This window comes from Alteromonas sp. LOR, from assembly GCF_000753865.1.
Taxonomy (GTDB): Bacteria; Pseudomonadota; Gammaproteobacteria; order Enterobacterales; family Alteromonadaceae; genus Alteromonas.
On the sequence record NZ_JQFW01000002.1, the window covers coordinates 1 to 57671 of the forward strand.

The 57671-nt window shown below is 43.6% G+C and carries 47 protein-coding genes (1 of these 47 running past the window's edge); 30 read left to right on the top strand and 17 right to left on the bottom strand.

The window, feature by feature from the left end:
- Positions 1-180, top strand: a 180-nt coding sequence (locus tag JV36_RS19810; protein ID WP_235207725.1) for a hypothetical protein, incomplete at its 5' end; no start/stop codon positions are given.
- A gap of 26 nt (positions 181-206) precedes the next feature.
- Here JV36_RS19810 and JV36_RS0100795 read toward each other — a convergent pair.
- The 3 genes from JV36_RS0100795 to JV36_RS0100805 all read right to left on the bottom strand — a co-directional run bounded on the left by JV36_RS0100795 (position 207) and on the right by JV36_RS0100805 (position 4741).
- Complete coding sequence (locus tag JV36_RS0100795) at positions 207-1112, bottom strand: sensor domain-containing diguanylate cyclase (protein ID WP_032097232.1); 906 nt, start codon at positions 1110-1112, stop codon at positions 207-209.
- Between the two features lie 111 nt (positions 1113-1223).
- Positions 1224-4544, bottom strand: coding sequence for a hybrid sensor histidine kinase/response regulator (locus JV36_RS19175; protein WP_235207726.1), 3321 nt, complete (start codon positions 4542-4544; stop codon positions 1224-1226).
- Positions 4541-4741, bottom strand: coding sequence for a hypothetical protein (locus JV36_RS0100805; RefSeq protein WP_032097231.1), 201 nt, complete (start codon positions 4739-4741; stop codon positions 4541-4543). Before JV36_RS0100805 ends, JV36_RS19175 begins: the two co-directional genes overlap by 4 nt.
- A gap of 281 nt (positions 4742-5022) precedes the next feature.
- Here JV36_RS0100805 and JV36_RS0100810 point away from each other — a divergent pair, with 281 nt between their 5' ends.
- The 8 genes from JV36_RS0100810 to JV36_RS0100845 all read left to right on the top strand — a co-directional run bounded on the left by JV36_RS0100810 (position 5023) and on the right by JV36_RS0100845 (position 13296).
- Positions 5023-5499, top strand: a complete 477-nt coding sequence (locus JV36_RS0100810) for a hypothetical protein (protein ID WP_052010305.1) — start codon at positions 5023-5025, stop codon at positions 5497-5499.
- A 5-nt stretch (positions 5500-5504) separates the two neighbouring features.
- The gene (locus tag JV36_RS0100815) at positions 5505-5714 is read left to right on the top strand and encodes a helix-turn-helix transcriptional regulator (RefSeq protein ID WP_032097230.1); all 210 of its coding nucleotides are present in this window, start codon (positions 5505-5507) and stop codon (positions 5712-5714) included.
- Positions 5715-5933: 219 nt separating this feature from the next.
- Complete coding sequence (locus tag JV36_RS0100820) at positions 5934-6932, top strand: hypothetical protein (RefSeq protein WP_032097229.1); 999 nt, start codon at positions 5934-5936, stop codon at positions 6930-6932.
- Between the two features lie 214 nt (positions 6933-7146).
- The gene (locus tag JV36_RS0100825) at positions 7147-8118 is read left to right on the top strand and encodes a S41 family peptidase (protein ID WP_152561600.1); all 972 of its coding nucleotides are present in this window, start codon (positions 7147-7149) and stop codon (positions 8116-8118) included.
- A 191-nt stretch (positions 8119-8309) separates the two neighbouring features.
- On the top strand, positions 8310-9266 hold the full coding sequence (locus tag JV36_RS0100830) for a YihY/virulence factor BrkB family protein (RefSeq protein WP_032097227.1): 957 nt from the start codon (positions 8310-8312) through the stop codon (positions 9264-9266).
- 97 nt (positions 9267-9363) lie between these two features.
- Positions 9364-11337 carry a RecQ family ATP-dependent DNA helicase gene (locus JV36_RS0100835; RefSeq protein ID WP_032097226.1) on the top strand — a complete coding sequence of 658 codons (1974 nt, stop codon included), beginning with the start codon at positions 9364-9366 and terminating at the stop codon, positions 11335-11337.
- Between the two features lie 281 nt (positions 11338-11618).
- Positions 11619-12665, top strand: a complete 1047-nt coding sequence (locus JV36_RS0100840; RefSeq protein WP_032097225.1) for a mechanosensitive ion channel family protein — start codon at positions 11619-11621, stop codon at positions 12663-12665.
- 82 nt (positions 12666-12747) lie between these two features.
- On the top strand, positions 12748-13296 hold the full coding sequence (locus JV36_RS0100845) for a YaeQ family protein (RefSeq protein ID WP_032097224.1): 549 nt from the start codon (positions 12748-12750) through the stop codon (positions 13294-13296).
- Positions 13297-13883: 587 nt separating this feature from the next.
- Here JV36_RS0100845 and JV36_RS0100850 read toward each other — a convergent pair.
- On the bottom strand, positions 13884-14630 hold the full coding sequence (locus JV36_RS0100850) for a glucosaminidase domain-containing protein (RefSeq protein ID WP_032097223.1): 747 nt from the start codon (positions 14628-14630) through the stop codon (positions 13884-13886).
- 843 nt (positions 14631-15473) lie between these two features.
- On the opposite strand from JV36_RS0100850, the gene JV36_RS0100855 reads away from it, so the two are divergent.
- The 7 genes from JV36_RS0100855 to JV36_RS0100885 all read left to right on the top strand — a co-directional run bounded on the left by JV36_RS0100855 (position 15474) and on the right by JV36_RS0100885 (position 25443).
- Positions 15474-15926: a hypothetical protein gene (locus JV36_RS0100855; RefSeq protein ID WP_152561599.1), complete on the top strand. Its 453-nt coding sequence runs from the start codon at positions 15474-15476 to the stop codon at positions 15924-15926.
- Between the two features lie 235 nt (positions 15927-16161).
- Complete coding sequence (locus JV36_RS0100860) at positions 16162-17562, top strand: TolC family protein (protein WP_052010304.1); 1401 nt, start codon at positions 16162-16164, stop codon at positions 17560-17562.
- Complete coding sequence (locus JV36_RS0100865) at positions 17562-19313, top strand: efflux RND transporter periplasmic adaptor subunit (RefSeq protein WP_081926478.1); 1752 nt, start codon at positions 17562-17564, stop codon at positions 19311-19313. The genes JV36_RS0100860 and JV36_RS0100865 overlap by 1 nt, the downstream gene beginning before the upstream one ends.
- Positions 19306-22482: an efflux RND transporter permease subunit gene (locus JV36_RS0100870; protein WP_032097221.1), complete on the top strand. Its 3177-nt coding sequence runs from the start codon at positions 19306-19308 to the stop codon at positions 22480-22482. The genes JV36_RS0100865 and JV36_RS0100870 overlap by 8 nt, the downstream gene beginning before the upstream one ends.
- Positions 22483-22546: 64 nt before the next feature.
- Positions 22547-23215 carry a PepSY domain-containing protein gene (locus JV36_RS0100875; protein WP_235207727.1) on the top strand — a complete coding sequence of 223 codons (669 nt, stop codon included), beginning with the start codon at positions 22547-22549 and terminating at the stop codon, positions 23213-23215.
- Between the two features lie 29 nt (positions 23216-23244).
- Positions 23245-24366 carry a PepSY domain-containing protein gene (locus JV36_RS0100880; RefSeq protein WP_160173372.1) on the top strand — a complete coding sequence of 374 codons (1122 nt, stop codon included), beginning with the start codon at positions 23245-23247 and terminating at the stop codon, positions 24364-24366.
- Between the two features lie 48 nt (positions 24367-24414).
- Entirely contained in the window at positions 24415-25443 is a 1029-nt protein-coding gene (locus tag JV36_RS0100885) for a YncE family protein (protein ID WP_152561598.1), read from the top strand.
- Positions 25444-25562: 119 nt separating this feature from the next.
- Here the strand turns inward: JV36_RS0100885 and JV36_RS0100890 are convergent, their stop codons facing one another.
- Entirely contained in the window at positions 25563-26198 is a 636-nt protein-coding gene (locus JV36_RS0100890; RefSeq protein WP_235207728.1) for a hypothetical protein, read from the bottom strand.
- 383 nt (positions 26199-26581) lie between these two features.
- On the opposite strand from JV36_RS0100890, the gene JV36_RS0100895 reads away from it, so the two are divergent.
- A complete protein-coding gene (locus tag JV36_RS0100895) occupies positions 26582-27469 on the top strand; it encodes an SDR family NAD(P)-dependent oxidoreductase (protein WP_032097220.1) in 888 nt (295 codons plus the stop codon).
- Positions 27470-27508: 39 nt separating this feature from the next.
- On the opposite strand, the gene JV36_RS0100900 is transcribed toward JV36_RS0100895, so the two are convergent.
- Together JV36_RS0100900 and JV36_RS0100905 are read right to left on the bottom strand one after the other, a co-directional pair.
- The gene (locus tag JV36_RS0100900; RefSeq protein ID WP_052010300.1) at positions 27509-30052 is read right to left on the bottom strand and encodes an EAL domain-containing protein; all 2544 of its coding nucleotides are present in this window, start codon (positions 30050-30052) and stop codon (positions 27509-27511) included.
- Positions 30053-30216: 164 nt separating this feature from the next.
- Positions 30217-30399: a hypothetical protein gene (locus JV36_RS0100905; RefSeq protein ID WP_032097219.1), complete on the bottom strand. Its 183-nt coding sequence runs from the start codon at positions 30397-30399 to the stop codon at positions 30217-30219.
- A gap of 297 nt (positions 30400-30696) precedes the next feature.
- Between JV36_RS0100905 and JV36_RS0100910 the strand changes: the two genes are divergently transcribed.
- A complete protein-coding gene (locus tag JV36_RS0100910; RefSeq protein ID WP_032097218.1) occupies positions 30697-33969 on the top strand; it encodes a VPS10 domain-containing protein in 3273 nt (1090 codons plus the stop codon).
- Positions 33970-34077: 108 nt separating this feature from the next.
- On the top strand, positions 34078-36243 hold the full coding sequence (locus tag JV36_RS0100915) for a TonB-dependent receptor plug domain-containing protein (protein WP_052010299.1): 2166 nt from the start codon (positions 34078-34080) through the stop codon (positions 36241-36243).
- Positions 36244-36362: 119 nt separating this feature from the next.
- Here the strand turns inward: JV36_RS0100915 and JV36_RS0100920 are convergent, their stop codons facing one another.
- Both JV36_RS0100920 and JV36_RS0100925 read right to left on the bottom strand, forming a co-directional pair.
- Positions 36363-36923, bottom strand: a complete 561-nt coding sequence (locus tag JV36_RS0100920) for a PepSY-associated TM helix domain-containing protein (protein WP_032097258.1) — start codon at positions 36921-36923, stop codon at positions 36363-36365.
- A 112-nt stretch (positions 36924-37035) separates the two neighbouring features.
- Positions 37036-37653, bottom strand: a complete 618-nt coding sequence (locus tag JV36_RS0100925; protein WP_032097217.1) for a LysE family translocator — start codon at positions 37651-37653, stop codon at positions 37036-37038.
- 364 nt (positions 37654-38017) lie between these two features.
- Here JV36_RS0100925 and JV36_RS0100930 point away from each other — a divergent pair, with 364 nt between their 5' ends.
- The gene (locus tag JV36_RS0100930) at positions 38018-38707 is read left to right on the top strand and encodes an SDR family oxidoreductase (RefSeq protein ID WP_032097216.1); all 690 of its coding nucleotides are present in this window, start codon (positions 38018-38020) and stop codon (positions 38705-38707) included.
- A gap of 68 nt (positions 38708-38775) precedes the next feature.
- On the opposite strand, the gene JV36_RS0100935 is transcribed toward JV36_RS0100930, so the two are convergent.
- On the bottom strand, positions 38776-39045 hold the full coding sequence (locus tag JV36_RS0100935; RefSeq protein ID WP_152561597.1) for a hypothetical protein: 270 nt from the start codon (positions 39043-39045) through the stop codon (positions 38776-38778).
- A gap of 318 nt (positions 39046-39363) precedes the next feature.
- On the opposite strand from JV36_RS0100935, the gene JV36_RS0100940 reads away from it, so the two are divergent.
- The 3 genes from JV36_RS0100940 to gloA all read left to right on the top strand — a co-directional run bounded on the left by JV36_RS0100940 (position 39364) and on the right by gloA (position 42054).
- Positions 39364-40269: a dienelactone hydrolase family protein gene (locus tag JV36_RS0100940; RefSeq protein WP_032097214.1), complete on the top strand. Its 906-nt coding sequence runs from the start codon at positions 39364-39366 to the stop codon at positions 40267-40269.
- A 392-nt stretch (positions 40270-40661) separates the two neighbouring features.
- Positions 40662-41339 carry a DUF1456 family protein gene (locus JV36_RS0100945; protein WP_052010298.1) on the top strand — a complete coding sequence of 226 codons (678 nt, stop codon included), beginning with the start codon at positions 40662-40664 and terminating at the stop codon, positions 41337-41339.
- Between the two features lie 142 nt (positions 41340-41481).
- On the top strand, positions 41482-42054 hold the full coding sequence (gloA, locus tag JV36_RS0100950) for a lactoylglutathione lyase (RefSeq protein WP_032097213.1): 573 nt from the start codon (positions 41482-41484) through the stop codon (positions 42052-42054).
- 100 nt (positions 42055-42154) lie between these two features.
- On the opposite strand, the gene JV36_RS19815 is transcribed toward gloA, so the two are convergent.
- The 5 genes from JV36_RS19815 to JV36_RS0100975 form a co-directional block, all read right to left on the bottom strand.
- Positions 42155-42601 carry an energy transducer TonB gene (locus tag JV36_RS19815; RefSeq protein WP_235207729.1) on the bottom strand — a complete coding sequence of 149 codons (447 nt, stop codon included), beginning with the start codon at positions 42599-42601 and terminating at the stop codon, positions 42155-42157.
- Between the two features lie 6 nt (positions 42602-42607).
- Entirely contained in the window at positions 42608-43357 is a 750-nt protein-coding gene (locus JV36_RS19820; protein WP_032097212.1) for a M56 family metallopeptidase, read from the bottom strand.
- Positions 43350-43730: a BlaI/MecI/CopY family transcriptional regulator gene (locus JV36_RS0100965; RefSeq protein ID WP_032097211.1), complete on the bottom strand. Its 381-nt coding sequence runs from the start codon at positions 43728-43730 to the stop codon at positions 43350-43352. The genes JV36_RS19820 and JV36_RS0100965 overlap by 8 nt, the downstream gene beginning before the upstream one ends.
- 280 nt (positions 43731-44010) lie before the next feature.
- Positions 44011-45996: a class I adenylate cyclase gene (locus JV36_RS0100970; RefSeq protein WP_032097210.1), complete on the bottom strand. Its 1986-nt coding sequence runs from the start codon at positions 45994-45996 to the stop codon at positions 44011-44013.
- An 88-nt stretch (positions 45997-46084) separates the two neighbouring features.
- Positions 46085-46645: a DUF4136 domain-containing protein gene (locus JV36_RS0100975; protein WP_052010297.1), complete on the bottom strand. Its 561-nt coding sequence runs from the start codon at positions 46643-46645 to the stop codon at positions 46085-46087.
- Positions 46646-46930: 285 nt separating this feature from the next.
- Here JV36_RS0100975 and JV36_RS0100980 point away from each other — a divergent pair, with 285 nt between their 5' ends.
- Positions 46931-47746, top strand: coding sequence for a hypothetical protein (locus JV36_RS0100980; RefSeq protein ID WP_152561596.1), 816 nt, complete (start codon positions 46931-46933; stop codon positions 47744-47746).
- On the opposite strand, the gene JV36_RS0100985 is transcribed toward JV36_RS0100980, so the two are convergent.
- Positions 47743-49404: an acyl-CoA dehydrogenase family protein gene (locus JV36_RS0100985; RefSeq protein WP_032097207.1), complete on the bottom strand. Its 1662-nt coding sequence runs from the start codon at positions 49402-49404 to the stop codon at positions 47743-47745. The two genes, JV36_RS0100980 and JV36_RS0100985, sit on opposite strands and share 4 nt — an antisense overlap.
- Positions 49405-49914: 510 nt before the next feature.
- Between JV36_RS0100985 and JV36_RS0100990 the strand changes: the two genes are divergently transcribed.
- From JV36_RS0100990 to JV36_RS0101000, 3 genes are all read left to right on the top strand, one after another.
- Positions 49915-50724 carry a PaaX family transcriptional regulator C-terminal domain-containing protein gene (locus JV36_RS0100990; RefSeq protein WP_032097206.1) on the top strand — a complete coding sequence of 270 codons (810 nt, stop codon included), beginning with the start codon at positions 49915-49917 and terminating at the stop codon, positions 50722-50724.
- Between the two features lie 240 nt (positions 50725-50964).
- Positions 50965-52077: a hypothetical protein gene (locus JV36_RS0100995; protein WP_032097205.1), complete on the top strand. Its 1113-nt coding sequence runs from the start codon at positions 50965-50967 to the stop codon at positions 52075-52077.
- A 361-nt stretch (positions 52078-52438) separates the two neighbouring features.
- The gene (locus JV36_RS0101000; RefSeq protein WP_032097204.1) at positions 52439-52906 is read left to right on the top strand and encodes a hypothetical protein; all 468 of its coding nucleotides are present in this window, start codon (positions 52439-52441) and stop codon (positions 52904-52906) included.
- Positions 52907-53108: 202 nt separating this feature from the next.
- Here the strand turns inward: JV36_RS0101000 and JV36_RS0101005 are convergent, their stop codons facing one another.
- A complete protein-coding gene (locus tag JV36_RS0101005; RefSeq protein WP_032097203.1) occupies positions 53109-54449 on the bottom strand; it encodes a M24 family metallopeptidase in 1341 nt (446 codons plus the stop codon).
- Positions 54450-54801: 352 nt separating this feature from the next.
- On the opposite strand from JV36_RS0101005, the gene JV36_RS0101010 reads away from it, so the two are divergent.
- The 3 genes from JV36_RS0101010 to JV36_RS0101020 all read left to right on the top strand — a co-directional run.
- Positions 54802-55593, top strand: a complete 792-nt coding sequence (locus JV36_RS0101010; RefSeq protein WP_032097202.1) for a substrate-binding periplasmic protein — start codon at positions 54802-54804, stop codon at positions 55591-55593.
- 52 nt (positions 55594-55645) lie between these two features.
- Complete coding sequence (rlmF, locus tag JV36_RS0101015) at positions 55646-56647, top strand: 23S rRNA (adenine(1618)-N(6))-methyltransferase RlmF (protein WP_032097201.1); 1002 nt, start codon at positions 55646-55648, stop codon at positions 56645-56647.
- A 311-nt stretch (positions 56648-56958) separates the two neighbouring features.
- Positions 56959-57671, top strand: the 5' end (the start) of a protein-coding gene (locus JV36_RS0101020) for a ligand-binding sensor domain-containing diguanylate cyclase (protein ID WP_032097200.1). It continues 2467 nt past the right edge of the window; the window shows 713 of its 3180 coding nt (coding positions 1-713); the start codon lies at positions 56959-56961; the stop codon falls past the right edge of the window.

The following is a 57671-nucleotide window of genomic DNA, read 5'->3' on the forward strand; positions in this document are numbered from 1 at the left end:
ACCGTCTGCTCCTTGTCTTCAGCAGACCACCGCCCGCGCGGTGGTGACGATCTGGTAGTCGCTCATAAAAGTCTGACAGCTTACATTGCTAATGTCGGCTTTAGGTCGTTTGCTGCCTTTCAGGTTAAGTCGAAGCTCCCGATCAGAAGTGCCAGATTAAATTTGAGCCACTACATCTAATTGCTTTAGTGTCGACATTTGCAAAGTTACTTAAACCTTATTGTATTTCGCCCGTCTTGTTTTGCTTGATAAAGCGCGTCATCTGCGCGCTTTATGACCTCTTCAGGTGTTTGCTTGTGTGTTTTTTTGACTTCTGTAATACCAATGCTTACCGTAATTGAAAACGAGGTCGAGCCTTCAGTGAAAGAGGTTTTTTCAACGGATTGCCTTATCCTCTCGGCAATGACCATTGTCTCCTCTTGCGACGCATTATGAATAATAGCTAAAAACTCTTCACCTCCGAACCTACCTAAAATATCGACTTCTCTAAGTTCTGAAGAGGCAATTTCGGTGAATTTAAGTAGCACATCGTCACCAACAAGATGGCCATGGTTATCGTTAATGGCTTTGAAGTGGTCTAAATCCATGATCATTATTGAGAACGGTAGGTTATCTCGTTCAAAACGAGATAGCTCTTCGCCTAATGCGCTAATTATCTCGCTTTTGTTCCACAGCTGTGTCATAGCATCTCGTCGAGCGCGCTCTTCTAACTCAGCTTCAAGGCGTTTGGTATCGGAAATATCAACCATATAGCCTGTCCAAACTTGATGTCCTTCATAAAATTCATCACTTGGCTTGGAGGACAATCTTATCCAAATAGTACCTTTTGCTGGATTGTTTATGCGAACGTCTGAACCAAAAAAATCGCCCAGTTGGTTTGCACTATTATCTTCTGCTTGCAGTCGTTCTAAGTCGCTTGGGTAAACTATATTCCAAAAATTATCGATATCGTCCATCATGTCTTTAGCGTGTAGGCCTAATAAGTCATTGCTGCCTGGACTTACATACAAAAGGCTCCCATCACCGTTAGGGAATAGCACGTATTTGTATAGAACACAGGGCGCAAACTCCAGCAGGTGTTCTAATTCAATTAAAGATATATTTCTGTGCATTTAAAAAGAAAGTCTTTTTGCAATTCCCATAACGAAAGCATAGTTACATGTTGCTAAAATCACCAATGTTTACGGCTTGAACAGCAATACGATTCTAAGTTGTTATATTCGCTAGTGCGCAGAGATGCCGCTAGCATTGAGGTTTGCTTTAACTATTTCATGTATTTCAGCAAGCGCACGACTCATTATTTCAAGCTGCCTGTCAAAGTCTGTTTCAAAGTCTTCGGCTCGTTCTTCTTGATTTTGAATGGTGAGTTCGACAGCGCGTGTTAATTCAGCGAGTTCATAAGCACCAATGTACTTAAGAGAAGTAGTATAAATATGCACTATCCGTGAAATTGAAAGGTAATCTTTATCAGCAATAGCCACAGAAAGCGCGTCAAGCTCTGCTTGCAGTGCTATAAAGTCGGTAAGCAAAGTTGTATATAAAGATTCATCGTTAAGCAAAGACTGCATTGCTCGTGTTTTGTCGATACGAGTAAGTGATTTGAGAGGCTTCGCTTCGGCAGGAGTTTCGTACAACTCTTTCGCTCCAATACTGGCTGTTGTGGCTTTATGTTCGCGAATTAAGGTTGCCAGTACACTAAATAGTTTGTCCGGCTCGACAGGTTTGTTGAGGTGAGCGTTCATTCCCGCCGCGATACTTTTGTCGATGTCTTGCTGCATAGCATGAGCTGTCATAGCGATGATAGGCATCGTAAGCTGTAGTTCACCGCGAATGACTTTGGTTGCCTCTAAGCCATCCATTTCAGGCATTTGAATATCCATAAGCACTAAATCAAAAGCGCTATTGCGACGAAGTATATCGACAGCCTCTATGCCATTATTGGCCACTTGAATGTTTGCGTGAGTATCTTTAAGTAAACCTAAGGCCACTTTTTGATTAAGCGCATTATCTTCTGCTAGCAGAATAGTCTTACCGGCAAGGTCCAGAAATCCAGACACATCTGTCTCTATTATTTCTGCACTTGCGCGGTAATCTAGACACAGCTCCTGAATATTATTGATGAGTTCACTGGCTCCGAAGGGCTTTTTGATAAAAGTCTTTATACCGAGGCGTGTTGCCTGTTCACGCATTTGCGCCGACTCAAACGCAGATAGCATAATGACTTTAGGAGGCCTAGCAGCAAACTCTTGGTTCATGATCGCGACAACTTCAAGGCCATCAATATCGGGCATTTTCCAATCTAAAATGAGCAAGTCGTAAGGTGCATTGTTGGCCGTGGCGTTGCGTAATTTAGCTATAGCTTCTTGACCGCCCGTGGCAAGGTCGGCTTCAATATTGGCCATCAATAACGCCTCTGATATTGCGTGCCGTGATAAGCTTACATCATCTACGACCAACACTTTTAGGGCAGATAGCTGTTTAGAGGGAGACACTATCTTCACTGCTAAATTACGTTTTACGTTTACCGTAAAGTAAAAGCTAGCGCCTTTGCCTAACTTGCTCTCAACCCATGTTTTTCCGCCCATCAATGAAGCCAGCTGCTGACATATGGCTAAACCTAATCCGGTTCCACCATAGCGCCGAGATGTGGATTCATTGCCTTGGTTGAATGGTTGAAACAGCCTGTTTTTTTCCTCGTTATTTAAGCCAATGCCCGTATCTTTTACTTCAAATTCAAGCACTACGTCGTCGGCGACAAGTTCACACCCCACGCTAACAGAGACCAGTCCATCGTCGGTAAATTTAAGCGCATTGCTTAAAAAGTTATTTAAAATTTGCTGTATGCGTAGCGGATCCCCAATTAAATTATGAGGAACATCTCTGGCAATGTGCTGGATTAGCTCAATGTGCTTTTCGTTGGCGCGGGGCAGGTGATATCGAATTGCCTGATTAACCAAAGCGTCAATATTGAAAGGCGTCGATTCAATATCCATTTTCCCCGCTTCAATTTTTGAAAAGTCGAGAATATCGTTCACTACGCTCAATAATGTCTTTGATGCACCTTCGATTTGCAACAGGTTGGTTTGTTGGTCCTTACTTTCGGCCGCGCGCTGAGAAAGTTTGGTAAGCCCGATAATTGCATTGAGTGGAGTTCGGACTTCATGACTCATACGAGCAAGAAAATCAGATTTTGCGTCGGTTGCCTTTTGCAGTTCTTTCGCTAGCTTGTTTAGGGCACTGCGCTGCTGCCGAGTTCTAAGCAACAAGCTTATTACTAACACTAAAGACAAGATAACGCCGGCAATAAAGTAAAGCTGAAAAGTATTGGTTTTTTGTTGAATAATATTGCGCTGCTCTTTTAACTGATTGTCTTTCTCAAGCAGTTGTATCGTGTCTTCTTTTTCTGCTATTGCTAAACGCACGCGATTTAATGCGAGTAATCTAGACTGTTGTTCGTTAAAACTTTGCTTATAGGTTTCTTGAAATTGTTTTGAATATTGCAGGGCCGACTGATAATCGTTTGTTGATTCAAATAGTGAAATGAGTTGCTCTAAAAACCTAAGCAGCAGCGCCTTGTCGCTCTGCACCTCTTCTTTTTTTAGTCCTGTCTCAAGCTCGCTGATAGCCAGCTCGACTTCACCCCGCTGTAAATAAATTTCAACCAGCTGCAGCAGACGAGGCCCCTCGGTGTATCGAAATCCAACCTTGCGATCTGCTTCTGCGGCTTTGTTGAGGCTTCGTAATGCTTCACTCATATTCCCTTGCGCTATGTATAGCTCTGCCATAGAGCTATACACAATGCCGATAAAGGGGTAATTGATTTCAATCAGAATGTCATCCGCTAGTAGTAGGCTAACTTTCGCATCCTGATAATTGCCTAACTCTTTGTGTGCATAGCCTTGAAAATAATAAGCAATACCTTCACTTTCTCTATTCCCTAATCGTTGCGCCCAGGAAAGATATTGATGGCTAAACGATAGTAACTTTTCAAAATCTTTGAGCGAGGAATACACATTACCCATTGCACTGTATACCGACAGCACTTCGTCGCTATCTAACCGACTATACAGTTCAAGAGAATGATTCAAGGCATCTAGTGCTCGCCCATGCTCGCCAGAGAAATCTAAAATAAATCCTTCCAACCGAAATGACTCGGCAAGGGCTAATTTGTTATTACTAACCTTGGCATATTCGCGAGCATCTAAAAGCTGTTGATAAGCTGATACATAATCTTGTTTTAAAATATCACGATAGGCTTTTAAGTTAAGAAATTGGGCGTGGTGGTAATCATTGGGGTGTTTAGTGAAGTACTGAGAAAGCCCTTTAACCGTGGTTTCTACAGATGGCTCGTTTTGTTTGATGCGCTCTTTAAGAGAGTTTAATAGCGTGGGTGTAGGTTGTATCTGGCCAAGGCCACTTTCTAACGCGTTATTTTGAACAAGCGTGCTTTGAAGCGGCATATTTTGCATAGCCATCACTGTTTTCATCGACAAACCAATGAAAACAACGACCACAAAAATAAACTGCTGTACTGCCACTTTCACGTCAATAAATAACTCACTACGCGATTGGCTTTACTAGTATCGCCAAATCGCTTCTTCACTTCATCTATGCACGCTTCGACAAAGCTTGAGAATTCCTTACTATCGGTGATCATCATTCCCTTTTGTCGGTGGCTACAGAATACACTTCCGTTACTATAAGTCAGATTTTTTGCATTTACTACGGCTGACGATCGCACACATACTCTCCTTCAATGAGCCGTTAATGTTTATTTTAAATAAACGGTGTACGTCGAATGGTTCTTTTTTATTAAAATTGGCACATTCACCTTTACTATTTCCACTTCTACTGCATTCGATCTTATTCATAAAAATGTCGAAAAGTAATTTATTTCAATCTAAATGTTAAAAATACTATACATTGAGTAATAAATTAATTACTCTTGGTTCATTGAAAGCGCACCCTCAAGCGCACAATGTCTTAAATTACGTCGCGGTAACAAACTTAATGGAGCTACTTATGAACATGACACTAAAAGAAAAAAGTACCTGGCTATCGCTCATTGCCACACTAGTGATTTTTGGCTCGTACACACTAAATGTAATCAACATTGATTTAGCTAGCGTGTCAGAGCAGCAAGCTATTGATATAGCCATGGGAAATTTGAGTCAGGCTATTTTATATATCATTATTGTAGAAATTATTTTCCAGTCACTTATTGCTGTTGCAGGTTCTAAAGCTGACATAGAAGGTGATGAGCGAGACCGATTTATCGCGTTAACTGCTAACAACAGTGGCTACTGGGTATTAAGTATTGGAGTAGTCATGACATTAGGTCAATTATTGCTACCACATGCACTTGGTGTTGAATCGTCGATAAAATCCTACTTTCCCATCCCATTGTTTGAAGTGCATGTGCTGTTGCTTATGTTTATTCTTTCGGAAATAGTGAGATTTACACATCAAATCATACTTTATAGAAAAGACGCGGTATAACCTTTATGGCTATTACGAATAAAGTTAGAGAATGTCGCTTTTTTGCTAACGAGATGACGCAACAAACACTTGCTGAGGCCGTTGGTGTTACGCGGCAAACTATTATGGCTATTGAAAAAAACAAGTATAACCCCTCGCTAGAGGTAGCGTTCAAAATTGCCAAACTCTTCGATAAATCTGTAGAAGAAGTGTTTGCCTATTTTCCTGATGATTAGGGCACCTGGGTGATAAGCCCGCTTGCTTTTTTAACATTAAATATCACGCTACATTTTCGTCATATTACTTAAAAGAGTTAGCGTAAATTGCTACTTCACAGAGCGAAAATTCTTAACTTTATGATTATATTGGTTATTTTTATTTGGCGCTCTTTTTGCTCCCATTCTTCTGACTACTATTTTTACATATCTAGCTAAAAGCAATAATAAGGAAAGACCATGTACACAGATGAAGACCTAGCACATGCGGTGCAGCAAAACATTTTTAGCCAGGGCGATGTAAATAGGTTCAGAGAATCTATCAATACACTGCGCCACAGTCATTTAGTTGATGAAGAGAACTTTCGCCTTATTAATGGCTTTAATGACATCTTTGTTGTTATAGCCAGTGCGCTTTTACTTGGCTCTTTAGCATGGCTTGGCTTTATTATTTCCCCACCACTAGCCGGCATTGCTGTAGCGGCAGGTTCATGGGGGTTAGCTGAATACTTTGTCAATAAACGTCGTATGGCATTGCCTGCTATTGCACTTTTACTCGCCTTTCTCGGGGGCTTATTTGCAACGCCAATTCTGTTTAAGCCTGAAGTAAAAGAGTACGCCTTTATTGCTGCAGGTCTTATTACCACCGTTGGCGCTTTAATGCATTGGTCACGTTTTCATGTACCCATTACCGTAGCCGCGGGTGCCGCCACGTTATGTGCTTTTGCTGCAGCATGTTTATTTTATGTGGCCCCTGTGTTGATAGGTTACGTTAACCATATTGTTTTAGTGTTTGGTTTACTTGTTTTCGGTTTGGCAATGGTATGGGATAGCAAAGATACACTAAGACAAACTCGTGCTTCGGATACTGCTTTTTGGCTACACCTTATTTCAGCGCCTATGATTGTACATCCTATTTTTAATAGCCTCGGTGTGTTAGACGGCAATAGCGGGCTAATGATTTCCGCTGTGGTGCTTGGTTTATACGTTTTGTTAGCGGTTATTGCCATTGCAGTCGACCGCAGAGCAATAATGGTGTCGGCGCTAGTTTATGTTATTTATACGTTTTCGACATTACTGGAAAACGTGGGTTTCGTCACCTATAGCTTTGCCATTACCGGGCTATGTATTGGCTCAACGCTACTGTTGTTATCTGCATTTTGGCATAGCTGCCGAAAAGGGATTGTAAGTTCACTGCCTCAGCCAATACAGCTTAAGCTGCCCGTATTAAAGGCTTAAGAAGGGCTTAGCAAAGGCCCAATAAGGATTTAGCACAAGATTTAGCTAAACAACCCAAGGGGTACGGCTACTTTACAAGCTGATCTTAAACAGTAGATTTAATACCGTATCGAGAAAGTCACTATCAAGGCTCAGGTAGTGACTTTTTTATTTGCCTATTGAAAAAGTAGGGCGAAGACAAACATATATATTGAATACATTACCTGGAAAGCTCTTGATAACCTTACGCCATTTTCCTACTTTGTTGATATACTTCGCGTTTCTTTTTACGTCGATGTTTGCATCATTTTGTGTGACTGCTGAAGATGAACTGCTATCACAACAAGAAGTCGTCAAGGCGCTGAATAATCTTGTAGTGAGTGTAGATAAAGACTACCTACATGAGAAGCATCGGGAAAAGATAACTGAGCAGATCACCACCTCTCTCAACCAAGGTGACTTTGACGGTCATTATCAATTTCATCGGTTTAAACGAAAGCTCGAATCTTTGTTATATTCTTCAAGCCATGATGCTAATTTTGAGATTACATGGCGGTCTGGGTCAGAAAATTTGGCCAACGCACCAGATAGAGTTTTCCCCAGTACCATTGAAACCCAATTGCTCGAATCGAATATTGGCTACTTGGGAATTGATGGCGACCTTTTTAATGAGCACGCAAAAAGCGATATAGACAATGCTGTGGCTTACTTATCTAGCGCCACTGCCCTCATTATCGATTTAAGAAGTGCTGGCTACGTCGACCTGCATGTTGCTAAGCAATTCCTAAGTTACTTTGTACCTACAGGTAAACCCCTCGCAACGCTTACCCTAGCTCACAATAATGCTTCTCAGCTAGTGGCGAGTAATACCGATTTTAAAATGGGTGAGAAGGTGCCTATTTTTGTGGTTACATCGCCTTTTGTGGCGGGTTCGTGGGAGTTTGTAGCCTATACACTTCAACAGACAAGTAAGGCGACTGTTGTAGGTACGCGTACAATGGGTTTGAGCTATCTATCGACCACCACACCACTTAGTGAGCACATCAATCTTGTGATGACCTACGGCGATTTACGACATCCGTTTACCCAAGAAAGCTGGAAAGATGAGGGAGTCATACCGGATATTCCCTGTGAGGCAACCGACGCAGTGACAGCCGCTCTTGAACTAGTTGAGAAACGTTTAACCACTGAAACGAAAAGTAACTGAAGCGAAAGGCAATTAAAATGCATACATCTTCATTATGCTTTTGCTTTCGCTTGTTTTTTTGCACCTGTCATTAAAAGCGCCGTCATTAAAAGCGGTCGCTGGCTGAAATCATAAACTGTGTGAAAATATTTTAATCCTAGTCATACCCACTGCTGTATCTATCCTATCAATAAAAAAGTTAACGCGAGAACATGAGCAATACACACCTTAGTGAAGCAAGCACAGCTTTTGAGCTCACAATTAAAAGTTGGTGGAGCATTCTTAAACGTATTTTTACCAATATTGGTGGGCATAACATTCCACTTATTTCTGCTGGCGTCGCGTTTTATTGTTTGCTGGCTATCTTTCCCTTGTTGGGCGCGACGATATCGTTGTATGGCCTCATCGTGTCGCCGGAAGAATTACAGCGTCATATGGCTTTGCTCGTAGATGTGGTGCCTTCCGACAGTAGCTATATCATTGAAGAGCAGCTTAAAACGCTTACGGAAAAGTCGAGCTCTGCATTAGGCTGGGGTTTCTTTTTAACCCTGTTCTTGTCGCTTTGGAGCAGCAGTAAAGGAGCAAATGCATTAATCACGGCCTGCAATATTACCTACAATGAAAATGAGGGTAGGGGCTTTTTTAACGGCTTAGTAGCGCGTATAGCCTGCACTATCAGTATGATTGCCACCGTTATAGTAGCTCTGGCGTGCATTACTATATTGCCCGAGACAATAAGCTGGGTAACCGGTGGTTCAATAGATAATAAACAGGCCATGTGGCTAACGTGGCCTGTCATGCTTGTGCTGTTTAACTTTTGTCTTTCTGCGCTGTATCGTTATGCGCCTCACCGTCGCTCTGCGCAGTGGCGATGGGTGACTCCAGGCGCATTACTCGCCACAGTGTTGTGGATAGCGGCCTCGTATGGTTTTTCTATCTATTTAAATGAATTTGCCAGCTATAACAAAACCTATGGGTCAGTGGGCGGAATTATCATTTTGCTGATGTGGCTGTATTTAAGTGCCTACATTATTCTCATTGGTGCTGAAGTAAACTCAAGCATAGAGCTACAAACGAGTGTGGATAGCACCGTGGGTGAAGATAAGCCCATGGGGGAGCGAAACGCTGTGGTTGCTGATAATACACCTGAAGATTTACGCAAGTCCTAAGTTTGAACGCATAAATTACTGATGTATTGCGGTATCATGCCTGCCAGTATTTAAACGAGCTTGTGTAAGAGCCGTTTTTTAAGGAGCAGGCAATTCAATGACCGCAGACTACTCTTTGGCGCTACAACGCCTATTTGGTTTTCCATCCTTTCGAGCAGGACAGCGGGAGGTGGTTGAAGGCTTACTGAATCAGCAGTCGTCGCTCGCTATTTTTCCCACCGGCTCAGGCAAGTCGTTGTGCTATCAATTTGTGGCTACGCAATTACCGCACCTTACCGTGGTGGTATCACCCTTGTTAGCACTGATGAAAGATCAGCTCGCATTCTTACACAGCAAAGGCATTGCAGCGGCGAGTATAGATTCAACGCTAACGCCCCAGCAAAACAAGAAAGTTATGAGTGACGTGCGCTCAGGCCAGTGCAAAATATTAATGGTGTCAGTAGAGCGGTTTAAAAACGAGCGTTTCCGTCAGTTTATAGAGTCGGTACCTGTGTCGATGCTGGTGGTCGACGAAGCCCACTGTATTTCTGAGTGGGGGCATAACTTTCGACCAGATTACTTAAAGCTGCCCGCCTATCAACAAGATTTAAAAATACCTTTAGTACTGCTGCTCACCGCTACGGCTACTAAAAAGGTCAAGCTGGACATGGCCCGCAGATTTGACATTGCCCCATCAAACATTATTCAAACCGGGTTTTATCGTTCAAATTTGAATTTAAATGTGTTGCCGGTGGTAGAGTCAGAAAAAAATAACGCATTGCTTAATGAATTAGAGCAGCAGCAAGGTGCAGGCATTGTTTACGTAACCCTGCAACAAAGCGCTGAGCAAGTAGCCCGTTTTTTACAACAAAATGGCTATACAGCAAGTGCTTATCACGCCGGTTTAGACAGCGACGTTAGACAACGTATACAGCACGACTTCATGGACAACAAACTTCAGGTCGTTGTGGCAACAATTGCCTTTGGTATGGGAATAGATAAATCAGATATTCGCTTTGTAGTGCATTATGACTTACCCAAATCCATTGAAAACTACAGCCAGGAAATTGGTCGAGGGGGGCGTGACGGAAAAGCGGCTAACTGCACCGTATTAGCTAATTTAGATGGTCTGGTTACCATTGAAAACTTTGTCTATGGCGATACTCCCGACCAACAAGCCGTCCAAGCGGTTATTGATGACATTGCCTCTCAAGGCCCAGAAACAGTAAACGACAATGTGTATGAGTGGGAAACTCAGATAAACAGTCTATCGACCAAAAGTAATGTTCGACAGCTCCCGCTTAAAACATTGCTAGTGCAATTAGAATTGGCCAAGGTTATCCGCCCACTTTATGCCTATTTTGCAGAGTTTAAATTTCGCTTTATAACCGAAAAAGCAGACATTCTCAGTCAGTTTGCTAAAGAGCGCAGTGAGTTTCTAAATGCAGTTTTTAACAACACAGCAATGAAAAAGGTGTGGGGTGTGGTTAACTTTGATGATATTTATCAGCACTACGGGGCCGAGCGAAGCAGAGTTGTGAGCGCACTAGAATATTTGCACGAGCACAACCATATTGAATTGGCGTCACGTTTAATTACCGATGTGTTTGAGGTGAATCAGCAGGCATTACTTGCAAGTGACTTATCCGAAAAGTTAGCGCACTATTTTGCCGACAATGAACGCAAAGAAATTCAGCGTATTGCTGCTCTTGTTCGTTTCTTTGAGCTCGATAGCTGCTTAAATGCCAATTTATCCGCCTATTTTGATGATAAAGACGCGCCAGCGCGGTGCGGACACTGCAGCGTGTGCAGCGGTAACGTGGCAAAGCTGACTTACTCAAACTCAATAGCGGCGCCTGATGAGGACGAAATAGCAGCCGCAATAACGGCACTTAACAAGCACCTTGAAGGTAAAGTACACACCCAAATAACTGAAAATACGTACTGTCGTTTTCTTACTGGTATGTCTATGCCGCTGTTTACTCGGATGAAAGTGAGGCAGGTACAGGGCTTTGGTTGTTGTGAAAACTGTCGCTATGCAGATGTTAAAGCGGTGGTGACTGCTTATTTACACTCGAATGCTCGCGGCTAGCATTCAAGAATAAGCAGTAAATAACAAGCAGTAACTATTAAGCGGTAAATAATAAGAAATAAAACGGTTACTAGGGTGGGGAGCCTTACTGTAAATATGAACAGTAAAAATCAATACGCCCTTGGCCGTTGTTCTTATAACATCAGTCTTATATCATCAGCCCTATATCATTAACGATGACGAATCTAACACTAGAGCGCGTTGGTCCTGACTGTATAGCCAAGGTCAACATGCCTAGGTATCAGGAACGCTAAGCAAATAAGCGAATAGGCGAAAAGCACATGGAAATTTTGGCGCTGTGGTTACCTTTGGTTATTACATTATCTTTTGGGACGGTAATGATTATCGCAGTGCGATGGATATTATTAAGACGTGCTCAAGAGTTAACCAGCGAGCAGCGTTTGCCGCGACAAATGGTCGTGTTTGTCATTGTTTTGGTATTATTGATAGCGGTCGCGCTCACACTACCGGTAAGTGAAAGCTCTAGAAATCAGCTGTTGGCGTTAATTGGGGTGTTAGTGTCAGGTGTTATCGCTTTCTCATCCACCACCATAGTTGCAAACCTAATGTCTGGGTTGGTCATTCGATTCAACAAACCCTTTAAAACGGGCGATTTCATTCGTTGTAATGATTATTTTGGGCGAGTATCGGAAAAAGGATTGCTCGATACAGAGATACAAACTGAGCAGCGTGATTTAATCCATATTGCTAACAGCTACCTGGTTAATAACCCTGTGTCTGTTATCCGCTCTTCTGGCACCTTGATCACAGCGAATATCTCTATTGGTTACGATGTTCATCACACTAGCGTAACCGAGGCGCTCACCAAAGCAGTGCTTGATGCTGGTTTAGAAGAGGGGTACGTGCAGGTCAGTGAGCTGGGAGATTTCAGTGTGTCTTATCGTGTTGCTGGTCTTCTGAAAGAAGTAAAAAGTGTATTAACGGCACGTTCAAATTTACATAAAGCAATTTTAGATACGCTCCACAATAGCGATATTGAAATTATGTCGCCTAACTTTGTTGCTCAGCGACCCACAGAGGCAACGCAAAAATTTATCGCCAAAGTACCGACTAATGTGCCTAGTAAGACAAGTGCTAGCGTGGAGGACGATGATGCCCAAGAGGCAATTGCATTTGATAAGGCCGAACTAGCGGCGCAGCACGAAGAGTCGCTAAGAGATGCAAAAGCCAAGGTTGAGAGTGTGCGTCAGCAGATATCAGAGGCCAAGGGTGCGGACAAAACAGCGCTTGAGAAGGAGCTCGAAGGGGCACTTAGTCAGGTCGATAACATTATAAAATTAGAGCAACAAACAAAAGAGACTGAGTAAAGTCAGCAAAATAAAATACCAGTACCGGCGTACTCAGCCTTTGACGAGAAAATGCCTTTAGGGCATACCTATCAGGATTAACATGGCACTTAAAGCAACGATATTTAAAGCGGATATCTCGATAACCGATATGGACCGCAACTATTACAACGATCACAACTTAACCATCGCCCGTCACCCGTCTGAAAACGACGAACGTATGATGCTGCGTATTATCGCTTTCATTGTTAATGCCCATGAGCAATTGCAGTTTACAAAAGGTTTATCCGACGATGAGGTGCCAGATTTATGGCAAAAAAGTTTCAGTGATGAAATTGAACTGTGGATTGAATTAGGGCAACCCTCTGACCAGCGCATTAAAAAAGGCTGTAATCAAAGTAAGCAAATGAAGATTTACGCTTATGCTGATAACAGCTTCGATGTATGGTGGAAGAAAGAACAGAATAAGCTTAATACTAAGAAGAACCTTTCTGTGTATACACTTCCTGATGCGCTATCGGCAACGCTGTCAAAAGCAGTTGAGCGTTCTATGCAAATACAAGTAACGATTCAAGATGGACAAATTTGGCTCACTTTTGCGAACTCACAGGAAACTGAAAGTGTGGAGATAGAAATAGAGAAGCATCTATAGTTGCGCTTTGTTGAGTAGCTACCTAGAAGAATAATACCAGTCCGCCTAGATAATTACCCACTCAGCGAGACTTAAAATGTTCGTAATCGCGGCGTGTTCCCGCAGGTGTAGTGGTTCTACATCAAGGTGACACAACAAAGAGTACGGGCATTTTAAACTCGCCCTTTGGGAAGGTCTGGCAAGTTCCCTAGCTTCATTCTGGGAATTTGAAAGGCAACAGCCATTCCTGCATTCCCACGCTTTGCTAGGAAACTTGCCAGCGCCTTCTGAGTGAGCAATTATCTAGGCGGGCTGGTATAAAGAGTAGAAAAGCAAAAGATTAAATGTTTGCCATGAAAATCAATCTCTCTTTACATGCCCAACGCAAATGCTACATTCGTATTGTGTTTAGCAGATACTTAAGGAGGTGATCATATGTCTAGTGTTTTGAAAACAGGTGAATCGGCTATGAATGGGGTGCGTTCTAACTAACCCTTTTTTCGTCACCATTCTGGCTGGCTGATTTGCTAGCCAAAGCACGGAGGAGCCACAGTAATGCGGCTCCTTTTTTATTTGCTATAACAATACGCTTTGGTGAGTTGGTGTGGTTAATCAGCGTTTACTTCTTCCAGTGTCAACTTATCAAGGGATGCCAATTTATTAAAGCTGATCATGTCGCGTAATTCCTTGCCGTATTCATCACCACGTTCAGAATATTTGCCCAAGCCATAGCTAAGCGCGACTCCGGTGACAGCCTCGTCTTTTTTACGTAACGACTGACGAATATTACGCAATGGTTTGTAGGCATCATGGGTATTTAAATTGAGCATGTAACTTTCTACTGAATCGGCAGGCGAGCGAAAATCGGCAACTTCATGAGCTTTATTAGCATCTCGAGATTTTGGAACAATGCCACAGCCTTTTGTGAAGCACCATTGACCAAAAAAGTTATTCCCCTGCTTGGCAAAACGAGACGTTCCCCACGCACTTTCATTAGCGGCTTGTGCAATTGCCAATGACGCAGGGACAATGTCTGCCCGGCGTAGCAATATATTGCAGGCGGAGTCTTGTTCAAGGTCAGTGTCGTCAATGCGAAATTTGGTAAGGAATTTGTCTAATGTCCCGGTTTCACCGGCGTCACATGCACTTTGAATTTGCTGTCTATCGGCAGCTAGCTCTCTGTTTATATCTACAATAATGGGCGTGAAGTATTCAAAGAAAGCAGCTTTTCGATCAGGACCTGCGGCGTAAGCAGTAAAGTCTGGCGCAGATTCTTTGGCAAAAAACGTGAACCACGCAGCGATAGTTGCCACTACGGCAACGACTACAACAATAATGTATTTCGAGTTTGACATCAGGTGATACCTCTTTTTTTAAATAAAATAATGCGCTTTATTAGCGGACTACCTGAATGAGTACTCTTTCACCATACAGGTTCTTACATGCACTGCAACTTATTGAGAAGAGGGTGAATTAAAGTTAATAAAGGTGAGGCAATTATTCTGTCATGGGGGAGAGCGTTTCTAACACTTTTCGTTGGAAACGGTATCTGGTATATTTCTATTGGCACAAAAAAATCCGATGGCTTGCACCATCGGATTTTATGTTTCACTCGATGAATCTGCCTAACGTGGCGTTCATCGCTCCTTTCGGAGCCATATGCTAGTAGCTAGTCGTGTGCAAGAAGCTTCGACTTTTTCTCGATCTTACAATCTAAAATACGTTGTGCGTTTTTGCGGCCTACGTATGCGGCAACTGCGTATGGGTGCTTGCGTTTGAATAACTTCGTGAATGTCTTAAGCATGATAAGCCCCCTTTGATAAATTTTCACTATTTAAATTTACATTATTACAGTTATGTGATCAAGTGTTATTTTTCGTCATGAGTGATAAGTAGGAGCAATTCAAAGGATTAAGATGGCTAAAAACGGCTTAATTTCACCACTCATTTTTAGTATCTAATTGAATTTATTTGCTTTGTACAAGCCTAGCTTTGAAATTTCTGCCCACACATTTACTTTAAAAATATAATCACATAACATTGTTACGCGATATTACCGTGGTTGGATTATGTTTAAAGCGTATACAAAATATGTGTTTGTTGTATTTTTGCTGATTGCCTCTTGTGGGCAGTCCTTTGCACGTGCGCATTCTTTTGAACATGCTAATTCTGTAGCACATGGCATAAAAGATTGTGTAATGGCAAACACCAGCGCAAATACAAACTCAAGCTTAAACACAATCACAGGCCCCACTGTAGCTGTAAATGCTTCTAAAAACCCACGTGTTCATAGCACACACGAAGAAGAATCTTCACAAGATACATTTAGTACCAACCGTTTAAATATCAGTTATGTAGATACCCATCATTTAGAGCATGCTAACCACTCTGCTCACACCACCGGTCGCACGAGTGATAAAGAAACAAGCTCAATGGCCATGAGTACGAATGATAAAATGGCAATGAGTGATAGTAACTGCTGTTTCGATGAATGCATGTGCGAGACGAGTACTTGTTCAAACGCTAGTCTAGTTGCTGTAATTCGACACTCCGTCACGGCGTTAACATTCAGCGAACATGTTGTTGCCGAACAGCGTGGTAAACCTAAATCAATATCTTCCTCTCTATTTAGACCCCCCATTATTGGCTAAACAGAATAGTTGCGTCTTTTTTTCACGGAAGCGCGCACAACCGTATGTTTAACATGGGCCCATATTCAGAAATTATTCATTCATTCTTCAGTGTCTGAACACATCTAAGCAGGTCCATTCCAACGCTTAAATTTATAAAATTCGGTAGGTTTGCCTGCAGCATAAATGATGATGAATAGGATGTCTTTCATCTTCTTTTAACTGCATTCACGCTTACTTGTAAGGACTCGATATTATGAAATGCTTAGCCAATGCTTTCGCAGTGTTAGTAGGCTGCTTATGGGGTTGTTTGCCTGTACTCGGTGCACCTTCAAACCAGGTTATTACGCTTGAACAAGCTATTTCGCTGGCGCTTAAAAATGACCCTTGGCTACATGGCAGTGAACTAAAACAAGATGCGGCGAATTATCGAAGCGTTGCAGCACGCACATGGTCCAATCCTAAAGTGTCTATTGGCATGATGAATTTACCGACCAATTCATTCTCGTTAAACCAAGAAGCGATGACCCAGTTTAATGTTGGCGTTTCACAATTACTCCCTCGGGGAAACTCATTAGCGATTAAAGAAAGTAAGTTAAAAATAGAGGCCTTTAAATTTACGCAGCTTCGCAATGACAGAAAAGCGAGGTTAACAACAAGTGTGACGGAGCTCTGGTTAGATGCGTATTTAGCTCAGCAAACCATTGTGCTGATTGAATCTGATCGCATGCTGTTTGAGCAAATGGCGGAAGTAGCAAAAGCGAGCTATGCCGCTGCATTAGGCAGTACGCGTCAGCAAGATGTCATTCGTGCAGATCTAGAAATTATTCAGTTAGAAGATAGATTAGTGTCACAAAAGCAGTTGTTAGAATCTGCCACTGCTCAATTAAGCGAATGGTTCCAGTCATATGATAACGAAGCACAGGGCTATAGCTTTAATTCTAATTTCCAGTCCCAGTTTCAGTCTTTCTCACTTACAGACTCAGTGCCATCAATCGAATTAGTCAGCCCAGACGCTGCTGACACATCTTCATATGCCAGAGAGAAAATGGCACAGATTTTAACAACACACCCAGCGTTAAAGGCCATAGAGCAAAAGAGAAAAGTATTTGAGAAAACGACTGAGTTGGCAAAGCAGCAATACAAGCCTCAGTGGGGTGTTAACGCCAGCTATGGGTATCGAGATGATATGCCGTCAGGACAAAGCCGAGCAGACTTCTTTTCTGTTGGTGTGACCTTTGATGTACCTCTATTTACAAAAAATCGACAGGATAAAGAGGTTGCAGCAGCAATAGCGGAGACACAAGCCGTGAAAACAGAAAAGTTGCTTTTAACCAAGCAAATGTTAAGTGCCCTAGAAACAGAGATAAGACAGCTTGCGCGTTTGCGAGAGCGACAAACCCTGTACAAGCAAGGGATACTTCAGCAAACCAATGAGCAAGCCGATGCCTCTCTTACCGCCTATACCAATGATGATGGCGATTTTTCCGAGGTGGTACGAGCGAGAATTGCTGTTTTAAATGCGCAAATTTCTGCACTTAAGATAGACGTTGAAGCGCTTAAAACGGTGGCGCGAATTAACTACTTTTTTGCAGGTGTCGAATCAAAGGCAAAACAAAATAACTTTGAAACACAAATGAACGCGGGAGTAAGATAATGGCGAATAAATCACAAAATACAAAGGTTTCTGTACTCATTGCTAAGCCTTCGCTAATTGGTTTTGCCTTAGGTGCACTGGCACTTTTTATTGCTCAGGTTGCGTTTGAAACTCTGTTTTTAGCGCACTCAAGTTCTCATCACGAGCTAAGTACTGTGAAGGGCAGCGAAAGTACAACAGAAAAAAAGCCCCTTTATTGGGTGGCCCCCATGGACGCAGATTATCGCCGTGACCAGCCTGGCAAGTCGCCCATGGGAATGGACTTAGTGCCCGTATTCGAAGACGCGACACTAAGCACTACTGCTGAAAAAGGTACTGTGGTAATAGCCCCTCACGTTATTAATAACTTAGGTGTAAGGACAGCGCTTGCCGAGCGAAAGGCAATAAACAGTGACATTGTGTCAGTGGGATACGTTAAATACGATGAGGATGAAATTGTACACATACATCCCCGCGTTGAAGGGTGGATAGAAAAGCTTTACATAAAAGCAGAAGGCAACGCGGTAGATAGAGGTGAGCCTTTATATACCTTGTATTCACCTCAATTAGTCAATGCGCAAGAAGAGCTAGTCATCGCGCTTCGACGAAAAAATAGCGCCTTGGTTAATGCTGCAAAAAACAGGCTTAAAGCGTTACAGCTTTCGCCAGATTTGATAGAAAAACTAGAAACCACACAGCAAGTTCAACAAAACATCACATTTTATGCACCGCAATCAGGGGTGGTAGATGGACTTAATATACGAGAAGGTTTTTTTGTTAAGCCTGAAAATACACTGTTCAGTATTGCTAAATTAAACAAGATTTGGGTGGAAGCTGAAGTGTATGAGCGCGATGTTGTACAGATTTCAAAAGGGCTACCGGTAAGCATGACCCTCGATTATTTGCCAGGCAGGGAGTGGATGGGGAAGGTTGACTATATATACCCTGCTCTTGATGAAAAAACTCGAACACTGAGGATTAGGCTGGCTTTTGACAATTCGGATAATCTGCTCAGACCTAACATGTTTGCCAACGTGACTATTCATGCTGGAAAATCAGAGCCTACCTTAGTTGTGCCTGAAGAGACGGTTATCCGCACAGGTATGCAAAACCGAGTTGTGCTTGCTCTTGGCGATGGCAAATTTAAATCTGTCAGCGTGAATATAGGTCGAGTCAGTCAGGACAGTATTGAAATTTTAGACGGGCTGAATGAGGGAGATAGGGTAGTCACTTCGGCGCAGTTCTTACTCGATTCCGAATCTAGTAAAACATCAGATTTCACCCGCATGGAGTCCAGTGAGAAGCCGCATTCGGCCAGCTCTCATTCCAGCTCATCTCATTTAGCTGGCTCTCATTCGGCTCACTCTTATTCGAGCAGACCTAAGCCAGAGGTGTCATCGGCAACGGTGACAGGAGTGATCAACGCGGTTAATACATCCACGCGTATAGTGAATATTAGCCGAGAGGCCATCGAGAAATGGAATAGACCGCCCGCCACTATGAATTTTACCGTTGCACAGAGCATCGATCTCACTAGATTTAACGTGGGTGATACCGTTAATTTCACCTTTGAAATTCTCGAAGACTTTATCGTGGTAGCCATGACACGTAAAAGCGCTAACCCCTCATCAAAGAAGCCCATGCATAAGGAAATGAGTCATGAAAATATGAGCCATGAAGATATGAATCATGAGGATGTGAATCATGAGGATGTGAGACATGAAAACATGAATCATAAAGCCATGAACCATAAGGATATGAATCATGATTGAGTCAATGATAAGGTGGTCGATAGCAAACCGTATATTGATTGTTTTGCTATCGTTAATAATGGGGGGCGCGGGTATTTATGCCCTTAAGAATACGCCAGTTGATGCCATACCCGATTTGTCGGATGTGCAGGTGATTATAAAAACCAGCTATCCGGGGCAGTCGCCACAGGTAGTGCAAGATCAGGTGACCTTTCCTCTTACAAGCGCCATGCTTTCTGTACCGGGAGCGAAAACCGTTAGGGGTTATTCCTATTTTGGCGACTCTTATGTGTATATTATTTTCGATGACGATACCGATGTCTACTGGGCTCGAAGCCGGGTATTGGAATACTTGAGTCAGGTCTCAGAAACGTTGCCTTCATCAGCAAAACCTCAATTAGGACCAGATGCCACAGGCGTGGGTTGGGTTTACATGTATGCACTCACTGATACCACAGGTAATTATGATTTAAGTCAGCTTCGCAGTATTCAGGACTGGTTTTTAAAGTACGAGTTACAAACTGTGGCAGGTGTTTCTGAAGTGGCCACTGTGGGGGGAATGGTAAAGCAGTATCAAGTGCAGGTAGAACCAAACAAACTTCGAGCTTACAACATTCCCCTTAGTCACATACAAACCGCTCTTAAGCGGGGAAATAAAGAAACTGGCGCGTCTGTTATTGAAATGGCTGAAGCTGAGTACATGGTCACAACGACGGGCTATATCGAATCGGTTGGAGATATAGAGCGCATACCCCTTGGATTAAACGAGCAGGGAACGCCACTTCGCATAGGCGATGTAGCCTACGTCAATGTAGGCCCACAAATGCGCCGTGGTGTTGCTGAGTTCAATGGGGAAGGCGAAGTGGTAGGTGGTATTGTTGTTATGCGCTATGGCGAAAATGCTCAGCAAATAATAGAGAGAATAAAAGATAAAGTTGCCTCGCTGACGTCCTCTTTACCCTCAGGCGTTGAGATTGTTCCGGTATACGATCGCTCAAAATTAATAGGGCGAGCGGTCGATAACATCTGGGATACATTGCTAGAAGAGCTCGTTATTGTTGCATTGGTTTGCGTGGTATTTCTGTTTCATATTCGCTCATCCCTAGTGGCTATTTTCACACTGCCGTTGGGTATTTCGATGGCCTTCGTCGTTATGTACTTCCAAGGGATAAATGCCAATATTATGTCGTTAGCTGGCATCGCCATTGCCATTGGCGCAATGACCGATGGCGCCATCGTGATGATAGAAAATATGCACAAGCACATAGAAAAGCTGAACAAAAATGGCGATACCTTAAATAGCCATAACCGCTGGCATGTTGTGTCAAATGCGGCGAGTGAGGTAGGCCCTGCGTTGTTTTTTAGTCTTTTGATTATTACCGTTTCATTCTTACCCGTATTCATATTAGAAGCCCAAGAGGGCAGAATGTTTGCACCACTGGCCTATACCAAAACCTATGCAATGGCCGCTGCAGCAGGCTTAGCAATTACGCTAGTACCTGTGCTTATGGGGTATTTCATTCGAGGAAAGGTAACTTCACAGCAAAGAAACCCGCTCAATCGATTGCTTATTGCACTGTATCTACCGGTATTAAAAAAAGTAATGACGTTTCCAAAGTCGACCATAGCGCTGGCCCTTATTATTACCGCTGTGGGTTTTTGGCCCATCGACAAGATAGGCAGCGAGTTTATACCTACCCTCGATGAGGGCGACTTACTGTATATGCCCACTACTTATCCAGGCATTTCTATAGGTAAAGCAAGGCAACTATTACAGCAAACCGATAAGCTGATTAAAACGCTGCCCGAGGTGGACACTGTTTTTGGCAAAGTGGGGCGAGCCGACACGGCTACCGATCCTGCACCACTAACAATGATTGAAACCTTTATTCAATTAAAACCAAAAACGCAGTGGCGAGAGGGCGTCACTACCGATTCACTAAAAGCGGAGCTAAACCAACTAATAAAATTCCCAGGGGTAACCAATGCTTGGGTCATGCCGATTACAACGCGCATTGATATGTTATCGACGGGGATTAAAACGCCCGTTGGAATAAAAGTGGCGGGGCCAGACCTCAATACAATTCAGACTATTGGTGAGCAAATAGAAACAACACTGGCTGAAGTAACGGGCACCGTTTCAGTATACTCAGAGCGAGTTGCAGGTGGGCGTTATATCACCGTTGACATATCTCGCGAGAAGGCCAGTCGGTACGCGCTAAATATTGATGATATTCAACAAGTGGTGGCGACGGCTGTTGGTGGCATTAATGTCACGCAGACCATTGAAGGGCAGGAGCGGTACTCGGTAAACCTTCGCTACCCGCAAGACTACCGAAATTCGCCTGAGCAATTGGCGCGATTACCGCTATTGACGGAAAACGGACAGCGCATTGCGCTGGGGGACGTGGCAGATATTAACGTTGAGACCGGACCTTCGGGAATAAAAAGCGAAAATGCACGGCTCAATGGTTGGGTTTATGTCGATATTGAGAATGTGGATTTAGGCTCTTATGTTTCTACTGCAAAAGCATATTTAGACAAGCATATCGACCTTCCTGTTGGCTATTCAATGACGTGGGCGGGGCAATATGAGTACATGGAGCGGGCACAAGAAAAGTTAGCCTACGTATTACCGTTAACTATCGCCATTATTGTCGTTTTGCTTTATCTTAATTTTAAGGCCTTTAGCGAAGTAGCCATCATTATAGTCACACTGCCAATGGCAATGATTGGCGGGTTATGGTTAATGTACTTTGAGGGCTATAACTTTTCGGTGGCAGCCGGTGTAGGCTTTATTGCACTGGCAGGAGTCGCGGTAGAAATAGGCGTGATCATGTTAGTGTACCTAAACCAATCTTTTGACGAACTTAAGATGCAAGCCACAGAGCGAGGCACGGCAATATCAAGTGTGGAATTTCGAAACGCTTTGCTAGCAGGGGCTGGAATGCGGGTGCGCCCAGTAATGATGACGGTGGCAACTATTATATTAGGCTTGCTGCCCGTTCTTTATGGTGAAGGAACAGGTTCTGAGATAATGAGCAGGGTAGCAGCCCCTATGGTTGGCGGCATGACAAGTGCCGTAATACTCACGCTCATCGTATTGCCTGCGTTATATTTATTGGTGAAAAAGCCCCAAGTCAGTGTGTTTAATCGCGGGCTTAGCCACAAATCTGACCACCTTGACTAGTCTGATGAGGTGGCGGCAGTCGCTGCAGTTTAAAGCTGCAGCGAGGAAGTACCACAGATGGTTGATGGCTGCAGTAGGCTTACAGTTTCTGCTGTGGACTTTCACTGGCGTTTATATGGTAAGTATGGATATTCACTATATACACGGAGAATCATTAATAAAGCCTCAATCAACGACGTTGAACCTTTCTTCTGTCAAGGTTTCAATGTCTACGCTATTTGCACAATACCCTAATGCTTCTAACTTCACTCTCACGCAGTTGATGGGTAGCCCAATTTATATTGTTTCAACTGGCTCTAGTAAATTTATCGTTGATGGAAGTACAGGAGTACGAAAACCGAGTATCGATGAAGAGACCGCCCGTGAAATCGCCCAGTTTTACTACGTTAAATCTGACGCTATAGAGAATACTAGGCTGATCCAAAGCTCAGCAGAAATGCCTGCTGAACTGTCCTCCCGTTACCTTCCTGTATGGCAAGTTGAGTTTGAAGGCATTGCCAATCCTACGTTTTATATTAGTCAGCAAACAGGAGAAGTCGTCACTAAACGTCACGATTACTGGCGAATATTCGACTGGATGTGGCGTTTTCATATTATGGATTACGATGACGGAGAAAATGTTGCAAACTGGTTTCTGTTTATTATTGCAGCCTTAGGCGTTGCTGCTGTGCTTTCAGGAAGCGTGTTACTCATTGTACGCTTTGGCGAAGCGCGTAGTGAGCATACTCGCTGATGGCGTCTTTCAAGCTAAAGGCGGCATGGGTGCATAAATGGCTTTCGTTATTGGTGGGGATCCAGCTTTTAATTTGGCTTGTGACAGGGCTCTACTTCAACCTTATGGACGCTGAAAAAGCGAGCGGTAACGAATTACGAGCGGCAATGCCCTCAAACTTAGCCCTTAAGGAAACTACTCGCCGAGATGCCTTCTTCCTCAAAATGCTTCCAGTAAACGAACTAGCCCTAGGGGAACGCGCTTCACACCCAACTGAGCCGCTTAAGAAAATAGAATTAGTGTGGGTGCTCGAGCATCCCTATTATCATGTAATTAGTCGCCAGGGGCCGCATGCTTATCAACCTCGCTCTTCACTATTATTTGATGCGGTTAGTGGTAATAGAACGGCGCTAACACCTGCGCAAATATCACAGATTGCCAATAGCTCGTATACCGGCGGCAGCGCATTGAGCAGGCCAGAGCTAATTCAACCGCCGTTTTCAGACTATGCTGCACAACAAAACCCAATGTGGAAAGTGTCTGCCAATGATAAAAACAATACTGCAATTTATTTAGACAGCGTAACCGGCCAAGTAATCAAACACGTGAATGATGACGCGAGGCTAAAGGCGTTAATGTTCAAACTTCATTTTATGGATTATGGCCTTCATTTTATGGATTATGATAGTAGCGGGGGCTTTAATCACGGGCTTATTATTATATTCGCAATATCGGCACTCATGCTCTCTGTCTCGGGCATAATTTTGTTGGTTCAGCGCTATCAGAAAGGTAGCTTTTCGTTATCAATCTTCAGCAAAAAACGGTCAGTGTCTGTGATTTATTCAAGCGCGCTTCCTTTCAGTGACATTCATTCAAACTCATCAGCAACATTAACCGTTAAACTTGATCCCAAAAGTAGCCTTTTTAGAGGGCTTTCTCGGGAAGGGATCCACTTATCTTCACTATGCGATGGTGCTGGTACGTGCGGTAAATGTAAGTTTTTAGCTGATAATCACTTAGCGATAACACCGGCTGAAAAGGTGAATTTGCCGTCATCGGAATTAGATAAAGGATATCGATTAGCATGTCAGCACAAGTGCTCAGAGGTATCTAAGATTAGCGTTATTACTGTTGGTAGTAGTGCTGGTAGCAGCGCGGGTAATAGCGGGTGAATGCTAACACGTGCTGACTGCAGTACATTGATGAAAACAAAGAGGTTAATGATGAAACGTTTTAGTTTTATGCTACTTGTGTTTGCGGGGTTTTTAAATTCGGCGAATGCGGTGCAAAATCAATCTGAAATTCAAAATCAAAATCAAGACCAATACCAAGATGAACGGCTACAGTCTGGTCTTTTAGTCGTGGTGAATAAATCTGACGACAGTATCAGTATTATTGATGTTAGCGAAAAGCTCATCATTAAAACGCTTCCCACGGGTAAAGGCCCCCATGAACTCGTTATGTCTGAGGATCAAAAATGGGCAGTAAGCACTGATTTTGTGGGTGGCGACAGTTTAACTGTTTTCGATTTAAATGCGCTTGAGGTAGCGAGGACAATACCACTTAGCACACTGCCAGGGCCTCATGGCGCCAAATTTTTAAACGACAATGAACGGATTATTTTTACCTCTGGTAAGTCTAAACACCTTGGTATAGCAAATGTGGTGACGGGCAAAGTCACCAATAAAATCGAGACAGCCCAAGATACCACGCATATGGTTACTCTTAGCAACGATGAAAGCGTAGCGTATGCCACCAATATAGGCAGTAACTCGATATCGGTTGTGAATATGAGCAATCGAAAGCAGCTTAAAAACATGCCAACGTTATCAATGCCCGAAGCTATTAACTATCGCAAGAGCGCAGAAGAGTTATGGTATGGCGCAAATAAGGAAGGCAAACTCGTGGTTGTTGACCCAGAAACTGAGGCTGTACTTGCAACTTGGAGCGGTTTTAGCTTTCCCTACCGAGTGCTGTTTAACCATGATGAGTCGGTGGCGATGGTGCCTGATTTTCGCAAGCACTACATTCGTTTTTTTGACGCGACGAATAAAAAAGAGCTTGGCACATTAGCCCTAGAAAAAGAGGCGGGGCCGCAGGGTATAACCATGCATCCAGAGCATGATATTGCCTTTTTATCGTTAAATTTAAAAAACAAGATAGTGGCGATAGACATCCACACCCAGCAAGTCATTGCTGAGTTTCCTACCGGAAATAATCCAGATGGGGTGATTTTTATCAGTCGATAGTGGTAGCCAAATGCCCCGGATCCCAAAAGCGCTACTGGTTCTCAAAAGCGCTTTTGGATGTTATGAGCATGGTCTAAATAACAACAACAGAGCAGGCCTAATTCGACCAGCGTTTCTGTTTAGGGAAGTGGAGTATATCCCCAAGGCGTTTTTGGTAGGTCAACAGGGGTTGTTAAATCAAAGTCTACTTGAACTTCCCTTGCAGGACGCACTAAGCGATAACTAAAACGCTTTGGGTAAATCATCATCTGCCATACGTTGTCAGTGGAAGCATTAATGCCAGAGTCGATAAATAACTGCTTTGAGTATGCATCAGCAGGGAATGACTGAACCTCGTTATAGCCGCGGCTATCAGTGTGCCCGCCATACATGGTAGAGGTATGAAAACTGCCATCTTCATTACGATGGTCGTGTTTAAGCATTAAGCCGGCACCTGTTTTGGTGACAATCCAAGTACGAGAGGCGTCATCCCCGACGTGAAACGGAATATGCAGTTGAGTATCCGAGCACTCCCGAACATGCATAACCAACTGTTCGCCGCCGAATGTATTGCCTACGTTATCCTTCGTAACCTTTCCAATAAATGCTTTGCCGCAGTGGGCTTTTATTGCATTAAAAAAGTTATCGTGAGTTTCGATAGACACCAAAGGAGCCGACGCTGCGCTTGTTAATGCGGAGAACGCCGTAATGTATGCTGTAAAAAACACAGTGCAAAAAGTAGAAAAAGTTTTTGTTTTAGTCAACGTAGTTTTCATAATAAACCTGTTAGTAAGATGCGCTTTTTAATACGCTCTGATAATCTTTACCTTAAGTCAGTGAAGCGGATATGTCACTGTTATACTGCCCTTTAAGCTTTTGTTTAAAAGCGCTTGTTTAACCTACTAGCACGTACCACATTGATTTTTATATCGGTGCAGAGAAAATGCACAATAAAATTCGGTGCGTTGTAATCCAAATTAGTATTCATTTCATGAAGCTAAATAAATCAGTCAAATAAAGTATGTCTATACTTTCCTTCATCATACTCTACATATCAAACAATAATGGGTCGCTGCTCTTAGCCACACAACAAGCTAACAGGTCCAGCTACTAGGACCAGCAAAAGGGCCAGTCATGAAGAGTATTAAAGGTGAATAATATGTCTAACGAATTTAACGGTAAGACCGCAATTATATCCGGCGCAGCCGGTGGTATAGGGCTAGCTGTTGCCGAAGCGCTGGCAGAGCAGGGCATGAACATTGTTATGGGAGATATTGATTCTTCCACGTTGTCTGAGGCAAGCGACGCGTTAAAAGAAAAAGGGTACAAGGTTCTTACCTGCCCGTTAGATGTTACCGACTATACGCAGTGGGAGTCCATTGTGGAAAAGGCAAAGGAAGCCTTTGGCAAGGTACATATGGTGGTTAATAACGCCGGCGTTGGCGGTACACCTGGCAAGATTGAAGACGCTGAGCACGAGACATGGCGTTGGGTGATGGATGTTAACGTGATGGGCGTGCTCTATGGTGCACAGGCAACAGTACCTGCAATAAAAGAGCACGGTGAAGGCGGCTGGGTTTTAAATGTGGCGTCAATGGCCGGAATGATGGGAATGCCTTATGCGGGTGCATATTGTGCATCGAAAGCTGCGGTGGTATCGATGACCGAAAGTTGGATGGCTGAACTACAGCCTCACAGTATTCATGTATCTGTGCTGTGTCCTGCCTTTGTTAAAACGCGAATTCACGAGTCTTATCGCAACAGGCAAGAAAAATATGCAGTGGCAAAAGAAAAGCGAATGAGTAAAGACAAGCTCATTGCTGGCGCGCAGGCCGCGGCTGCTGCCGTCGAATCTGGTATTCCGGTATCTATGCTGGCAGAGCGAGTGGTTGAGGCGTTACGCTCTAAACAAACCTATATTTACTCTCACCCCAACTATAGAAAAGTGACTAGCGGGCGAGCGAAAGCTATCGACATGGCATTTGTCGATGCCGAAGAAAGTGCAGTGGTAGGGCATTTGATTAACGATGATATCGTAACCTTTTAAAGTTGCTTTGCGCGCCTTTTTAAACTCGACCTTAATGTCTTAAATTGATGCTTTGGATATTATATCTTCCGCAGCGCTGTCTAGCACAATATTCAGCGCTTGTGGTTTGTGAAGGTAATATCCTTGGGCATAATCCACCCCAATTTCTTTCAATCGCTGCAACTGTTTCGCGCTGTTAACAGATTTTGCCACCACCTCAATGTTGCGAAGCTTGGCAATGTCGGCAAATGCTTTGACAGCTATTTCATCTACCGGATCATTTAGAATATTGCCAACAAAATTGCCATCAATCTTCATCTGTTCTATTTGATATTTTTTTAAATAAGCAAAGGAAGATGCGCCAGTACCAAAATCATCGAGTGCAGTTTTAATACCGGCATTACGTAAAAGGGTGACGAACGCAACACTATCTAACATTGAGCGGGTTATGGTTGCTTCAGTCATTTCGAAAAACAGCTTTTCTCTGATAGCGTGCGGCGTGTCTTTCAATAATGGCAAAAGCTTTTGTATAAAAGCTTGATTAGCAATAGTTTGGCCGGAAATGTTTATACTTATTTGGGCAATGCGGTGAAGGTGTTGGCAGCGATCGAGCATAGAGATCACATTGCTAATTACATAGTAATCAATATGGGGAGAGAGAGCATAGCGCTCAGCAATAGGTAAGAATGAATCTGGCAATATCCAATTTGATTCTCCATCTGGCATTCTCAGCAATACCTCTAAAAAGATATCTTTTGATGGAGAATGCAATGGGAACACTCTTTGCGCGAATAGCTCAAATAATTCACTGTCTATTGCTTGTTTAATACGTGATGACCAATTGCTTCCTAATGAACGCTGGTGGCTACGCTTCTCCTCTTCTTCCCATACAAATACGCGATTTCTGCCTGCTTTTTTGGCAGAGTAACAGGCGTTGTCTGCCGCGTTGATGAGCTCGGCCACACTCGACCACCGTCTAGTTATTGGCACAAGACCAATACTTGCCCCTATGCGGAATATTCTATTGTCATGATAGAAACGAAAATCATCCACCACCTGACACAGGTTCTGCGCTTTTGCCAAGGCGTGCTCTTCATCCGGTTCCGCTAAGAGCAGACCAAATTCATCCCCACCTAGTCGGGCAATAACATCGTTTTTAGTTATATTTTCCTTTAGCAGTCTACTAACTTGTTTAAGAAGTTCGTCGCCAGCGTTATGTCCGCATGTATCGTTAACAGCCTTAAACTTATCAAGGTCAATATACGCTAATGCGTACATCGTCAAATCTCCCCGATTATCGCCTAAGCATGGATTAAGTCGCGACTCAAATTCACTGCGATTATAAAAACCGGTAAGCGGGTCGTGCGTAGCCCGATGCTTCATTTCCATGCCGGCTTGGCGCTCTTCCGTTACATCATGAAATACCATCACCGAGCCTAACAATTCTTCACTCTCTGTGCAGATAGGGGCGACGGAACAAGTTATTCCATATTTTGCGCCGTCTCGAGAAAGTAACGTGGTGGAATGCTCTAGTTCCACAGTGCGTTTTTTCTGTAAACATTGGGTAATGGGGTTGGGTAATTCTGTCTTAGTTTGCTCATTTATTACATTGAGCATGTCAGATGCCGCCATGCCTTCGGCCTCTTCAAGGGACCAGCCTGTAAGTTGCTCTGCAATAGGGTTTAGCCATGTTACTTTACCGTTGGTATCGCTTGTAATTAACGCATCTCCAATGGATTGCAGCGTGACGCGCAATAATTCATGCTGCTTTGTTAGCTGCATCTTTAAACGCTTACTGCTGGTGATATCCTGAAATACACCGAACATTCTAATGCATTTATTGCCTGCCAATTCTGGCTTGCCGATGGCTCTTACCCAAATAGTGCGGCCTTTTGCAGTTACTAATTCTAATTCTTCATCGTAGGAAATACCGTGCTTTATACCTTGCTCAACAGCGTTAGTAATAATTCTGCGGCTTTCCCCCTTTTTGTAAAAATTAATACCTGTCGCTAAGTTAGGTTCGTAATCGTCAGGCACTTCGTGAATGCGTTTGGTTTGCCGACTCCACCAAATAGTGTTTTTTTCTGTATCTAAATCCCAAATACCTATATTGGCGGTATTTTCGAGTTCTTCAAAAGTTTGGGTTCGCTTTTGCAATGCGATAGCTTGTTTTTTTATGTCGGTAACATCAACATGAGAACCAAGCATGCGTATCGCTTTACCCTCCTTGTTTCTGAGCGCTACGCCTCTGCAACGGATCCACATTGTTTGTCCAGATTTGTGCGTATAGCGAACAACTTGATCGTAAGGATGAGAGGGATTGTCGCAATGTTTTTGTATGTTTTCTTTAACAAGAGTGAGGTCGTCGGGATGAATGATATTTTGCCACTCTGACGCTAAATGCTGCTTTTCAGCGGGTTCGTAGCCTAATGTCTTCCAAAAATTTTCACTCATCCATTCATGCTTTGGGCGAGTTAAGTCCCAAAACCACATTCCATCGAGAGCGGATTGTTCTACAAACGAAAAGAAACTTTCGTCGTTTTTAATTAGCTCAAGCAATTCTCTATGAAGTGGATGAATTGATTCACTACTCTGTTTTTTCAAACTACGCTCTTTTTGGTTATTGTTTTAATTTGTGCTTTTACCGACTTTTTGGCAAACAGTGGTCCAAAAGTCTAATACCTTAAAATTAGCACAAATATAACGAATTGCTTAATTTAACAGCGCAATGTGATCGAAGCCGTTTATTTACGCTTTATCTCATTCCTTTAAAGCGTCTGTTTTGTTGTATCAAGAAGTTCGTAACAAACCCCAAGAATGATAAACAGTAATGCGGTTTGTAAACTATCGTGGTGGGTATTTAGCTCAGGGGATGTCAAGAATGCATAAACAGCTTCAAGTATAAGGAGAAGCGCCGCTGCACCAATTGCATAGCTGAATTTAAATGTCATGGGTATTTCCTTATGTCGTATTTTGACGTGCTGTATTTTCACGTGCCATATTTTCAGTTGATTAGGGACTGACTTTGAACTGTTTCTGAGTTAGCGCGTTTATCAAAGTTACCAGCAGTCTATGCCCAGTGAAACTGGCCAGCGTATGTGTTTTTATTCACCCTCCAACATTTTCCCAATAGAGTTGGTTCCATGCATCTGACCTCTATTATCGTTAGTTGGTCGTTTGTTCCATTGAACACTTGTACGCTTGTTTGTAACTTCATTAACGGAAAGTCCACAAACTAGGCAATAACAATGAAAAAAATAATTAACGCTGCAGTTGCTGTAACCATGGCACTGTCAAGCGTGCCAGCATTTGCAGATAAATCAGAGACAGATAAAAACGCCCCTTTCAGCACCGCTACCTTTAAAGCGATGGAAATGAGAAGTATCGGCCCGGCCTATATGTCTGGGCGAATAGCTGATATCGCCATCGATCAAAACCATCCATCAACCTGGTACACCGCGGTAGGTTCTGGCGGCGTGTGGAAAACGAAGAACTCCGGCACCACGTGGGAGCCTATTTTTGATAATGAAGCCGTTTATTCAATAGGCGATGTCACCATTGCGCCAAGTAACTCAAACATTGTTTGGGTAGGTACAGGTGAAAATAACGGCGGTCGTCATATCAGTTTTGGCGATGGTGTTTACAAATCACTTGATGGCGGTAAAACGTGGAAAAACATGGGGCTTAAAAAGTCAGAGCATGTGTCCGACATTATTATTCATCCAGAAAACCCCGATGTTGTGTGGGTATCGGCGCAAGGCCCTTTATGGTCTGAAGGCGGCGAACGAGGGTTGTATAAAACCACCGATGGCGGCGAGAATTGGAAGCAGGTACTTACCCCTGATGATGAATGGACGGGGGTAACATCACTTCTACTAGATCCGAACGACCCCAACAGGCTTTATGCTGCAACATGGTCAAGACAAAGAACCGTTGCAAATTACGTGGGTACAGGCCCAGCAGCCGGTATTCACACCTCTGACGATGGCGGCGAAACCTGGACTGAATTAAAGACCGGTTTGCCGAAAGGCAACATGGGTAAAATTGGAATGGCGATTTCACCCATTGACTCCAACGTACTTTATGCGACGATTGAGATAGACAATCGCGAAGGCGGTTTTTATCGCTCAGCAAATAAAGGCGCAAGTTGGGAGAAGATGTCTGATGAAGTCGGTGGCGGTACGGGCCCTCACTACTATCAGGAAATTTTTGCTGATCAGCACCAAATGGATAGAGTCTACATTGCCAGCAATTACAGTAAAGTGTCTGACGATGGCGGAAAAACATGGACGCCTATCAATACTAAGCGCAAACACGTTGATGATCACGCGATGGCATTTCACCCCACTGACCCTGATTTTGTTTTAATGGGTTCTGATGGCGGTATTTATATGTCTCATGACAGAATGGATAACTGGCGCTTTATGGCAAACTTGCCATTAACTCAGTTTTATAAAGTCGCGCCAGACGATACTAAACCATTTTATAATGTATATGCCGGTGCGCAGGATAACTCTACACAGGGCGGCCCCTCGCGAACGAATCGCGAAGAAGGAATTAAGAATAAAGACTGGTTTTTAACCCTAGGTGGCGACGGACATCAACCTGCTGTTGAACCGGGTAATCCAGATATTGTGTATTCTCAGTGGCAGCAAGGTAACCTCACTCGTGTGGACATGACCACGAAGGAAGGAGTGTATATTAAACCGCAGCCGTTGCCAGGCGACCCTGCGGAGCGATTCAATTGGGATGCACCTATTAATGTATCTGCTCACGATCCGAAGCGAATTTATTTTGCATCGCAGCGCGTTTGGCGCTCTGACGACCGTGGTGATAGCTGGACTGCACTCTCGGGCGATCTCACTAAAAACGGCAACCGCATGCATATGCCTATGATGGGACGAACGTGGTCTGTAGAAGCTGGCTGGGATTTATATGCCATGTCTGAGTATCACACTATTGCAAACTTTGCTGAAAGCCCGGTTGATGAAAATATTCTTTGGGTTGGCACAGACGATGGCATCATTCAGGTTACTACGAACGGCGGCAAATCGTGGAAAAAGATAGAGTTGGACGATATTCGAGGCATCCCTGCAACTGCTTATGTGAATGATATTCGTGCTGACCTTTTCGACCCGAATACGGTGTATGTTGCACTAGATAACCATAAATATGGTGACTATAAACCGTATCTTATTAAGTCGACTAACTTAGGCAAAAAGTGGACATCCATGGCAGATGAGCTGCCTGAAAAACACTTAGTGTGGCGTATTGTTCAAGATCACGAAAATAAAGACCTGATGTTTATCGGTACTGAATTCGGTATTTTCTTTACCGTCGACGGTGGAGAGCAGTGGGTAGAGCTTGAAGGTGGCATGCCTACTATCTCAACGCGAGATGTGAAAATTCAGCGTCGTGAGAACGATTTAGTGGCCGGTACTTTTGGTCGAGGTATTTATATACTCGACGATTATGCACCGCTTCGGTCGTTAACGAAAAAGTCGATGCAAGAAGACGCTCTGCTGTTTGCACCTAGTCGCCCAGTTAAGTGGTATCAACCAGACGATAACCATACAGATTCAGACGGTGACGACCGCTATGTAGCTGAAAACCCAGAGCATGGCGCAACGCTGACTTACTACCTTAAAGACAGCCTGCTGACAGCGAAAGAGAAACGTCAAGAAGCTGAGAAAAAGCTTATGGAGGGTAAAGACAAATATCCGAAGTATCCAAGCTGGGAAGCGGTGGAAGCAGAAAATCAAGAAGCGGCGCCTGCAGTATACCTTGAAGTAAAAGACGCTGAGGGTGATGTGGTTAACCGAGTAGAAGGAAGCACCAAGAAAGGCTTGCACAGAGTTACATGGGATATGACCTATGCCAATGCAATGCCTATTACGGATAAAGAAAGTGCTAGTCGTTCACGTGGCGCATTAATGGCGTTACCAGGCAGCTACACGGCAACGCTGTTTAAGCGCGAAGGAACGGCAATAACGCCGTTGGCAGAACCTGTTAGTTTTGTGCTTGAGTCTATCTACGAAGGTGCACTAGAAGGTGCGACAGCACAGGAACGTGCTGCCTATGATGGTAAAGTGAGTGACGCTCAAAAACGAGCGGTAACCACTACAAGCGTACTGGCTAATGTGAAAGACACGATGGAAGTACTTCGCAGTGCTATAAACCGTACTCAGGGTGATATCAGCAAGCTTGAAACACAATTTGCCGATGTGCAGACTGAAATCAATGCCTTGAGCCGCGAGCTTTATGGTTTAGAGTCTCGTGAACGCAAAGGAATAAAGCCTGCGAATATAACTAGCCGTTTACGTTATGCTCGTTCTGCCGTTGGGTCATCTTATGGTCCTACTCAGCAGCATCAAGACCAATTGCGTTATGCTAGCGAAGGGTTGGTTGCAGTGAGTAAGCGCGTAAGTGCACTTCAGCAAACAACCGTACCTGAGTTGCAGCGTGCAGTAGTGAATGCTGGCGGCCCATGGACAGCTGGTCTGCCGGTTATTACTGAATAACTGTTAATGCAATAAACGGGGTTTTATACCCTATAAAACGGCAGTGTTCTCACTGCCGTTTTCTTTTTATCTTCACTTAATTTTTCTATACAAAATAACATAGGCACTATGACAGGTTCGCGACTCTCTTTTTCTTTACAAACCATGCGCAGTGCACCTGTGGCGGTGCGTGCACAGCTTATGTTTAAATCAGCCATGACACTAGCGCTTATAACACCGAATACGGCAGCGCTTATGACAGCGCTTATGTTAACAACGTTTCCAGCCTATTCAGTAACGGTTGAACAATCAGAGGTTAGCAAATTAGGCCCTAACGAATCAGATGTAGAGAATATAGTGGTAAAGGCTACGAGACCCTACTACCATGATACGCTGGAGCGTATCCTTTCCCTATATAACTATTCTCAGTCTTCAGTTGCCGAGCCCACTAACATTAATGATGTATTAGTTCAGTCCCCGGTAATCAGCCTTAACGGGCAGGGAGGGCAAATTCAAAATGTGAGTATTCGCGGCTTTTCCCGCTGGCGAATTCAAACTTTGTTAAACGGCGTTCCTATTTTTAGCGATAGGAGAGCCGGTGCAAGTGCTGGCTTTATACCTCCTTCATGGATAACTCAGGTGTCAGTTGTGCCTGGCGCAGCATCGACATATCTAGGTTCTGGTGCAATAGGCGGCGCGGTTAACATGCAGATTGCTACATCCCATGAGCAGAATCTTTATGTCGGAATGCTGAACAATGGTGAGACCCAAGAATACGGGTATGAAGGCTTTGCGGACAGTTCATTTACGTCCAATACTGATAAGCGCCATGCGTATGCGGGAAGCACTGATTGGAAAGTCTCTTATCGCAATGCAGATAACACCCAGGATGCCAATGGCAATGCGTTGTTTGAGCAATTTGAGCAAGCTGCGCTATTTGTACGACATCAGCCTGAGCAATCAAATATCACTGAGGCGTGGTCGCTGTTTTCACACAATAGCAATGTTGGAAAGTCGAGCAGTGATTATCCACAAGATAGAGTGACAACATACCCCAACAATACCCATTGGCTAGGCAAAGTCAGCGCGGTTTTCGATAACATTACTAGTAATGTGTGGTGGCATCAGTCTCAATTAGACACGCAAACGTTGCGGCCAGAAGCGCGCATTAATGAAAGCAGAAGCAAAGCATTCGATTATGGCAGTGATATTGGAGGCAGGCAGCGTGTAGGTATGTGGCGAGTTAATTGGCAAGCTCAACTACAAGGACGTGAAGGGGTAAGAATTAATGAAAGTGAAACGCCGATAACATCGCTAGGGGCTCAAGTAACACCCGAGGCGGCAATATTAGCTCAAGCTCTCTCTTCACAAGAGCTTTCTATACAAGAGTTTTCTTTACAAGAGCTCCCTGCACAAGCTGCGGAGACTGACGCCTTTAACATCACCACACTTGATGCCAGTGAGATTGGATTGGCGGGCGTGATGGATGCCTCAAGAACGTTCCAGAAGCTTTCTGTAGCGGTAGGTACACGCCTTGACTGGCAGTATCAAAATCGAAGTGGATATAACGTAAAAAAGCTAAACGTTAGCGGGTTCACTGGTGCTAGCTATATGCTTTCTTCTCACTGGTCTGCAAGCTTATATGTTTCAAGCGCTTTCAGAAACCCATCGCTTACAGAACGTTTTTTCTCTGGAGTAACTCCTCGAGGCACAGTGCTGGGTGATGAGAACTTAGACACAGAGCAGTCTGTAAACATTCAAGGTGCGCTTTCATATAAAAGCAGACGATTATCGGCAACCACAGAAGTGTTTAGTCAAAAGATACATCACTATATCGAGCGCACAGAAGTAAGCGAAGATGTGTTGGAATATGTGAACTTAGACAGCGCCACTATTAATGGGCTGAGTTATACGGCTAATTGGGCACCGGATAATAGCAAGTTGTCTTTGCAGTTAAGCGGTGCTTGGATAAAAGGTGAGGACGAGAGCGGGGATGTTATCGCGGATATTCCCGCGCACAATCATCGGCTCACGGTGGGATACCAGCTGGGCACTATACGCTTTTTTTCAAACGCGCTTTATCGGGCTAGTAAAACAGACGTTGCTGATGGAGAGCGGTCATTAGATAGTGTAGTGACCCTAGATATAGGGGCATCTTTACCGTTTAATAATAAAGTGAATGGAAGAGTGAGTATTCGAAACCTCACTAATCAACTTTTTTACGTGAGTGCTGATGACAGGGCGGCTTTTGCTCAAGGTCGCAGCATTCAGTTTGCGCTACGGTTTTTGTTTTAGAGTGATTGCTTCAAAAGACTTGCTTTAGAGTGCTTGTTTTAAGGGGGCTTTAAGAGACTTGCATCAGCGGGCCTGGTTTAACTAGCTTGTTGAAACTAAAGTGTACTGACCAGGTTGTACTAACTAGACTGCTGCAAGCGAGCCTGTTTTTTCCGATATTTACTTTTCAGCGTGGTAAATAACATTACTATGCCAGTTAACCAAATGACAAACAAAAGCAAAGCGGCGGGTAGAAACAGGTAAAGCTTAGCGCCCTCAAAAAACCAACTCCCGTCGTGGATAGACTCTATGGTGTCGGTACGTCGATACGCTGTTTGCAGCACCGCGCCAGTGTAGGCGTTAAGCTGTACTTCCCAATGATTATTGCCACGTACTTTTATGATGCCTTTGTTCGGTCTAATATCCAGTCTGTCAATGTCTTCCCAGCGCGTTAACTGGGCGTTGGATATGGTTTGGACTGCCTGTAAAATCTGATGCGAACTTATTATGGTACTGGACGAGTTTGTTGCTTCTTTTAAAAGAGTTTGGCTTACTTTTTGGGTTGGCGGCTGGATCCAGTCTATCTCCTTTTTCACCTGCAGCAGCAGGCCGCTACCAATCACGATGATGACGGGAAGAAAAATACTCAAGGAGATCCACAAGTGAAGATGTCGACTGACTTTTCGTAGTTTGTTGGGCATTCGAATACACATCTGAAACGGGCTAATACTATACTGCATAGGGCTTTCAGAGTAAAAGCGGTAGTCATGCTACTGACCGCTAAAAAACGGCTAAACAACCGCTTTTTAAGCGCTAAGTAAGCGCTAGCCAAATGCCCACACCAATCATAAGTGTGCCCGCTATTCGGTTCATTAACTGCACATTGTCGCTTTGCATTAATAAAGAGCGCATGGTTCGCCCACCTGATGCATAAATTAATAAGCAACTAAACTCTAGCACTAATATGATGGCGATTAAGCTAGCTAATTGATGCATCAGCGGTTGTTCAGGATTGATAAAAGGCGGCAGTAATGCAACAAAGAAGGCCCAACCTTTTGGGTTGGCAATGGCGGTTATAAAACCTTGCGAAATAAGGGCTAAACGAGAGGCCCGCTGACTTTCACCATCGGGCTTCAACGCCATTTTGCCTCGGGACAACCACATTTGCACGCCTACATAAAAAAGGTACGCGCCTCCGATGTATTTAAGGACGGTGAATACGGATGGGTAATTGAGTAACAGTGCAGCCACGCCAACAGAGGAAAGAGTCGCTACTAGCCCTACCCCCGCCAGTTCACCAATCATCATCCATAAGGCACGTTTAACACCAATACTCATGCCCAGCGTCAGCGCAAGTGTCATACACATGCCTGGCGTTATGGACACAAAGAAAAATGTGGGAATAAAAAGAGACAGCAAGCCCCAGCTCATAAGAGGTATCCGCAGATAAAGAAAACAGGCGTGGAAGTTGCCAGAAAAGGCGATGGCGATCAATAACAAGTTGCGAATTGTTGTTTTTGGCCCTGTAAGAACTTCTTGCCCGTTGAAAAATAAGCAGAATATGCTCAGACCAACGTTTGGGTAATGAAATTAAAGCGTATATTAATCAGTGGCTTATTTTTTTTTGTGGACCGGCGTTTTTGGATCGCTTGTTGCACACTCTAGTTTAATGTTGAGCAAAGTAATCAGTAAATAGAGCTAAAAGTAAGCGGGCATTTTCTCTCGAGCACATTTTTTCTCGAAGAAAGTGTTCCAAAGAGTTCAGTGACTAGAAAGAAAAAAGGAGAACCTAATAATGAGTAAGACTAAACAATCTAAAGTAGTTGTTATCACGGGCGCGTCTAGCGGCATAGGCAAGGCAACGGCTAAATCACTCGTGCAAGAGGGGCATCGCGTTGCGTTAGTTGCAAGAAGTGAAGATAAGCTAAACAGTCTTGTGGAAGAGTTGGGTAGCGAGAATGCGTTTTCAGTAAAGGCCGATGTAAGTGATTTTGACGAAGTAAAGAACGCATTTGCCAAAATAAATGCGCATTTCGATAAAATAGACGTTGTTTTCGCTAACGCGGGAACGGGCGCGAGTTCTCCAGGTATTGAAAAGGGCGACGTGAGCGATTGGTCAACTATGCTTGGGGCGAACGTGAACGGTCTTTTATATACAGCGAAAGCAGGGTTACCGTTTCTAAGAGAGAGCAAGGGGCATTTTATTCTCACGGGCTCAGTAGCCGGACGCATTGCTCTTAAAGGCTCGGTATACGGCGCTAGCAAGTGGTTCGCTTATGGCTTCGGTCAAAACTTAGCCGAGGAAATGCGTGAATGGGGAGGGAAATGCACAACCATTTGCCCAGGTATGGTCAATACACCATTTTTTGATGAACCTAAAGAAGACAAACTGGCACCAGAAGATATTGCAGATGCTGTTAATTACGCATTATCAAGCAGCGACAAAGCGTGTGTAAGAGAAGTATATGTAATGCCAACGTCGTAACTTTCAGTTATTACAGACCGCGGTTCTGATTATTAGGCCCAAAGGTGTCAGTAATCACGGGAGAGCCGCTATTGCCGCTTGCGTTGCCTAAAAAGTCCTAACTTGATGGCAACGCAGGTGGCAATCAGTGTAGTTGTAAAGATAACTGAAACTCTTAGTAATAATTCAAGCTTATCCGTTAGTTCAAAAGAAGCAGATGACACACTTAATACGAGATTGCTTGTTACAGTGATACTAAAAATATAGGCCATGTAGCCAACAATCAACTTTACATTTTTTTGCACGGTATCCTCCTGATAGTCCATACCAATAAGGGCTCTCGCCACTTCCATGCTCAATTAATTTTCCGCGTTCGCAGAGCAATCAATGTCGCTATGTTCCAATGTTAATACTAGTTTTAACGCTAGCCCTACCTTTAGCTAAAGTTCGTAATGCTAACGATGAATCATAAAAAGAGTAACTGGTCATCAAGACTGTTTTCTTTCTAACTACATTAACCATGGATATCAACGAACGTTGAGCCTTATGACACTAAACTGATAACTCTTGCTTTTAATCGCGTTTTTTCGTCTTTGATGCGTAAATCTCTGTAAGGTGTGATTACTTTATGCTCAATTTTTTAAGACGATTAACCCTACAACTTGGCAGGCAAAAGAATGAAAACAGATAAACCTTCTGTAACGATCCCTCAAGAAGCTTTTGATTGGTATGACGAATATGCTCATGGCGACATAGATAGGCGCACCTTTTTAACCCGCGTGGCCTCGTTGTCCATTGCGGGCCTGTCTGCTGGTGTTATTGGCAGCGCTCTTATTCCCGACTATGCCAAAGCTGAGCAAGTGTCCTTTAACGACCCCGCTATTAAAGCAACATACGAAGAGTTTCCGTCCCCTGAAGGCCATGGTACTGGAGGTGGGTATTTAGTAGTGCCAACTGAGGCAAGTGCCGAAAGCCTTATGCCGGCGGTTGTTGTGGTGCATGAAAATAGAGGGTTGAACCCCTACATAAAAGACGTGGCAAGACGTTTGGCCATGCAAGGGTTTATTGCGTTCGCGCCAGACGCTTTATTTCCCTTAGGAGGTTATCCAGGCAATGATGATGACGGTAGGTCAATGCAGCGCAGTCTCGATAGACAAAAAGTTGAACACGATTTTATGGCGGCCGCAAAATGGCTAAGTCACCACGAAAGAACCTCAGACAAGCTTGGTGTGGTTGGTTTTTGCTTCGGCGGGTACATAAGTAACCTTTTAGCCGCTACCCTTCCTGATATGATTGATGCGGCCGTACCGTTTTACGGTACACCTGCAAGAGAAGAGTTGCAGGCTCAAGTGAATGGGCCGCTGCTTCTGCATTTTGGTGAAAATGATAAGCGAGTGAATGCAACTTGGCCGGAATATGAAAAAGTGCTGAAGGCCAACGGAGCAGAGTATACCGCTCATGTGTACGACAAAGCTCAGCATGGCTTTCACAACGACTCAACAAGTCGTTACAGCCCCAAAGATGCCGAACTTGCATGGCAACGCACCGTTGATTTCTTCTCGACTCACCTTAAAGCCTGTTAAGTCGTTGAGCGAGTAAACCTACAAATAGTCAGCGAGCTCTTAACGTAAAACGTCTCAAATTCATAAAAGCGCCTCTCAGGCGCTTTTTTATGTAGAGCATCTTTATAATATTGCAGAGTGGTATAAAAGCATGGAGATGGCGGTAAAGCCTTAACTGAGTTAAACTACGCACATCCGCATGAGCTGTTGCAGCTGTTGAATTTACGGTCGTGTTTCACTGATTTGGCTCTGCTTGTGCGCTGCTAGCACGTAAGCACCGTGCAATAAATTAGCGCAACGCTCGGCTCTAGCTCGGCTCTACTGCGACGCTTCGCTTGAATATAGCACTGTGCTCAAAAGGCCTTAGCGTAATCAAACACAATAACTACTTCTATCCTTAAAGGTTATCAATCATGTTCCACAACGATGTTCTACGCCGCATTCGCTATGCGCTTGCTATAAACGATACCGCGGCTATCAGTATTTTTAAGCTGATGGATTACGAAATGGACATAGATTATCTTCATAGCATCATGAAAAAAGAGGATGAAGAAGGTTATTTGCCATGTAGAGACAAGATCCTTGCAATGTTTTTAGATGGTTTAATTATCAAAAATCGCGGTAAGCAAGAAGGACTAGCGCCCAAGGAGCTCGGCCCAAAAGAGCGCTTGAGTAATAATGAGATACTGCGAAAAATTCGCATTGCGATGAGCTATAAAGACGAAGATATGATTGCCGTATTGTATATGGCTGATTTCAGGCTGAGCAAAGGCGAGTTGTCAGCGCTATTTCGAAAGCCTGATCACCGCAACTATAAAGCGGCCGGCGACCAAGTTGTACGAAATTTACTGCAGGGTATGGTAATTAAGTATCGCCAAAATACGAAACCTCGCACGTCTAATCAAAATGCATTTGCATCAAAAAGTAAAGGTGGTGTTACGGCTAAGTCTAGCTCGTCTGAAACACAGAAAGCAGGCCCTAAAACCCTTAACCTCAAGAACTCAGGCGCCAAAAAGCAAACAGTCAAAAAGAAGAGTAATACCTATCGCGTAGATAATAAGCCCACCGACTCTGCGCGGAGTAAGGGCTAGCTCTTCTGCAGTTAGGTAGAAGTTGGCAAGGAAATCGATAGATAGCAGAAATGGCGGGCGAGCGGCAGTTGAAAGGTAAGTGTTCAGCGCACATAGTATTTCTATTAACATGGACAACTAATGTAAAGCGAGGAAGACCCTTATGGCTAAAACGATAGATACACCGACCAGTAGACATTTCGATAATGCAGATGGGCTTTGCGAAGAAAAAAGCGACGCAACAAGAGGGTTTGTTTTTAATCAAACTATGTTGCGAATTGCTGATCCCAAGCGCACCTTAGACTTTTATACCCGCGTGATGGGTATGACGCTGATAAAGCGACTAGACTTTGAAGAAATGAAGTTCAGTTTGTATTTTCTAGCGGCAGGGGATGACTTTTCGGATATAAGCGATGACGCAGAGATGCGCACACAGCAAACCTTCGGTCGCCCTGCGATGTTAGAACTTACTCACAATTGGGACGACACCCCAGAAAACGCGTCTTACCACAACGGCAATAGTGAGCCAAAAGGCTTTGGCCATATCGGATTTCACGTGCCAGATGCTGAGGCTGCCTGCGAGCGATTTGAGTCTCTTGGAGTGCCATTTCAGAAAAAGTTAAACGACGGGTCTATGAAAGGCATTGCGTTTATAAAAGATCCCGACGGCTATTGGATTGAAATTTTTGATGCCAGCAAGGTAGCAAAAACCTGCGCGCCGCATTTAAAAGGTTAAAACAACGCACCTGATATTTTGTAAGCGTTTCTAAGCTGTTTTATAAAAACACTAAAAGGAGCCGCGCTCCTTTTAGTATTCTTCCTACATCCTCCCTTCGTTAGTCAGCATCGTCAGAAGACAACTTGTAGTCAAGCTGCACTAATAACCCTGTTTGCCTTAATGCTTGGCCATTTTGAACCCGCGGCTTATATTGCCACTGCTTAAGGGCACTACTGGCACTTTTATCAAATACGCCTTCAGGTGACGACTTTACTACCGTTATGTTATCGGTAGTGCCTGTTTCTGTAATATCAAATTGCAATACTACATACCCTTCAGTATTTGTCTTTGCTGCGTCTTCAGGGTAAGCCGGTGATACGTGAGCTATCGGTGAGGCTTCATTGACCTTAGCATCGATTGCCTTATGGTCATTTCCCTCAGCATGGTTTTTCGGCGGTGGCGGCGGCATATTGGCCGCAGCAGTATTCGCCATTAGCAATACGCTCAGTGCCACTGCAACGAATGCGGCTAGTCGATTCTGTGGAAGCTTATCTAAGGCCAGCACGCCCTTTTATATTAAACGTTTTTTCATGGTGCTTTTTTCTCCAAAGGTAGGGTACAGACTCAGTGTCTGCTGGGATTGCTCGGCACACTGTACGAGTGCTTTTGCATAAATAAGTGTCTCCTTATCACTTTTGTTTGATAGAACTTTGTAGTCGCAGGCTAGTTCTTGATTAGTTCGAAATGCTTTAAGCGCAATCCAAACGAGAGGGTTGAACCAAAATAGCGTGATTAAAATGAAGGAAACGCCGTTCCATAGGTGATCCTTGTGATGCTTGTGGGCTGATTCATGCTCTATAATCATGTGCTGCTGCGCTTCACAAAACATGCGCTCAAAGTTCAGGGGCAGCACTATTTTAGGGTTAACAAAACCAAATAGCATGGGCGTTTTTGCCTTAGATGAGTAATAGGTCACATCACCGTTAGTGCTCATCTTTTTTAAGGAGGCAGTAAGAGATAGATAATGCACAAGCGTAGTAACGATTAACGCGCCCGCACCTAGTACCCAAAGATAAAGAAGTACGTCTATGTGCTGCACCGTAAATGTGGGAGTCGTGTTCACTAAATATCTAGAAAATGAGTCACTTGTTACCGATACACTGTAAATAGGTAGGTTGTTCATGAGCAATACAGCTGGCACTGTGGCCCACAATTTGTAGGTAAACATAGTGCCCATCTTTGCGGTAAATCGCTCTGCTACCAGCATTAAAACGAGGGCAATACTTAAAGCACCTTGTTGTGCTATTAACCATTCAATCATTGTCTTCTTCCCATTGTGCTATTAACGCTTTTAGCTCGTTCACATCATCTTTTGACAATGTTTTCTGGGTTGCAAACCCTGCTACTAATGGCGTGATTTTGCCCTTGAAAAGCTTGCCAACGAAGCTCTCCGTCTCTTGTGCGGTATAGTCTTCTCGCTCGATAAGTGGGTAATACAAATATTGACGCTGCTGTTTTTCAAAACTAATAACGCCTTTTTTTACTAGTCGGCCTAATAAGGTTTTAATTGTTTTCTCATGCCACTCTTTATGGCTAGACAAGGTTTGCACCACGTCGCTCGCACTTGCAGGGTTGCGCTCCCACAGTACGTCGAGTACATCAAATTCTGCATTGGAAATATCGGGTTTAGACATGGTCTTGCTTACCTCTATCTTTTTGATTACAACTGTAGTCTTTCATTTAAGATTACATTTGTAATCGTTCTTTGCAAGTTTTTTAGTTCTTTTTTTCATCAATGTAAAAGGAGGGTAGATCAAATCAGCTTAGGTTTGGTGTTACTGGGGGCTAATTAAAAAAAGCGAGTTAGGACAGGAAAAGTAAAAGAACGAAAGAAACAGGAGGGCAAAATAGTCGATATAAATTTATAGCAAGAACTCAGAAACAGATAGCTAATAGGAAAAAGTAAGACTTACATCAATGGACCACGGAAAATGTAAGGTCTGTAGATTCAAGAAACTCACCTAGAATACGTGACTGTTGATTTCCTCGAGGCACCATAACGTAGCATTTAGGCTTCGGCGAGACCTCTGAAAGTTCGTACCAGAGACTATCTAGCACGTCCGCACCGTGTTTTAAAAACGTCTCACCCCACGTGGTGCTGTAAAGTACATACACATCTTCTACTGTAGGTTTTTGGCGAAGGGTGGGGAAATTAACTAATGCCATGCATGTCATAATGCGCTCCGATGCCAGTAAATCCTCTCGCGGCAATGCAGATACCCGTACTGGTGGAAACAACGCGCACAGGTGTTTTAGCAGGTCATTGAGGTCGAGTTCGCTAATTTCGCAGTAGTTGTAATCTAGATGAATTTTTGTGTTCGTGTCCATTATGCGACTGGCAACACACCACACAAGTAATGCCACTGCATTAGATGCTTGTGAAATCTTTTGCGACTCATCGATAATACCCGACTTGCTCAGCCTATCACCCGCGTAAGCGGTCCATATCTCATCGCCATTCTTAAGTGTTCTCACGGCTATGGTTACGGTGGGGCAATATAAACTCTCATCAAATGCTCTGCGAAGAAACTCCACCTTGTTGTGTTTTTTACCGTAAAATGTACTTAAGCGACGACCGAGTACCGTCATGTCTTTTTCATCCATGATTTGGGTTTGGCCATCAAGTTGACTGGATATACGTCTGTAGCATTTCAGTAAAAAGCGATGTATGCGACGACTTAATTGAACACGTTCGTTAAAGTTCCATTGTTGAATATTATCAAGGTGCTCTAATGACTTTCTGCTCCAGCCCCAACTTTTTGCATAGGCGGCTATAATTCGTCGTTTAAAGTTAGGTGTTTCTCCCTCATACAAGGGCTGACTGAGACTACATCCACATTTTAGGTACAAACACTGCTGCAAAATAAGAATATCTTCTGGTTGGCCATAGGCAGTGTAGTGGGTGATTAGCTCATTGAACATAAGCGCATAGGGGTCAATATCAGTTACTTTCCCTGGCGCGTCAGAGCCCAAGTGAACATGCTTTTTAAGGGTGTTGCACAGCGGCTGCTCGCTGCCAATATTGGCCAGATAGACTTCTAACTTTGCCATTTTTAGCAGCGACTTAAATGGCGAATCCATTGCCTTACCTAACTGCCATATGGCTGCGCCAAATAGCTCGCCGGCATCAAGTTTTTCCAAATGGCCTAAATCCATAAACCAATCTAAGTCGGGAGAACCTCCTTTTTCAAGGCTTCCCAAAATGCCGTCATATTGCTTTATGGTCGACTTTTCTGGTGTTAGCCACCAAAAGGGAACTTTTCCCGCTACAACAATGTTCGTGCTATAAAATTCCGCTTTTAAAAACAATGCTTGCGCAGAGCCGGCACTTTCTCCGTCTGCAACGCCAAAGTCATTGTGTTTTACCTTCTCGATATCAGAGAGAAAAAAGTGTACTTCAGTACCCCATTTTTTATCAGCCCATTGCTCAATTGCTCTTAGCTTTTGAGTTAATAAATCGAGGGGTTGGGGAGAAAACTGCTTTCCGTCTACACACACCCAATAATCAAAATCTGACGTATCGGTTTGCGCAATTGTGCCTATGCTGCCCATTAAAACCAGCGAGTCTATACACCGCTGGCGAGGCCAAATAGATTTAATATCAGCAAATAAGGACTGCAGTGACGGAAAACAGCGCGTCAGCGCCATCTCAATATCTTTTCTGAATGAGTAATTGTTGATACCAAATGGCACTAATACATCGTTTGAAGGCGATTCAACATATCCAGGTAAATCGGGGTGATTAACGTGGATTAAAAATGGCAATACGTGAAACAGGGGGCTGTTTTCAAGGGGCAATAAACTTAAGGCACGCTCTGTTCGTGATTTGTTGTATCGCAATACGCGCAGCAACCTTATCGTAAGATTTTTCTGTAAAGAGAGCGATTTTTGCTCAACCATAACTTAGTCTTTGCCCACTTGCTTTTGCTTGAGGTCTATTGTCTTGTATTTTATACCAAGCATAGCGCGATTCACTGCTATCTGCTTGTTATTTATCTTTAGTGTTTGGGTAGTTATCGAGAAGTGATTCTACGAGTTCGTTTAGCGCCCGTTGAACGGTAATCGCATCATTTGCTTTAATTTCGGTACTGCCCGACGCACTGTAAACAAAGGCGTTTTCCTTTGTGACGTCTATTTGCAAGTTTTGATATTCCGTAAATTGTTCTCCAACAGGAATGCTAAACACGCTACCTATCGATATTCCGCCCGAACGTCCAAATTTGCCGCTGCCTAGGCCTATGTTTAAACGTGTGCCGTCATCTTTAGATTCAACGAAAGGGAAAAAACCGATGAAAACGTCAGCTTCATCCTGTGAAACCTCAGTTAATCCTTTCGCTGTCATTACCTTAGCAATGGTCGCTGCAATACTGTTTTCAAGGGTTGGGTTTACACTGTTTAGCGGTGGCTTCACGTAAAAGCTATTTATGCTTTGAAAGTCTTGTGTTTCGTCTACGCTGATAGACGGGGCGTTAGAGGCACAGCCCGTTAATAAACCACCGAACGCGATCAAACAGAAAAGCAGTTGAATCTTTCTAAATCGTTCTCTCATCGTCTTATCCCTTATTTTTGTCGATCTTCTTTTACCGTTTGAAAAGGGCTTTTGCAATCAGTTGATTATGATTGGTTAACTCCCTAAGCCCTTGCGGTTTATTATCCACAGGATCGCTTATTGCGCGATCAATGGCAATATCAATGGCAATATCACAGGCAACATCTATGGAAATGACCTTGTGAATGATTAGACTAATTCATAATTGTTGAAAATATGAACATCGTTGATACTCCGCCCGTTTTCAATTTCACGAAATAACTTATGTTCAAACGACTGTTCACGATGACTGCTTTTATAATGTGCTACACAGCCAGTGCAGCGGATGCGCCAAGTAGCGGGTTAATGCAGGTGGATAAGACAGAAAAGGTGACGATAACCTGGGCGGTAAATCCGGCTCCTCCTTTTCATATATTCGAGGGCAAATATGCATCACAAGGCATTGGTGACGTAATGCTAAACTCGATAATCGCTCAACTGCCAGAAGCAGAACACACTATAGTTCGAATGCCTCATTCGAGAATAAGTAAAAGCGTTGATGCTGATATTAACCTTTGTTTTCCTTGTCTGATTAAAAGATCGCGAAGCAGCAAATGGGTGTATTCCAAAGCAAATGTTGAGTATTTACCTCTTGGTGTTATTGCTCATCCTGACACTATTGCACCTTTTTTGGACAGCAACGGTCGAGTTTCTTTTAAACAATTAGTGGAGAACTCTCAATTAACATTCGCAAAGCCAGTAGCAAGAAAATATCCCGATGTGGTGCAGACAATAGTTGAGAACGCAAAGGGCAATCCACGTTTTGAAACAATTGCTGGGGCAGACAGTGCCACCAGAGTACTCAACCAATTAGAGTATGGTCGCGTTGACTTTACCTTAGAATATCCAGCTATTCTGACATACTTCACTCGTACAGAGGGAAAAAGCAAGCTACAATATTACTACACCACAGAGTTGGGGGAGACCCCCATACCGGGTGCGGTGGGTTGTACCAATAATGCGTGGGGAGAAAACGTTATAGAGCATGTGAACGAAGCGCTAAAATCCATTGTCGATACTCCTGACTATAGGGCATCCCAAGGGTTCTGGCTTTCACCTTAGCTTCTTTGTGATAAAGCCCCTGCAGTAATAATCTCCTCGCATGGCGTAGAGGCCGGTAACGTACCAAATGCCAAACCATGATGGCCGGCCAGCCTGCTCTCGCAAAAGCTGTGAGCAATATTGCGTATTTCAGCATCGTCGTTATTCAGCAGTACACAAGCCTGCAGCGCTAACGCAGTTTGCTCTGTTAACAAGCGGCTTCGCATTTGCAGCGATGCAGTATCGCTAAAACTAGTTAAAAGTTGCGCTACATACTCATCAAAATGCGTATTTTTTCCTTTTGCACTTTGTAGTTCCGTAAATAACGCCTTCTGCGTAGCTGGTTCTTTTGCCATGGCCCGCAACACATCCAAACACTGCACATTGCCGCTGCCCTCCCAAATTGAGTTTAGGGGCGCTTGGCGGTACAACCGCGGCATTATGTTTTCTTCCACATAGCCAATACCACCGAGACATTCTTGGGCTTCATTTACAAATGTTGCGGTACGTTTACAAATCCAGTATTTGCCAATCGCTGTGCTAATACGAGCAAGAGCAGCCTCATGAGGGGTAGTGCTGCTTTCATCTACGGCCTTTGCCACTCGCATAGTCAGCGCTGTAGCCGCCGCGCTCTCGATGGTGAGATCTGCCAACACATTTTGCATAAGAGGTTGGTTGATAAGCGTATTGCCAAAAGCGTCTCGGTGGCTAACGTGGTGTGTTGCTTGAACGAGAGCCTGCCTCATAAGAGCGGAAGAGCCAATCATGCAGTCGAGTCGGGTGAGCGATACCATATCGATGATCACAGATACGCCGCGACCTTCCTCACCAAGTAAATAAGCCGTCGCCTCTTGAAATTCTACTTCGGATGATGCGTTGCTCCAATCCCCCAGCTTGTCTTTAAGGCGCTGAATGCGAACATGATTTAGTTCTCCACTTTCAAGTATCCTAGGGAGAAGAAAGCAGCTTAGTCCGCCTTCTGCCTGAGCCAATACGAGGTGGGCATCACACATTGGCGCAGAATAAAAGAATTTATGTCCGGTAATGGCGTAGCTGCCGTCAGCGTGTTGCACAGCTTTGGTAGTATTACGCCTTACATCGGAGCCTCCTTGTTTTTCCGTCATGCCCATACCCACAGTAATGCCGTTCTTTTCAAGTGCGGGGAGTTCTCGCGGGTCGTACGCACCGTTTATCAGTTTATCGAGCCAATATTTTGGAAGATGTTCGGAGTACTTCATAGCAGGTACGGCTGCATGGGTCATTGTTAGCGGGCAGGTAGTACCTGCATCAGTCTGGCTATGCATATAAAGCAGGGCCGCGCGAATAACATGAGCTCCACTTGCTGAGCTGTTTTGCCACGAATACGAGTGAACCTGATGCTCCATGGCCGAGCCCATCAGAGCATGATAGCTTGGATGAAATTCTACTTTGTCGGTTCTGCGTCCATATCGGTCAAACGCGTGTAAAACGGGCTTGTTTTTGTTGGCAAGTTCACCATGTTCAAACTGCACGTGACCGCTGTATTGGCCGAACTGTTCAAGCAGTGTGGGAACAGACGCATGGTGGTGCTGTCTCACCATACTTTGTAGTAGCGGGTCAGCGAGCCAAAGGTTGTAAGCAGAGAGCGCATAAGGTTGATTTTCTACCTCATGGGTATGAAATTTGTTTGTTGCTATCATGTTACTGGCCCGTCAGTTGCTATCGCTTTAATAAGAAACTAGCTAAGAAGTTAATTAGCAAAGAAGTTAAATAAAGAAATTACACAAAACGATAAAATAAGTCAAAATGCGTAATGTTTATTATTGGGTTTCCTTCGGTAATTTGTCGTTAAATGGGGAAGCGGCAAAGTGGATAGCTGTTCAGTGAGCTATCGTTAAAAGGGCAGTCGTAAAGCAGGCAACCGTTAAATGGACAGTCTTTAAATGGACAGCAGTAAAACGGGAGAGCCGATGGCTAGCTCTTTATCAGATAACTGTTTTGACGCAGAAAAAGAGGATAATAATGTGGGATTCTTTTTCTTAAAAACATGATGTTAAGTATTAAAAGCGGTATGAAAAAACCTGTGGTGGACGTACTTGGGATGTAGTTTGGGTATAGGTAAGCGATTTAAATGAGATGTTGGCAAGAGGCATGTTTGAGAGAGATGTGTAAAAGATATGAAGGAAAGATGCAAGTGAAGGGAAAACAGTTTGAATAAAGCGGAAACAAAAAAGCCAGCTGCAAGAAAATTGCTGCTCAAGCTTTTAGGCTCTAGAGCAAAGGTGAAAATGACAGCGTCAAGTGCCGTGCGTGTAGGTCGCCTTTTTGCTATCTCTGAAAATAATATCAGAGTCACTATTAATCGTTTACACAGTGCTGGCGTGTTATCGCTTGTCGATAGGGGCTACTACCAACTTGGGAAAGAGGGCGTGGATTTTGCGCGAGAGATCAATAGCTGGCGAAATGCGGAAACTTCATTGCTACCTAGCTGGAATGGCGATTGGATAGTGGTGCACACGCATATGCTAGCTAAAAGTGATAAGAAACAGGCTAGACAGAATGACCGTGCATTAAAAATTCTTGGGTTGAAAAAGCTGCTTCCTGATATGTACATCAGACCTGCAAACATTCAAGGTGGTGCCGGTGTGGTTAGAGAAAAGCTGCAGGTACTAGGATTAAGTCAACAGGCAGTGGTGTTTTGCGCATTCGATTTAGATTCAAAGCTACATCTGCGAACACGTAAATTGTGGAATACCGCAGAGTTAGAGCAGCGCTATCAGCTGGGCGTTACTGAACTAAAACAATCGTTAAATCGCCTGCCAACGCTGTCATTAGAAGACGCCACAAAAGAATCGTTTGAAATTGGGGACAATGCACTTCATCAGTTAGTGTTCGACCCACTGTTGCCCTCACCATTGATAAATGAGTCGCTGCGAAGAGAGTTCGCAGAACTAGTTAAACACTACGACGATATTGGTGCGCAGATTTGGCATCAGTTTTTATCATTAGATAATACCTAGGGCGTGTTGATCTTTGCTTGGCTAAAATAGCAAAAGAACCAGCGCGAAAGCGCTAGGAAAGGAAACGCTTAAGATATACAAATAATGGTATGACTTCTGCTTATCTAATGCTTAACTAACGCTTAAGTAGAGACAAAGAGCACCGAGCACCAATCGCCTATTGTTTACTTGTTTGTTAGATTTTATTCATTGCATTCCCGAGTCGCCGTTGCATAAGTTGTCGTATTACAAGGAGTAAATATGTCCACATCTCGTCCATTGTTTAAACATATTCGAAATCACACATCGTTATTTACTGAGTTATCTCAGTATCGCAATACCGCGTTAGATTCCCTCGGATTTGCGAATTACGAATTTCACAAAGTGCCAAAGTTCATCACCGAGGATGGGCAAAGGCTGACCATTGAGCCTGAGCGCAGCATTGTGTTACCAAATGTGAAAATGTTAAGCGGTGTTAAAGCAAAGCTAGAAAAACACATACCGTCTTTCAAAATGGTAGAGAACAGCGAAATTGGGTATCGTTATCCCACTGCGGCCCTTGCAAACTTAGATGCCCCTTTTATAAAGCGAATGCGTTCAGAGTATTTTCATAAGGTAGATGAGGATCGCAGTATTTGTCGTCCAGTGAATCTGTCTTACGGTATTAAAAGTCGAGGAAAAGCTGACAATCGCCAAGAATACGAAGTGTGGATGCCTGACGAGGCACCTGAGCAAAACCCGTTGCCATTACTCATAGAGCGCTATGGCGAAGATTTGCCTAATGACGTTCGTCATTTTGTAGAGCAACCCTCAAAAGTACATGGTTGGATGGGAGTAAAGCGAGCTGCATTTGAGGCGCTTTATACCGATAAAATACACTGTGGCGACCTTATCATTTGTATTGCCATGAGCGTAGATGCTTACAACATTGGTGCAAAACCTGACTTATCTTTTTCGCCTGAGGCCGATAGTTCAATTGCTGTGAGCAATGCTGAGCTAGAGTGGGAAGTAGAGGGATATTATGCACCACGAGGGTGGCAGTTTGATCACGATATGGTGTGGAGCGCAATTCAACACACTCTCGAAGCGGTTAATGCGCCGTTGGTAGACATGTACAGCAATACGTTGATACCGATTGCAGAAAGCAAGACCGAGCGGATTTTGTCAACGCTCACTTCTCTAGGAGTTACCCAAGAAGAGATTGACCATTTGAATCTACAACCTTGGGAATTTTTGCAAACAGAAAGCACACACAGAATGAAGCATAAAGATCCTAATCACTCTGTAAATTTGTTAGGCAGACTTAACCGTCTTTTCTATCAACCTGAAAACCCACTCCCATCGTTGAACTGGATGCACGACCTTATTAGCTAAATTCAACATAACCTGTTGAAGGCGTCCCTTTTATTAAAGAGTCTATCCGTAAAAAAGTGCGTTTGTTCCCAGTAGAGCAGGCGCGCCTAAAATCTTCGCTATAAAAGCCTCAATTGCACAAGCCTCAGTTTCGAAGCTTCTTGTCTAAAAACACGCCCTAATACCATCCTCTGTAATTGTAAACAAAACGATAAACGTGATGCTTTTATGTAAATTACTTTCAGTATCAACGTAATTTGAATGTTTTTATACTTATTTGTGTAATTTAATTACATTAAATGCTTTATTTATCCATTTTACTGGTCATAATGTAGTCATTGCTTTCGCAATATCTAATTAAGTTACAAAAATAGGAATACATATGAAACTGTCTACATTTGCTATCTCACTTCTTTTCTCTGTTGCTGCTACTCAGTCTTTTGCTAAAGACGTTCGCTTACAGCCTGTGGATGAAAACATCGAAACAAAAGCGTGTTTAACTGCCGCAAATGAAGGCTATCAGCCAGCGCTTCGCTTAGTGCGCGCGAATGGTTTTGACTCTGACGAATTCAGTGCATCAGTTCGTTGTAATGGAGAGTCATTAAGAACGTTTGCTTTCATGTACAGAAATAATCAGGTATCTGAAAATGCCAAGAAAGTTGCTCTAGTGGCTAAAAATGACAATGCCGCATCACAGGCTTGTTTAGAAGCACTCACCATCGGTAAAGACGAAGCGTTAACTAAATATGGTTTGAAAGGTGAGAGCGTGATTTGTAATCGCAAAGACATCGCTGATTTTGTTCGTACCTATAAATCGCAAAATGTAGAAGTTCGCACTGCTGACGAATAACCGTTAGGGTAGCGTTACGAACAAAAGCTATTAGCAATATCAGTTTCGGGGCCCTTTGCTTACAGAGCAAAAGGCCCGTCACTTTACTTACTTCTCTAAGCCTGAATGGCTAACTTCTCCAAGCCCGTATGGCTTCGTTTTACTGACTCGTTTTACTTCCTTGTTGTATTAACGCTCAGTCGCTAACGTTGCGTTTTAGTACTTACTTAGCTTCAGAAGAAATTAAATGAAACTCTGTTTGTCTCCCGTCTAAGTAAGACACCGAACTACCGTCAAAAAACGCATCTTCCTCTAGCATAATCCTGACTTCTTTACCCCAATCTTCAATCATCACAGCGGCATTAAGCTCAATCGAATATACGGTATTTTCATACATAGGATAGTCGCCTTTTATGGGTACTCCTTCTTGCGCATCCCACATACCAATGGTTGGTCCTGCTGCATGCCCGTGTAATCCAAGCGGGTGGGTATAAATAGTGGGCTTTATATTCTCTTCTATGGCTTGGCTTCGAGAGCGCTTTAAAATTTCATTGCCTGAACGACCTTTCTGAAAATTAGTGGTTAAGATATCTTGCAACCTATTGCCCTTTGTAAGTGCGTCTTTTAGATACTCAGGCGCATCCGTTTCACCAGGTTTTAAAATGTAGGCATGCTGCTGTTGGTCGGTATTTAAGCGCAAATAGGTAATGCCAAAATCAACGTGAATAAGGTCGCCAGGTTGAATAATATTTTGCTCTGGTCGCTTGCTGAAGGCCTTTATCTGATCAAAAGCTTCGCTGTCTGCCCGTTGAATTGACACGGTTGGATGAAACCAATTTTTAAGACCTAGCTCGTTGGTTCGGTCTCTCAACCACCACACAACATCATCAGTGGTGGTAACGCCAGGTGTGATCACAGTATTGGAAAATGCAGTGGCAATAAGTTTATGGCCGATTTGCGTCAGTATGGGATAGAACTCCATTTCCATATCACTGCGTGTTTCTAGCCACCCAATCGATAGCTTCTCGCCAGATACCACACGGTTTCTGTAGGCTTTCGGTAACGCCGACATAAATAGGGTTTTTTCGGTAGAGGTCATGCCGTCGGCGAGGGCAAAAGCGCCTGAAGTATTGATGGCTATCTTGCTAGGGTTTCGCTGCTTGATAATGTTGGCGAGTGCTTTGAATTGATTGGGCTGCTCTTCTTTATCCCAGGCTTTTTCAAAACTATTAGCAACCGCATAGCGTGCTACGGCTAATCGCTCTAAGGGTTGTCCCTCGCCTTGGTCATAGATGACTAACATAGTATGTCGTCTGGCCGACAGCCAAGTTGACGGGAGCATTGTTTTTAACACCGGATCTTCGTTGTATTCTCGAGACATAATTACCCACATGTCGATATTTTCTCGTCGCATGATGTGAGGTAAAACAGTGTCAAAACGTTGAGCGATGATGTTATCAATGACATCACTTCGCTCCTTCATGGACAATATGTCTTGAGACCACGCGAATGGGCACGAAAATAGCGCAGACAAGAACACAACACCTATTAATAACGCTCTCATAAATTTCCTTTTTTGTGGTACGATTTACGACCTTAGCATAGTCTGTGTTACATCGGCATGCGGTATTTTTTGCGTCAAAGATGAAAGGGTATGCGCCGATTTGGCTGCTAATACAACAAACATTTATTTGGCTAAATAAGTGCTAACCTTACACAGATAAACTCTAACGGGTTCTGGTTGTAATAAGAGTGCATCTAGAAAAGCGCTATTAGTGATAACAGCCCCACTATTGATACATAGCTTTGATACATAGCATTGAAACACAGTATGGATACACACAGTATTAACCGTACACTATTAACATAAAACGGCATCAGCGAATTGAATTGCACGTTTTAGACAGTGATTGCAGATGAAACAGATAGTTTTAGTTTTTCTCCTACTTATTCCGGCCTATGCATTAGCAAAAGAGGCGGCAAAGGCAGCATTGCTGTCTCAAAATGTGTATACACAGGCAAAACAAACGCCAACACAAACAGAACCGACAGTAGTAAAGTGGGGAACTGATGTCTGGCCCAATTATACCGATAGAGACGGAACAGGCTTTTATCACGAGCTTTTGTCTGCGATATACTCAGAGCCTGAGTATTCTTTACGTGTAGAATATTTTCCCTGGCAACGAACACTCAAAAATCTGGCAACGGGTGAAATAGACCTTACCGGTTCGCTTCCCAAATCAGCTTCCTTTTACCAGTCTAAGTGGCCCGTCATTAACGAAGACATCAATGTTGTTTCACTTAATGATGAAGCCATCAACAGCGGCTATCTATCCTCTAACGTAGGTGCTTACAGAGCGGGTTATGAGGACGATGTTTTTTATGCAGCATTGCCGAAAAGTGCGAAAGGCGTTTCGGTTGAAAGTGCAGAGCAAGCATTAGCGCTTCTAAAAAAGGGCAAGGTAGATTACTTCGTCGATTTGCGCAGCATTATCATCCCGCTGATGGATAAAGAACAAACAGACCAGGGCTCGTTGGTGAAAGTAAGAACAATTGGGCGATACAAGCTGTATTGGTCTTTTGTTTATAATGAACAAGGAAAGCGGTTGAAGCGGCACTTTGATGACCAAATTGAAATATTACGAAGCAATGGCGTTTTGCAATCGATGTATGAAAAGTACAATTTAGAACTGCCCGTCAAAGAATAATATCAACGCGCCATAAACCTCAAATCAGCACTTTATTTAGAAGAGCAACACAATGCATCCTCGCAGTTATCACAACGATGGATACCCCATGGCAGCACTTTGCGCGTCATTTTCTCCATTAAAACCCCATATTATCCTCGCTAAAAGTGGCCAAAAAAGTATTGATTTTGCTAATCCTGAGGCTGTTATTGCATTAAACTCAGCGTTACTGGCGCACTATTACAATGTTAATCAGTGGCAGCTGCCAAAAGGCTACCTTTGTCCGCCTATTCCGGGTCGTGCAGACTATATTCATGGTATAGCCGACCTTCTCGTCGATTCTCAAAAGATGCCAGAGCCATTGAAAAGAGATGCGAGCGACAATCAAACAACTGTAAGTTCATCAAAAAACGTGAATAACATAAAGGCGCTGCTTGGCAATAAGGTGAGAGGGCTTGATATAGGTGTAGGCGCTAACGCTATCTATCCCATTATTGGATCGCAAGTTTATGATTGGTCGTTTGTAGGAAGCGATATTGATGAAGTCGCTTTTGATAATGCGTCGGCAATAGTGAGAAATAATAGCCCGCTGCAGTCGCGTATTGAGATAAGAAGACAGCTGCAAACTGACAACATATTCGCCGGAATAATTGGTGACGATGACCATTTTACGTTCACCATGTGCAACCCTCCGTTTCATAAATCTGTACAAGATGCGCTTGCCGGTAGTGCCCGTAAAAATAAAAATTTAGCCGCGAACAGAACAAAGCGCTCGGGCAAAAATACCCGTGCCGAGGCTGGAAAAAAATCACATGCTAAGACGAGTTTGAACTTTGCAGGTCAGGCAAACGAGCTGTGGTGTGAGGGAGGTGAATTAGCGTTTATTCAACGAATGATAAAGGAAAGCGTTGAATTTAAGCAAAACGTCACCTGGTTTACGTGTTTAATGTCTAAGTCTGAGCACATAAAGCCTATCGAAAAAAGCCTAGCGTATTACCGTGCCACACAGGTAAGAGTAGTGAACATGGGGCAGGGCAATAAACAAAGTCGGTTTGTTGCCTGGCGCTTTGCATAGCCGCCATTTAGTTGCTACGAGTAGCTACCGGTTTGAAGCATCGTTTTTCGAGGTTTAGGGTATGAGATATGAGATTTGACACATGAGACTTAAAACGTCGGGCGAGTGGAAAATTAAATAGACCACATACTGCGTTTACGATTGACAACCTGAGGCTGGTGAACAATTATTCGTTTATTAGCACACGGTTTACTCAGCACACGTTTTATTTAGCACATGGTTTATTTAGCAAAGAATATGAGTTAGTAAATTTTGCATAACTCTTTTTTATTTATTTAGCGTTTACGATAGTTAGCCTACAGTGGGGCCAGATGTTCTCTCGTTTAAATGGGCTTTTACGCTCAATACACCTTCATAGTGTTACCTTTTTATTGCTGATAGTGATTCTGCTTTGCACAAAATCAATCAATGCGTTGGCATCAGAAGATTATCGCAGTGAGCGCTGGCAAGTATCAAATGCACAAGCATTGGAAAAAGGACAGCGCATTGTCACCGATGGTCTCCCCCAAATATCAGTTCATGCTATTGCCCAAGATACCGATGGTTTTTTTTGGTTAGGCACTGAAAATGGATTGGCTCGGTTTGATGGCAGAAAGTTTGAAATTTTAAATACCATCAATGAGCCTTCGCTTCCTTCAAATTGGATTGAGTATCTCTTTGTAGATAATACAGGAAAGGTATGGATAGCGACCGCAAGCGGCGTAGTGAGTTATTCTAAGGGCGCGTTTAAGGCAGTTGAATTTCAACAGTCTCAGGACAGGATAACCTATATTGATCAGTCTGCAGACGGGCAATTATGGTTTTTCGGGACGTCACTGTGGTCACTAGAAAATAATCAGTTAGTCGCTTCGAGTGCTTTAGAGCAAGGTGAGCACCCAGAGCAAAACGAGCAGCTTTCAGAACAGCAAAAACACCCAGAACAGCTGCTACAGCAGCAGGCAAAGCTCAGTGCCGCCAGCGTAGACGGTAATAGCATATGGCTTTTAAACGTCGATAAAACACTCGTTTACTTTGATGCTGCGAC

Bases quoted from the DNA above. Each gene is read 5' to 3' on its own strand.
- JV36_RS0100855 (WP_152561599.1), top strand. From the start codon at position 15,474: ATGGCAAACACCAGCGCAAATACAAACTCAAGCTTAAACACAATCACA.
- JV36_RS0100815 (WP_032097230.1), top strand. From the start codon at position 5,505: ATGGCTATTACGAATAAAGTTAGAGAATGTCGCTTTTTTGCTAACGAG.
- JV36_RS0101010 (WP_032097202.1), top strand. From the start codon at position 54,802: ATGAAACAGATAGTTTTAGTTTTTCTCCTACTTATTCCGGCCTATGCA.
- JV36_RS0100860 (WP_052010304.1), top strand. From the start codon at position 16,162: ATGAAATGCTTAGCCAATGCTTTCGCAGTGTTAGTAGGCTGCTTATGG.
- JV36_RS0101005 (WP_032097203.1), bottom strand. From the start codon at position 54,449: ATGAGAGCGTTATTAATAGGTGTTGTGTTCTTGTCTGCGCTATTTTCG.
- JV36_RS0100810 (WP_052010305.1), top strand. From the start codon at position 5,023: ATGAACATGACACTAAAAGAAAAAAGTACCTGGCTATCGCTCATTGCC.
- JV36_RS0100975 (WP_052010297.1), bottom strand. From the start codon at position 46,645: ATGAGAGAACGATTTAGAAAGATTCAACTGCTTTTCTGTTTGATCGCG.
- JV36_RS0100890 (WP_235207728.1), bottom strand. From the start codon at position 26,198: ATGAAAACTACGTTGACTAAAACAAAAACTTTTTCTACTTTTTGCACT.
- JV36_RS0100980 (WP_152561596.1), top strand. From the start codon at position 46,931: ATGACTGCTTTTATAATGTGCTACACAGCCAGTGCAGCGGATGCGCCA.
- JV36_RS0100970 (WP_032097210.1), bottom strand. From the start codon at position 45,996: ATGGTTGAGCAAAAATCGCTCTCTTTACAGAAAAATCTTACGATAAGG.
- JV36_RS19820 (WP_032097212.1), bottom strand. From the start codon at position 43,357: ATGATTGAATGGTTAATAGCACAACAAGGTGCTTTAAGTATTGCCCTC.
- JV36_RS0100795 (WP_032097232.1), bottom strand. From the start codon at position 1,112: ATGCACAGAAATATATCTTTAATTGAATTAGAACACCTGCTGGAGTTT.
- JV36_RS0100820 (WP_032097229.1), top strand. From the start codon at position 5,934: ATGTACACAGATGAAGACCTAGCACATGCGGTGCAGCAAAACATTTTT.
- JV36_RS0100965 (WP_032097211.1), bottom strand. From the start codon at position 43,730: ATGTCTAAACCCGATATTTCCAATGCAGAATTTGATGTACTCGACGTA.
- JV36_RS0100925 (WP_032097217.1), bottom strand. From the start codon at position 37,653: ATGAGCTGGGGCTTGCTGTCTCTTTTTATTCCCACATTTTTCTTTGTG.
- JV36_RS0100905 (WP_032097219.1), bottom strand. From the start codon at position 30,399: ATGACATTTAAATTCAGCTATGCAATTGGTGCAGCGGCGCTTCTCCTT.
- JV36_RS0100995 (WP_032097205.1), top strand. From the start codon at position 50,965: ATGTCCACATCTCGTCCATTGTTTAAACATATTCGAAATCACACATCG.
- JV36_RS0100835 (WP_032097226.1), top strand. From the start codon at position 9,364: ATGACCGCAGACTACTCTTTGGCGCTACAACGCCTATTTGGTTTTCCA.
- JV36_RS0100845 (WP_032097224.1), top strand. From the start codon at position 12,748: ATGGCACTTAAAGCAACGATATTTAAAGCGGATATCTCGATAACCGAT.
- JV36_RS0100875 (WP_235207727.1), top strand. From the start codon at position 22,547: ATGGCTGCAGTAGGCTTACAGTTTCTGCTGTGGACTTTCACTGGCGTT.
- gloA (WP_032097213.1), top strand. From the start codon at position 41,482: ATGGCTAAAACGATAGATACACCGACCAGTAGACATTTCGATAATGCA.
- rlmF (WP_032097201.1), top strand. From the start codon at position 55,646: ATGCATCCTCGCAGTTATCACAACGATGGATACCCCATGGCAGCACTT.
- JV36_RS0100885 (WP_152561598.1), top strand. From the start codon at position 24,415: ATGATGAAACGTTTTAGTTTTATGCTACTTGTGTTTGCGGGGTTTTTA.
- JV36_RS0100840 (WP_032097225.1), top strand. From the start codon at position 11,619: ATGGAAATTTTGGCGCTGTGGTTACCTTTGGTTATTACATTATCTTTT.
- JV36_RS0100915 (WP_052010299.1), top strand. From the start codon at position 34,078: ATGACAGGTTCGCGACTCTCTTTTTCTTTACAAACCATGCGCAGTGCA.
- JV36_RS0100850 (WP_032097223.1), bottom strand. From the start codon at position 14,630: ATGTCAAACTCGAAATACATTATTGTTGTAGTCGTTGCCGTAGTGGCA.
- JV36_RS0100930 (WP_032097216.1), top strand. From the start codon at position 38,018: ATGAGTAAGACTAAACAATCTAAAGTAGTTGTTATCACGGGCGCGTCT.
- JV36_RS0100865 (WP_081926478.1), top strand. From the start codon at position 17,562: ATGGCGAATAAATCACAAAATACAAAGGTTTCTGTACTCATTGCTAAG.
- JV36_RS0100940 (WP_032097214.1), top strand. From the start codon at position 39,364: ATGAAAACAGATAAACCTTCTGTAACGATCCCTCAAGAAGCTTTTGAT.
- JV36_RS0100830 (WP_032097227.1), top strand. From the start codon at position 8,310: ATGAGCAATACACACCTTAGTGAAGCAAGCACAGCTTTTGAGCTCACA.
- JV36_RS0100870 (WP_032097221.1), top strand. From the start codon at position 19,306: ATGATTGAGTCAATGATAAGGTGGTCGATAGCAAACCGTATATTGATT.
- JV36_RS0100910 (WP_032097218.1), top strand. From the start codon at position 30,697: ATGAAAAAAATAATTAACGCTGCAGTTGCTGTAACCATGGCACTGTCA.
- JV36_RS0100985 (WP_032097207.1), bottom strand. From the start codon at position 49,404: ATGATAGCAACAAACAAATTTCATACCCATGAGGTAGAAAATCAACCT.
- JV36_RS0101000 (WP_032097204.1), top strand. From the start codon at position 52,439: ATGAAACTGTCTACATTTGCTATCTCACTTCTTTTCTCTGTTGCTGCT.
- JV36_RS0100895 (WP_032097220.1), top strand. From the start codon at position 26,582: ATGTCTAACGAATTTAACGGTAAGACCGCAATTATATCCGGCGCAGCC.
- JV36_RS0100920 (WP_032097258.1), bottom strand. From the start codon at position 36,923: ATGCCCAACAAACTACGAAAAGTCAGTCGACATCTTCACTTGTGGATC.
- JV36_RS0100945 (WP_052010298.1), top strand. From the start codon at position 40,662: ATGTTCCACAACGATGTTCTACGCCGCATTCGCTATGCGCTTGCTATA.